The 50,942-nt window shown below is 64.6% G+C and carries 54 protein-coding genes; 23 read left to right on the plus strand and 31 right to left on the minus strand.

Annotation, left to right across the window (positions count from 1 at the left end):
• Positions 1–53 precede the first annotated feature (53 nt).
• Positions 54–1,463, minus strand: coding sequence for a PLP-dependent aminotransferase family protein (locus H928_RS0109235; protein WP_021026231.1), 1,410 nt, complete (start codon positions 1,461–1,463; stop codon positions 54–56).
• A gap of 144 nt (positions 1,464–1,607) precedes the next feature.
• Here H928_RS0109235 and H928_RS0109240 point away from each other — a divergent pair, with 144 nt between their 5' ends.
• On the plus strand, positions 1,608–2,894 hold the full coding sequence (locus tag H928_RS0109240) for a hydroxymethylglutaryl-CoA reductase, degradative (RefSeq protein ID WP_021026232.1): 1,287 nt from the start codon (positions 1,608–1,610) through the stop codon (positions 2,892–2,894).
• Between the two features lie 127 nt (positions 2,895–3,021).
• Positions 3,022–3,912, plus strand: a complete 891-nt coding sequence (locus tag H928_RS0109245; protein WP_021026233.1) for an NAD(P)-dependent oxidoreductase — start codon at positions 3,022–3,024, stop codon at positions 3,910–3,912.
• On the opposite strand, the gene H928_RS0109250 is transcribed toward H928_RS0109245, so the two are convergent.
• The 4 genes from H928_RS0109250 to H928_RS0109265 all read right to left on the minus strand — a co-directional run bounded on the left by H928_RS0109250 (position 3,913) and on the right by H928_RS0109265 (position 6,403).
• Positions 3,913–4,914: an NAD(P)H-dependent glycerol-3-phosphate dehydrogenase gene (locus H928_RS0109250; protein ID WP_021026234.1), complete on the minus strand. Its 1,002-nt coding sequence runs from the start codon at positions 4,912–4,914 to the stop codon at positions 3,913–3,915.
• A 119-nt stretch (positions 4,915–5,033) separates the two neighbouring features.
• A complete protein-coding gene (gene secB, locus H928_RS0109255) occupies positions 5,034–5,495 on the minus strand; it encodes a protein-export chaperone SecB (protein ID WP_021026235.1) in 462 nt (153 codons plus the stop codon).
• A gap of 154 nt (positions 5,496–5,649) precedes the next feature.
• Positions 5,650–5,907: a glutaredoxin 3 gene (gene grxC, locus H928_RS0109260; protein ID WP_021026236.1), complete on the minus strand. Its 258-nt coding sequence runs from the start codon at positions 5,905–5,907 to the stop codon at positions 5,650–5,652.
• Between the two features lie 88 nt (positions 5,908–5,995).
• Positions 5,996–6,403 (minus strand): rhodanese-like domain-containing protein, encoded by a 408-nt coding sequence (locus H928_RS0109265; RefSeq protein ID WP_021026237.1) that lies wholly within the window; start codon positions 6,401–6,403, stop codon positions 5,996–5,998.
• Between the two features lie 248 nt (positions 6,404–6,651).
• Between H928_RS0109265 and gpmA the strand changes: the two genes are divergently transcribed.
• The 4 genes from gpmA to H928_RS0109285 all read left to right on the plus strand — a co-directional run bounded on the left by gpmA (position 6,652) and on the right by H928_RS0109285 (position 10,738).
• Positions 6,652–7,392 carry a 2,3-diphosphoglycerate-dependent phosphoglycerate mutase gene (gpmA, locus tag H928_RS0109270; RefSeq protein ID WP_021026238.1) on the plus strand — a complete coding sequence of 247 codons (741 nt, stop codon included), beginning with the start codon at positions 6,652–6,654 and terminating at the stop codon, positions 7,390–7,392.
• A gap of 333 nt (positions 7,393–7,725) precedes the next feature.
• Positions 7,726–9,240 carry a S41 family peptidase gene (locus H928_RS26920; protein ID WP_021026239.1) on the plus strand — a complete coding sequence of 505 codons (1,515 nt, stop codon included), beginning with the start codon at positions 7,726–7,728 and terminating at the stop codon, positions 9,238–9,240.
• A gap of 90 nt (positions 9,241–9,330) precedes the next feature.
• On the plus strand, positions 9,331–10,086 hold the full coding sequence (locus H928_RS0109280; RefSeq protein WP_021026240.1) for a HesA/MoeB/ThiF family protein: 756 nt from the start codon (positions 9,331–9,333) through the stop codon (positions 10,084–10,086).
• Positions 10,087–10,351: 265 nt separating this feature from the next.
• Positions 10,352–10,738 (plus strand): response regulator, encoded by a 387-nt coding sequence (locus tag H928_RS0109285; protein WP_021026241.1) that lies wholly within the window; start codon positions 10,352–10,354, stop codon positions 10,736–10,738.
• 77 nt (positions 10,739–10,815) lie between these two features.
• On the opposite strand, the gene H928_RS0109290 is transcribed toward H928_RS0109285, so the two are convergent.
• A complete protein-coding gene (locus tag H928_RS0109290; RefSeq protein WP_021026242.1) occupies positions 10,816–11,448 on the minus strand; it encodes a response regulator transcription factor in 633 nt (210 codons plus the stop codon).
• Between the two features lie 109 nt (positions 11,449–11,557).
• On the opposite strand from H928_RS0109290, the gene H928_RS0109295 reads away from it, so the two are divergent.
• The 5 genes from H928_RS0109295 to H928_RS0109315 all read left to right on the plus strand — a co-directional run bounded on the left by H928_RS0109295 (position 11,558) and on the right by H928_RS0109315 (position 15,484).
• Positions 11,558–12,895: a CHASE3 domain-containing protein gene (locus H928_RS0109295; RefSeq protein WP_027010752.1), complete on the plus strand. Its 1,338-nt coding sequence runs from the start codon at positions 11,558–11,560 to the stop codon at positions 12,893–12,895.
• A gap of 262 nt (positions 12,896–13,157) precedes the next feature.
• A complete protein-coding gene (locus H928_RS30745; RefSeq protein ID WP_021026244.1) occupies positions 13,158–13,319 on the plus strand; it encodes a DUF1328 domain-containing protein in 162 nt (53 codons plus the stop codon).
• A gap of 111 nt (positions 13,320–13,430) precedes the next feature.
• Positions 13,431–13,817 (plus strand): hypothetical protein, encoded by a 387-nt coding sequence (locus tag H928_RS0109305; RefSeq protein ID WP_021026245.1) that lies wholly within the window; start codon positions 13,431–13,433, stop codon positions 13,815–13,817.
• A gap of 93 nt (positions 13,818–13,910) precedes the next feature.
• Positions 13,911–14,231, plus strand: coding sequence for a BON domain-containing protein (locus H928_RS0109310; protein WP_021026246.1), 321 nt, complete (start codon positions 13,911–13,913; stop codon positions 14,229–14,231).
• 128 nt (positions 14,232–14,359) lie between these two features.
• The gene (locus H928_RS0109315; RefSeq protein WP_021026247.1) at positions 14,360–15,484 is read left to right on the plus strand and encodes a putative zinc-binding metallopeptidase; all 1,125 of its coding nucleotides are present in this window, start codon (positions 14,360–14,362) and stop codon (positions 15,482–15,484) included.
• Positions 15,485–15,501: 17 nt separating this feature from the next.
• On the opposite strand, the gene coaD is transcribed toward H928_RS0109315, so the two are convergent.
• The 4 genes from coaD to H928_RS0109335 form a co-directional block, all read right to left on the minus strand.
• Positions 15,502–15,999 (minus strand): pantetheine-phosphate adenylyltransferase, encoded by a 498-nt coding sequence (gene coaD / locus H928_RS0109320; protein WP_043339436.1) that lies wholly within the window; start codon positions 15,997–15,999, stop codon positions 15,502–15,504.
• A 104-nt stretch (positions 16,000–16,103) separates the two neighbouring features.
• Positions 16,104–16,817, minus strand: coding sequence for a 16S rRNA (guanine(966)-N(2))-methyltransferase RsmD (gene rsmD / locus H928_RS0109325; RefSeq protein ID WP_021026249.1), 714 nt, complete (start codon positions 16,815–16,817; stop codon positions 16,104–16,106).
• On the minus strand, positions 16,817–18,160 hold the full coding sequence (locus H928_RS0109330; RefSeq protein ID WP_052329884.1) for a pitrilysin family protein: 1,344 nt from the start codon (positions 18,158–18,160) through the stop codon (positions 16,817–16,819). The genes rsmD and H928_RS0109330 overlap by 1 nt, the downstream gene beginning before the upstream one ends.
• Before the next feature lie 102 nt (positions 18,161–18,262).
• The gene (locus H928_RS0109335; RefSeq protein WP_021026251.1) at positions 18,263–19,708 is read right to left on the minus strand and encodes a pitrilysin family protein; all 1,446 of its coding nucleotides are present in this window, start codon (positions 19,706–19,708) and stop codon (positions 18,263–18,265) included.
• 28 nt (positions 19,709–19,736) lie between these two features.
• Here H928_RS0109335 and ftsY point away from each other — a divergent pair, with 28 nt between their 5' ends.
• The 3 genes from ftsY to H928_RS0109350 all read left to right on the plus strand — a co-directional run bounded on the left by ftsY (position 19,737) and on the right by H928_RS0109350 (position 25,204).
• The gene (gene ftsY / locus H928_RS0109340; protein ID WP_021026252.1) at positions 19,737–20,951 is read left to right on the plus strand and encodes a signal recognition particle-docking protein FtsY; all 1,215 of its coding nucleotides are present in this window, start codon (positions 19,737–19,739) and stop codon (positions 20,949–20,951) included.
• A gap of 156 nt (positions 20,952–21,107) precedes the next feature.
• The gene (locus H928_RS0109345; protein WP_043339428.1) at positions 21,108–24,278 is read left to right on the plus strand and encodes a choice-of-anchor U domain-containing protein; all 3,171 of its coding nucleotides are present in this window, start codon (positions 21,108–21,110) and stop codon (positions 24,276–24,278) included.
• Positions 24,279–24,424: 146 nt separating this feature from the next.
• Positions 24,425–25,204 (plus strand): DeoR/GlpR family DNA-binding transcription regulator, encoded by a 780-nt coding sequence (locus tag H928_RS0109350; RefSeq protein WP_021026254.1) that lies wholly within the window; start codon positions 24,425–24,427, stop codon positions 25,202–25,204.
• Positions 25,205–25,230: 26 nt separating this feature from the next.
• Here H928_RS0109350 and cutA read toward each other — a convergent pair whose 3' ends face one another.
• Complete coding sequence (gene cutA / locus H928_RS0109355) at positions 25,231–25,593, minus strand: divalent-cation tolerance protein CutA (RefSeq protein ID WP_239644926.1); 363 nt, start codon at positions 25,591–25,593, stop codon at positions 25,231–25,233.
• 336 nt (positions 25,594–25,929) lie between these two features.
• Between cutA and rpoH the strand changes: the two genes are divergently transcribed.
• The 7 genes from rpoH to H928_RS0109390 all read left to right on the plus strand — a co-directional run bounded on the left by rpoH (position 25,930) and on the right by H928_RS0109390 (position 33,175).
• Positions 25,930–26,907, plus strand: coding sequence for an RNA polymerase sigma factor RpoH (gene rpoH, locus H928_RS0109360; RefSeq protein WP_052329887.1), 978 nt, complete (start codon positions 25,930–25,932; stop codon positions 26,905–26,907).
• Positions 26,908–27,079: 172 nt separating this feature from the next.
• On the plus strand, positions 27,080–28,051 hold the full coding sequence (locus H928_RS0109365; RefSeq protein WP_021026257.1) for a tripartite tricarboxylate transporter substrate binding protein: 972 nt from the start codon (positions 27,080–27,082) through the stop codon (positions 28,049–28,051).
• Positions 28,048–28,812 (plus strand): sterol desaturase family protein, encoded by a 765-nt coding sequence (locus H928_RS0109370; RefSeq protein ID WP_021026258.1) that lies wholly within the window; start codon positions 28,048–28,050, stop codon positions 28,810–28,812. The genes H928_RS0109365 and H928_RS0109370 overlap by 4 nt, the downstream gene beginning before the upstream one ends.
• Positions 28,813–28,915: 103 nt before the next feature.
• Positions 28,916–29,779, plus strand: coding sequence for a fatty acid desaturase (locus H928_RS0109375; RefSeq protein ID WP_084635746.1), 864 nt, complete (start codon positions 28,916–28,918; stop codon positions 29,777–29,779).
• A 6-nt stretch (positions 29,780–29,785) separates the two neighbouring features.
• The gene (locus tag H928_RS0109380; protein ID WP_021026260.1) at positions 29,786–31,729 is read left to right on the plus strand and encodes a StlD/DarB family beta-ketosynthase; all 1,944 of its coding nucleotides are present in this window, start codon (positions 29,786–29,788) and stop codon (positions 31,727–31,729) included.
• Positions 31,726–32,649 carry a hypothetical protein gene (locus H928_RS0109385; protein ID WP_021026261.1) on the plus strand — a complete coding sequence of 308 codons (924 nt, stop codon included), beginning with the start codon at positions 31,726–31,728 and terminating at the stop codon, positions 32,647–32,649. The genes H928_RS0109380 and H928_RS0109385 overlap by 4 nt, the downstream gene beginning before the upstream one ends.
• A gap of 22 nt (positions 32,650–32,671) precedes the next feature.
• Entirely contained in the window at positions 32,672–33,175 is a 504-nt protein-coding gene (locus H928_RS0109390; RefSeq protein ID WP_021026262.1) for a gamma-glutamylcyclotransferase family protein, read from the plus strand.
• An 18-nt stretch (positions 33,176–33,193) separates the two neighbouring features.
• On the opposite strand, the gene ureG is transcribed toward H928_RS0109390, so the two are convergent.
• Genes ureG through H928_RS0109430 form a run of 8 tightly spaced genes read right to left on the minus strand, consistent with a single transcriptional unit; the run spans position 33,194 to position 38,690 of the window.
• On the minus strand, positions 33,194–33,853 hold the full coding sequence (ureG, locus tag H928_RS0109395; protein WP_021026263.1) for an urease accessory protein UreG: 660 nt from the start codon (positions 33,851–33,853) through the stop codon (positions 33,194–33,196).
• Positions 33,850–34,557, minus strand: a complete 708-nt coding sequence (locus H928_RS0109400) for an urease accessory protein UreF (protein ID WP_021026264.1) — start codon at positions 34,555–34,557, stop codon at positions 33,850–33,852. Before H928_RS0109400 ends, ureG begins: the two co-directional genes overlap by 4 nt.
• A 21-nt stretch (positions 34,558–34,578) precedes the next feature.
• Entirely contained in the window at positions 34,579–35,145 is a 567-nt protein-coding gene (ureE, locus tag H928_RS0109405) for an urease accessory protein UreE (RefSeq protein ID WP_021026265.1), read from the minus strand.
• An 11-nt stretch (positions 35,146–35,156) separates the two neighbouring features.
• The gene (locus H928_RS0109410; protein WP_027010758.1) at positions 35,157–35,639 is read right to left on the minus strand and encodes a GNAT family N-acetyltransferase; all 483 of its coding nucleotides are present in this window, start codon (positions 35,637–35,639) and stop codon (positions 35,157–35,159) included.
• Between the two features lie 14 nt (positions 35,640–35,653).
• Positions 35,654–37,372, minus strand: a complete 1,719-nt coding sequence (gene ureC, locus H928_RS0109415; protein WP_027010759.1) for an urease subunit alpha — start codon at positions 37,370–37,372, stop codon at positions 35,654–35,656.
• A gap of 43 nt (positions 37,373–37,415) precedes the next feature.
• Positions 37,416–37,724, minus strand: coding sequence for an urease subunit beta (locus tag H928_RS0109420; protein WP_021026268.1), 309 nt, complete (start codon positions 37,722–37,724; stop codon positions 37,416–37,418).
• Positions 37,725–37,738: 14 nt separating this feature from the next.
• Positions 37,739–38,353, minus strand: a complete 615-nt coding sequence (locus tag H928_RS0109425; RefSeq protein ID WP_021026269.1) for a HupE/UreJ family protein — start codon at positions 38,351–38,353, stop codon at positions 37,739–37,741.
• 34 nt (positions 38,354–38,387) lie between these two features.
• Positions 38,388–38,690: an urease subunit gamma gene (locus H928_RS0109430; RefSeq protein ID WP_021026270.1), complete on the minus strand. Its 303-nt coding sequence runs from the start codon at positions 38,688–38,690 to the stop codon at positions 38,388–38,390.
• A gap of 261 nt (positions 38,691–38,951) precedes the next feature.
• On the opposite strand from H928_RS0109430, the gene H928_RS0109435 reads away from it, so the two are divergent.
• Positions 38,952–39,782: an urease accessory protein UreD gene (locus H928_RS0109435; protein WP_021026271.1), complete on the plus strand. Its 831-nt coding sequence runs from the start codon at positions 38,952–38,954 to the stop codon at positions 39,780–39,782.
• 38 nt (positions 39,783–39,820) lie between these two features.
• Here the strand turns inward: H928_RS0109435 and H928_RS0109440 are convergent, their stop codons facing one another.
• The 5 genes from H928_RS0109440 to H928_RS0109460 are packed head-to-tail and all read right to left on the minus strand — an operon-like array spanning position 39,821 to position 44,010.
• Positions 39,821–40,429 carry an SCO family protein gene (locus H928_RS0109440; RefSeq protein WP_021026272.1) on the minus strand — a complete coding sequence of 203 codons (609 nt, stop codon included), beginning with the start codon at positions 40,427–40,429 and terminating at the stop codon, positions 39,821–39,823.
• 7 nt (positions 40,430–40,436) lie between these two features.
• A complete protein-coding gene (cyoE, locus tag H928_RS0109445) occupies positions 40,437–41,336 on the minus strand; it encodes a heme o synthase (RefSeq protein WP_027010760.1) in 900 nt (299 codons plus the stop codon).
• 33 nt (positions 41,337–41,369) lie between these two features.
• On the minus strand, positions 41,370–42,500 hold the full coding sequence (locus H928_RS26925; protein ID WP_052329889.1) for a heme A synthase: 1,131 nt from the start codon (positions 42,498–42,500) through the stop codon (positions 41,370–41,372).
• A gap of 12 nt (positions 42,501–42,512) precedes the next feature.
• Positions 42,513–43,253, minus strand: coding sequence for a hypothetical protein (locus tag H928_RS0109455; RefSeq protein WP_027010761.1), 741 nt, complete (start codon positions 43,251–43,253; stop codon positions 42,513–42,515).
• On the minus strand, positions 43,186–44,010 hold the full coding sequence (locus H928_RS0109460) for an SURF1 family protein (RefSeq protein WP_021026274.1): 825 nt from the start codon (positions 44,008–44,010) through the stop codon (positions 43,186–43,188). The genes H928_RS0109455 and H928_RS0109460 overlap by 68 nt, the downstream gene beginning before the upstream one ends.
• 203 nt (positions 44,011–44,213) lie before the next feature.
• Between H928_RS0109460 and H928_RS0109465 the strand changes: the two genes are divergently transcribed.
• The gene (locus tag H928_RS0109465; protein ID WP_021026275.1) at positions 44,214–44,432 is read left to right on the plus strand and encodes a DUF2909 domain-containing protein; all 219 of its coding nucleotides are present in this window, start codon (positions 44,214–44,216) and stop codon (positions 44,430–44,432) included.
• A gap of 26 nt (positions 44,433–44,458) precedes the next feature.
• Here H928_RS0109465 and H928_RS0109470 read toward each other — a convergent pair whose 3' ends face one another.
• The 7 genes from H928_RS0109470 to H928_RS0109500 form a co-directional block, all read right to left on the minus strand.
• Positions 44,459–45,340 carry a cytochrome c oxidase subunit 3 gene (locus tag H928_RS0109470; RefSeq protein ID WP_027010763.1) on the minus strand — a complete coding sequence of 294 codons (882 nt, stop codon included), beginning with the start codon at positions 45,338–45,340 and terminating at the stop codon, positions 44,459–44,461.
• A gap of 56 nt (positions 45,341–45,396) precedes the next feature.
• Positions 45,397–45,609 carry a DUF2970 domain-containing protein gene (locus H928_RS0109475; RefSeq protein WP_021026277.1) on the minus strand — a complete coding sequence of 71 codons (213 nt, stop codon included), beginning with the start codon at positions 45,607–45,609 and terminating at the stop codon, positions 45,397–45,399.
• Positions 45,609–46,235 (minus strand): cytochrome c oxidase assembly protein, encoded by a 627-nt coding sequence (locus H928_RS0109480; protein WP_027010764.1) that lies wholly within the window; start codon positions 46,233–46,235, stop codon positions 45,609–45,611. The genes H928_RS0109475 and H928_RS0109480 overlap by 1 nt, the downstream gene beginning before the upstream one ends.
• A gap of 18 nt (positions 46,236–46,253) precedes the next feature.
• Entirely contained in the window at positions 46,254–46,361 is a 108-nt protein-coding gene (locus H928_RS33160) for a cytochrome oxidase small assembly protein (protein WP_021026279.1), read from the minus strand.
• The gene (ctaD, locus tag H928_RS0109490; RefSeq protein WP_021026280.1) at positions 46,358–48,004 is read right to left on the minus strand and encodes a cytochrome c oxidase subunit I; all 1,647 of its coding nucleotides are present in this window, start codon (positions 48,002–48,004) and stop codon (positions 46,358–46,360) included. Before ctaD ends, H928_RS33160 begins: the two co-directional genes overlap by 4 nt.
• 39 nt (positions 48,005–48,043) lie before the next feature.
• A complete protein-coding gene (gene coxB / locus H928_RS0109495) occupies positions 48,044–49,669 on the minus strand; it encodes a cytochrome c oxidase subunit II (RefSeq protein ID WP_021026281.1) in 1,626 nt (541 codons plus the stop codon).
• Between the two features lie 298 nt (positions 49,670–49,967).
• On the minus strand, positions 49,968–50,876 hold the full coding sequence (locus H928_RS0109500) for a hypothetical protein (protein ID WP_021026282.1): 909 nt from the start codon (positions 50,874–50,876) through the stop codon (positions 49,968–49,970).
• Positions 50,877–50,942 lie beyond the last annotated feature (66 nt).

Below are 50,942 nucleotides of genomic sequence, written 5' to 3' on the forward strand. Positions count from 1 at the left end.
TCCGCCGCCGCCAGACGGTCGAAGAGCTGCTGGCGCTGGAGCTGGGCCTCTGATCAGCGCAGGGCCGCGCGCCATGGCGCCATTGCCGCGTCCAGGCGCGGCGACTGCATGGCCCCGACATTGCAGCGTGACCAGCGCGAGGTCGCGCTGCTGTCCAGGCTGAACACCCGGCCCGGCGCCATCGTCACCTGCCGGGCCCGCAGTTGCTCGGCCAGTTGCGCGGAATCCTCGCAGCCGGGAAAGGCCGCCCACAGGTACAGCGACTGCTCGCTGCGCGCAAACACCTCGCAGCCCTGGCGGTCCATCCATGCCAGCGCCTGCGCCGTGGCCTGGCCCAGGCGCCCGCGCAGGCGCACCAGGTGCCGCTCGTACTGGCCTTCGCGCAGCATCACATCGACCATGCGCTCGCAGTACTCCGAACCACTCACATGGATGAGGCTGCGCAGATCGGCGAGGTCACTGGCCAGATCGGGGTGACAGGCGATAAAGCCCACCCGCAGCGCCGCAGAGAACGACTTGGAAAAGCTGCCGATGTAGATCGTGCGCGCCAGCTGGTCCAGCACCGACAGGCGTGTGGCCGAGGTCGGTTTGAAATCGGCCAACGGGTCGTTTTCGACGATCAGCATCTGCTGCTGGCCCGCCAGCTGCAAGATGCGCCAGGCCTTGGCAGCGCTCAGGTCCGAGCCCGTGGGGTTGTGCGCCAGCGACTGGGTAAAGAAGAGGCGCGGGCGCTCAGTCTGCAGCAAGCGCTCCAGCGCCTGCACATCCGGGCCATCGGCCTGGCGCGGCACGCCCAGCACGCGGGCACCGGCGAGCTTGAGCTTGCCAAACAGCAGGTAGTAGCCCGGGTCGTCCACCAGCACCGTCGTGCCCGGCGTCACCCAGTGGCGGATGACCAGGTCGAGTGCGTCGTTGGCTCCCTGGGTCAGCAGCAGCTGCTGGGGCGTCACCTCCAGGCCAAACATGCCCAGCTTGCGCACCAGGCTGTCCCGCAACGGCGCATAGCCCATGCGGCTGCCGTAGCGGAACAGCGCGCCCAGCCCCGTGCGCACCACTTGGTGGTGGTAGCGGTCCAGCCGCATATCGGCCAGCCAATCCACCGGCGGAAAACCATCGCCCAGCGCCAGCGCATCGGGCTGGGTCTTGAGCTGCTCGCGCATCAGCCAGACCACATCCATCGCGCGCTGTAGCGGGGCGCTGTCTTCGGCCGCAGGCAGCGCTGCCACCGGGCGCTGGGCCAGCACATAAAAGCCTGAACCACGCCGCGCCTCGACCAGGCCGCGCGAGACCAGCAGCTCAAAGGCCGCCACCACGGTGTTCTTGGCATAGCCATGCAGCTGCGCCAAGGCGCGCAGCGACGGCAGCTTGTCACCCGCGCGCAGCACGCCATCGGCCATCTGCCGGCCCAGCATCGCGGCCAGGTTTTCTGCAATCGAGGCCTTGCGGCCAGAGGCGGGTGGCATGGATGTTCCTTGGGGAAAGCCAGGCCCCGATGCTGCAATGCAGCAGCACTGTCCCGGCAAACTGTACCTGTCTAGAAGGGTACAGTTTAGGTAGATTGGTGGCCCTGCGTTTCGCATTCCTCAAAAAATCACCAGGAGACACCAATGGCCACCGATTCCCGTCTGCCGCAGTTCCGCGCCCTCAGCCCCGCCCAGCGCTGGGATGTCATCGCCAAGGCCTGCCAGCTGAGCGACGAAGACCGCGCGCTGCTGACCCAGCCAGGGGCCCTGCCCACGCATGTGGCTGACGGCATGATCGAAAACGTGATCGGCACCTTTGAGCTGCCGATGGGCGTGGCCGGCAACTTCCAGGTCAATGGCCGCGATGTGCTGGTGCCGTTGGCGGTCGAGGAGCCCTCGATCATCGCGGCGGCCTCGTACATGGCCAAGCTGGCACGCGAGGACGGGGGTTTTCAGACCTCCAGCACCCAGCCGCTGATGCGTGCCCAGGTGCAGATTGTCGGCATCCAGGACCCCTATGGCGTGCGGTTGGCGCTGTACCAGGCGCGCGAACAGATCCTGGCGCTGGCCAACAGCCGCGACAAGGTGCTGATTGGCCTGGGCGGCGGCTGCAAGGACATCGAGGTGCATGTCTTCCCCGACTCGACCCGGGGCCCCATGGTGGTCATGCACCTGATCGTCGATGTGCGCGATGCGATGGGCGCCAACACCGTCAACACCATGGCCGAATCGGTCTCGCCGCTGGTCGAGCAGATCACCGGCGGCGCGGTGCGGCTGCGCATTCTGTCCAACCTGGCCGATCTGCGCCTGGCCCGCGCCCGCGTGCGCCTGACGCCCAAGACGCTGGCAACAGCCGAGCGCAGCGGCGAAGAAATCATCGAAGGCGTGCTCGACGCCTACACCTTTGCCGCCATCGACCCCTACCGCGCGGCCACCCACAACAAGGGCATCATGAACGGCATCGACCCGGTCATCGTCGCCACCGGCAACGACTGGCGCGCGGTAGAGGCCGGCGCCCATGCCTATGCCAGCCGCAACGGGCGCTACACCTCGCTCACCACCTGGGAGAAAGACGGCAGCGGCGCGCTGGTCGGCACCATCGAGCTGCCGATGCCCGTGGGCCTGGTGGGCGGCGCGACCAAGACGCATCCACTGGCGCGCCTGGCGCTGAAGATCATGGACGTGAAATCGGCCCAGGAGCTGGGCGAGATTGCCGCGGCCGTCGGCCTGGCGCAAAATCTGGGCGCGCTGCGGGCGCTGGCGACCGAGGGCATTCAGCGCGGCCACATGGCCTTGCATGCCCGCAACATCGCGCTGGTGGCAGGGGCCGTGGGTGAAGAGGTCGACCAGGTCGCCAAGCGCCTGGCCGCCGAGCACGATGTGCGCACCGACCGCGCGCTGGAAGTACTGGCCGAGCTGCGCGCGCGCTGAACCTGATCCAGCGGGGGCCCGCTGGTCACCAAGTTGACTGTGGCCGCCCCGCTGGCATGCCTGGCGCAAAGGGCTTGCGGTACGCTGGGAACCCTTGCTTATTTGTGCATATCGCCAGGAGATTTCCATGTCATCGCAAACAGCCCAGCCGGTCGTCGGCCTGATCGGGGTCGGCCTGATGGGCCACGGCATCGCCCGCAATGTCGCCGCCAAAGGCTTTCAACTCTATGTGCTGGAGCACCCCGGCAACCAGCCATTGACCGAGCTGCTGAGCCTGGGCACACGCACCTGCCAAAGCCCGGCCGAGCTGGCCAGCCACTGCGATGTGGTGATCTTGTGCGTGACCGGCTCGCCCCAGGTCGAAGCGGTGCTGACCGGCGAGCAAGGCCTGCTGTCGGCGCTGCGCCCCGGCACCGTGGTGATCGATTGCTCGACAGCCGTGCCCGCATCGACCGTGCGCATGGCCCAGGCCGTGCAGGCTGCGGGCGGCAAGTTCATCGATGCGCCGATGACCAAGACCTCCAAGCAGGCGCATGACGGCCAGCTCAATTTGCTGGTCGGTGGTGATGCGGCCGTGCTGGCCCAGGTGCAACCGGTGCTGGCCACCTTCACCAGCCAGGTCACCCATGTGGGCGCGCTGGGCGACGGCCACCGCATGAAGCTGCTGCACAACTTTGTCTCCGTGGGCCAGATGAGCCTGCTGGCCGAGGCCACGGCCTGCGCGCGCAAGCAGGGCATGGACATGCAGGCCTTCCACAGCGTGCTGGCGGCTGGCGGCGGCGCAGGTGTGGCGCTGGACCGTCTGCAGTCCTATATCCTGGCCGATGACCCCTCGGGCATCGCGTTCTCGATCTCCAACGCCGCCAAGGATTTGAGCTACTACGCCACGATGGCCCATGATGCGCAGGCGCCCAGCCTGATTGCCGATGCGGCTGCGACCACCTTGCAGGACCAGGTCCAGGCCCGGCATGGCGATGCCATGCTGCCGGCCTTGATCGGCTTGCTGGCCAAGTCCTGATTATTCAGCGCGGGGCTCGCGTCCCATCAGCGCCTGCACCACATCGGGGGCGGACAGGCTGCCGTCGAGCAACGCCACGACGGCGGCCGTGATCGGCATCTCCACGCCCAGCTTCTGGGCGCGCTGCAGCACCGTGCGGGCGCTGTAGACGCCTTCGGCCACATGGCCGAGTGACTGCACCGCCTGCTCCAGGCTCTGGCCCTGCGCCAGCAAGAGGCCGATCTTGCGGTTGCGCGACAGGTCGCCGGTCGCCGTCAGCACCAGATCGCCCAGGCCCGACAGCCCCATGAAGGTATCGGTCTGCGCGCCCAGCGCCACGCCCAGGCGCGTCATCTCGGCCAGGCCGCGTGTTACCAGCGCCGCGCGGGCATTCAGCCCCAGGTGCAGGCCATCGCAGAGGCCCGTGGCAATGGCCAGCACGTTCTTGACGGCGCCACCCACCTCCACCCCGCTGATGTCCTCATTGGCATAGACGCGCAGGTTGTCGCCATGGAAGGCCGCCACCAGCGCATCGCGCACATCGCCATGGCGGCTGGCGGCCACCAAGGCGGTGGGCTGGTGCTGGGCCACTTCCTGCGCAAAGCTCGGGCCGCTCAGCACGCCGGCATGCAGCGCCGGCGCCACCTGGGCGCAGACCTCGTTGCCCAGCAGCCCATGGCTGCCGGCAGCGGCATCGGCCGGCACGGCTTCAAAACCCTTGCTGAGCCAGGCCACCGGCACCTGGCAGTCGCGCAGCATGGTGAGGCCACTGCGCAGCGCTGCCATTGGCGTGCCCAGCACGATCAACTCAGACTGGGCCACCAGGGGCTGCAGATCGCCGCTCGTCACCTCCAAGGCATCGGGTAAGCGGATGCCTGGCAAATAGCGCTGGTTCTCACGGCTGGGTTGCAGCTGGCCCGCCTGCTGGGCATCGCGCGCCCACAGCTGCACGCGGTGGCGTGCGGCCGCATGCATGGCCAAAGCCGTTCCCCAGGCACCGGCGCCAATCACCAAGATCTTCATAGCCACAATCCCTTCTCACATCAACTCAAACGGCGGCGCTGCCTGCAGCTGCTTGCCCAGCAGATACAACAAAGGCCTTGCAACCGAGACTGCAAGGCCCTTGCGTTGGCAGCAAGCGATTACTGGGCCAGTGCGGTACCTGCGCCAGCGCCATTGGCCTGGGCTTGTTGCTGTTCGTACATGGCTTGGAAGTTGATTTCCGCCAGGTGCACAGGCGGGAAGCCGGCGCGGGTCACGATGTCGGCCACGTTGCCGCGCAGGTAAGGATAGACGATCTGTGGGCAAGCCACGCCGATCACGGCACCCATCTGGTCGTCAGGGATGCCACGGATCTCGAAAATACCGGCTTGCTTGGCTTCCACCAGGAACACGGTCTTGTCTTCGATCTTGGTCTGCACGGTGGCGGTCACCGCCACTTCGAAAATGCCATCGGCCACCGGGGTGGCTTCCACGCCCAGCTGGATGTCCACGCTCGGCTGGGTTTGCTCCAGCAAGATGGCTGGCGAGTTGGGCTGCTCCAGCGATGCGTCCTTCAGGTACACGCGTTGAATTTGGAACACGGGATTTTCTTGATCCGCCATGGTTGTCTGTCTTTCGCTAGAAAAAGGAATGGAGTGCAGCTGCGATGCCGCCCGGTGTGCGCGCCCCTCGCATGCAGCCTGCCATTATGCAATGGCAAAGTGTCAGCAAGGAAAAGCCCGGGCGCCCGCTGGCCTTCAGGGGAAAGCGCGCGGCTCAGGCTTGGAGCAAGGGGGTCAGCTCACCGCGCTGGTCCAGCGCAATCAGGTCATCGCAGCCGCCGACATGGGTCGCACCAATGAAGATCTGCGGCACGGTGCGGCGGCCGGTGGTCTCCATCATCACCGCGCGCTGGGCCGGATCGGTGTCGATGCGGATTTCTTCAATCTGCTCCACGCCTTTGGCTTTGAGCACTTGCTTGGCGCGAATGCAGTAGGGGCAGACGGCGGTGGTATACATCTTTACAGCTTGCATCGGAGTGTCCTGCGGCGGCGGCCTGCACGAGGCCGCCGCTCTGTAGTGGGTGTCTAAAGCCAGTATCTGGGGCCGTAAACCCCAAAAATCAAGCCTTCTTGAGCGGCATGCTGGCAGCGCGCCAGCCCTTCATGCCACCGGCCAGGGCCTGCACATTGGTGTAGCCCAGCTTCTTGGCCACGGCCACGGCACGCTGCGAGCGCTGGCCCTGTGCGCACACAAGGATCAGCGGCAAGGCCTTGTTCTTGACGACGGAGGGCAGCTGCGCTTCGAGCTGGTCCAGCGGCACATTCTTGGCATTGGCGATATGGCCGGCGCTGAATTCCTGCGCGTCCGACACATCCACCACCACGGCTTTTTCGCGGTTGATCAGCGCCACGGCGTTGGCGGGGCTGAGCGTGCCGCCGCCCATGTTCTTCATGGCGGGCATCATCAGCATCGCGCCCGAGCCCAGTACCAGCACGATCAGATACCAGTTGTCGATCAGAAAGTTCACACAAGTCCCTTGTCAAAAAATGCTCAAACAGCCGCACATTCTAAAAGGGCCACCATGCCGCTGCGCGGCAAAAGCCTTTAGCAGCCCCCCAACGCACACCAGGCGCCGCTTGGCAAGCTCTGCAAGCGCCCTGGGATTTAAGCCTGCCTCTACAATCGGCGCCATTGTGAATGCGGCGGGCTGCCCCGGGCCCCAAGCGCCTCCCGCCAGCGACACGCACCGATTTTTGACTATCGCACGAGGATTGCATGTACAAGCTTGTCCTGATTCGCCATGGTGAATCGACCTGGAACCTGGAAAATCGCTTCACCGGCTGGACCGATGTGGACCTGACCGACACCGGCGTGGCGCAAGCCAAGCAGGCGGGCCAATTGCTCAAAGCCGAGGGCTATGACTTCGATGTGGCCTATACCAGCGTGCTCAAGCGCGCCATCCGCACCCTGTGGCACACCTTGGACGAGATGGACCGCACCTGGTTGCCGGTGCAAAAGTGCTGGCAGCTCAACGAGCGCCACTATGGCGCGCTGCAAGGCCTGAACAAGGCCGAAACCGCCAAGAAGTTTGGCGATGAGCAGGTGCTGGTCTGGCGCCGCAGCTATGACACGCCGCCACCGGCGCTGGAATCCGGCGACCCACGCTGCGAGAAGACCGACCGCCGCTACGCCGGCGCTGCCGACCAGGTGCCGCTGACCGAATGCCTCAAGGACACCGTCGAGCGCGTTGTGCCCTTCTGGAACGAAGCGATCGCCCCCGCCATCCAGCGCGGCGAGCGTGTGGTGATTGCCGCCCACGGCAACTCCATCCGCGCGCTGATCAAGTACCTCGATGGCGTCTCCGACAGCGACATCGTGAACCTGAACATCCCCAACGGCATCCCGCTGGTCTATGAGCTGGACGCCAACCTGAAGCCACTGCGCCACTACTACCTGGGTGACGCCGAAGCCGCTGCCAAGGCCGCTGCGGCCGTTGCCTCGCAAGGCAAGGCCTAAAACCACGGGCTGCCCGCCACCCACGGGCGGCCCTGCAAGCCCTAACGGGAACTACTGCCTGCGCCCGGAGTCCGAGCCAGGCAGTCCCGGGCTATAGACAAGGCAGGGGGCGCCTCGCCAGCCTGGCAAAAGCCAGCGCCATTCGGCCAGAGCTGGTGCCTGCCCGGACCGGAAGGCAGACCGAAACGATCGCTGTCAGCCGCCGCCGCATGCCAGCGCCAGTGGGCAGCTACCGAAAGTAAATACTTGTCTTAGCACCCGAAAACGGCTGCTGCGCTGCACCAGTGCAGGCGCTTGGGTGTATATTGGCACGCTATAGAAAGTTGTGAGCATATGGGCCAAAAATTGAAGATTGCCGGTTGGGTTTCACTGGGCGTGGTCGCCGGCGCGCTCACCACTGTGTCTTTGCAGACGGTCGCAAGGGGCGTGATGTCCCCCATGCCGCTGGAAGAAATCCAACAGCTGTCGGCCGTGTTCGGCCTGATCAAGACCGACTATGTCGAGCCGGCCGATGACAAAAAGCTGATCACCGATGCCATCTCCGGCATGGTCTCCGGGCTCGATCCCCACTCGCAGTACTTCGACAAGAAGTCCTTCCGCGAGTTTCAGGAAGGCACCAGCGGCAAGTTCGTCGGTGTCGGCATCGAGATCACCCAGGAAGACGGCCTGATCCGCATCGTCTCGCCCATCGAAGGCTCACCCGCTGACCTGGCCGGCCTCAAGACCAATGACCTGATCACCAAGATCGATGACACGGCGGTCAAGGGCCTGTCGCTCAACGATGCCGTCAAGCGCATGCGCGGCGAGCCCAACACCAAGGTGGTGCTGACGATTCTGCGCAAGGACGAGAGCCGCAGCTTCCCCGTCACGATCACCCGTACCGAGATCAAGACCCAGTCCGTCAAGGCCAAGATGGTCGAGCCGGGCTACGGCTGGGTGCGCGTCTCGCAGTTCCAGGAACGCACCGTCGACGACTTTGTGCGCAAGGTCGATGACCTGTACAAGCAGGACCCGAACCTGAAGGGCCTGGTGCTGGATCTGCGCAATGACCCCGGTGGCCTCCTGGATGCGGCCGTCGCCATCTCGGCCGCGTTCCTGCAGCCGAATGTGACCGTGGTGACCACCGACGGCCAACTGGCCGAGAGCAAGGCGATCTTCCGCGCCTCGCCCGAGTTCTACGCGCGCCGCGGCAGCGATCCGATCAAGTCGCTGCCCGCTGCCATCAAGAACATTCCGCTGGTGGTGCTGGTCAACGAAGGCTCGGCATCGGCCTCCGAGATCGTCTCGGGCGCACTGCAGGACCACAAGCGCGCCACCATCATGGGCGCCCAGACCTTTGGCAAGGGCTCGGTGCAGACCGTGCGCCCCCTGGGCCCGGACACCGGTATCAAGCTGACCACGGCGCGCTACTACACGCCAAGCGGCAAGTCGATCCAGGCCAAGGGCATCGTGCCCGACATCATGGTCGACGAGTCGGCCGAAGGCGATCTGTTCGCTGCGCTGCGCACCCGCGAAGCGGATCTGGAAAAGCACCTCTCCAGCGGTCAAGGCCCCGAAGTCAAGGACGAAGCCCGCGAGAAGGCCCGTGAAGCGGCGCTCAAGCGCCTGGACGAAGAGAGCAAGAAGCCCGCCTCCGAGCGCCGTCCGCCCGAGTTCGGCTCGGACAAGGACTTCCAGCTGCAGCAGGCCTTGCACCAGCTCAAGGGCGAGCCCGTGCAGGTCAGCCAGACCAAGACCGAGCGCCCTGCCGAGAAAAAGGACGAGGAAAAGACCAGCGCCAGCGACAAGCCCGCAGAGTCGACCACGGACGACACCAAGCTGCCGCCCGCGACAGAGCCCAAGAAGTAAAGCCCCAGCATCCAGCCTTTTCGAGGCTGCGTCACAAGGCCGCAAGCAGAGTTCCTGCTGCGGCCTTTGTTTTTTTCCGACAATAGGCCCATGAACGACGAGCAACTATTGCGCTACTCCCGCCATATCTTTCTGGACGAGATCGGCATCGAAGGCCAGGAGGCCATCCTCGCCGCCCATGCGGTGGTGATTGGCGCAGGCGGCCTGGGCAGCCCGGCTGCGATGTACCTGGCCTCGGCCGGCGTGGGCCACATCACCCTGGTCGATGACGATACGGTGGACCTGACCAATCTGCAGCGCCAGATTGCCCATACGACCGAGCGCGTGGGCCAGGCCAAGGTCAGCTCCTGTGCGGCCAGCCTGCAGGCGATCAATCCGCATGTACAGGTTCATACCGTGCAGGAACGCGTCGATGCCAAGCGGCTGCAGGCGCTGGTGGCCGATGCCACGGTGGTGCTGGACTGCACCGACAACTACCGCACGCGCCAGGCCATCAATGCCGCCTGCGTGGCGCTGGCCAAGCCCTTGGTGAGCGGCGCGGCCATCCGCTTTGATGGCCAGATCAGCGTGTTTGACCGGCGCCGTGAAGGCGCTGCCTGCTATGCCTGCCTGTTCTCACCCGAGGAACAGTTCGAGGAAGCGAGCTGCTCGACCATGGGGGTATTTGCCCCCTTGGTGGGCATCATCGGTACCATGCAGGCTGCAGAGGCGCTCAAGCTCATTGCCGGCATTGGCCGCAGCCTCGACGGCCGACTGATGATGCTCGAGCTCAAGGACATGGAATGGAGCACGATGCGGATCAGCCGCAACCCCCAGTGCCCCGTCTGCGGCCAGCAACACGCTTGATACAGAGGCGCTCAAGCTCATTGCCGGCATTGGCCGCAGCCTCGACGGCTGGCTGATGATGCTCAAGCTCACGGACATGGAATGGAGCACGACCGGCCAGCAACACTCTTGATTTAGCGCATTGTTATTTGTTTTTTATATAGAATAATAGATAAAAAATACGCCTACGAGGTCTTGTCCTACTTACGCCATCCTTTCAGACCGATGGCGTGCGCATGGCTTGTTGCTATCATTGTTACGGTAAGACACACCCGTGTAGCCGTATATGCATCGCCGTTTGAAAACTTATCTGGTTGAAGACAACAAGACCATCCGCGACAACCTGATAGCCACGTTGGAAGACCTGGCCCAGGTGGAAACCGTGGGGCATGCCAGCACCGAATCTGACGCTACCAGCTGGCTCAGCAATCCTTCGACGGACTGGGATCTGGCGGTGGTCGACATCTTCCTGCTCGAAGGCAGCGGCCTGGGCGTGCTGGAAAAGCTCCAGGAACGCGCGCCGCACCAGCATCTGGTCATTCTCAGCAACTACGCCACGCCCAGCATGCGCGAGCGCTGCGCCCAGCTGGGCGCCAACCGGGTGTTCGACAAGTCAGAAGACATCGACGCGCTGATCGACTACTGCGTGGAGCGCACATCACAGCTGCAGTGAGCGCCCCCATGTTGCCCCGCAGGCAACCACAAAAAAGCGGCCCGGGTAGGCCGCTGGTTTTGCAGAGGTTCGCGCGCTCAGTCGATCAAACCATTTTTCAGCGCGTAGTAGGTCAGGTCGCTGTTCGATGCCAGGCCCATCTTCTCCATCAAACGCGTGCGGTAGGTGCTCACGGTCTTGACGCTCAGCGACAGCTGGTCAGCGATATTGCCGGCCGTCTCGCCCTTGGCCAGCTTCAGGAACACCTGAAATTCGCGCTCCGAGAGCTGCTCGTGCGGCGGAGCGTCTTCCTTGCGGTGCAGCTGCTGGGCCAGCAGATCGGCCACGGCCGGCGTCAGGTAGCGCTTGCCCAGCGAGATGGTGCGCAGCGCCTCGACAATCTCGGACGGGTCGCATTCCTTGTTCAGGTAGCCGCTGGCGCCCTGGCGGATCAGGTTGATCGCGTAGTGGGCCTCGGGGTAGCCGCTCAGGATCAGAATGCCCATATCGGGCGCCTTGGCACGCAGCATGGCCAGCGCATCGATGCCGCTTTGGCCGGGCATGGACAGGTCCATGATCAGCACGTCGATCTCTTCCTTGCGCACCAGGTCAATGGCTTCACGGCCGTTGGCCGCCTCCCCCACGACGCGCAGGTCGACATGCTCGGCCAGAAATTGCTTGAGGCCCGAGCGCACAATCGCGTGGTCATCGACGATACCAACTTTAATCATATATCCCCTCATGCAGCGCAAACTGCAGCACCGGCCCAATGCAGGCGCTGCCCGAAGTTTGCTCTATTATCACTCGCATAAACCAAATACCATCAAAAAAGGAAGCTCCATGCGTTGGTCTCGCTTGCGCAAATGGGCCATCAGTTTGCCAGCCGCCTTTTTGGCCGCTGCCGTGCTGATCGGCATCAACGAAGCTGGTTACTACCGCTCGCACGATTCGCTGCAGAACCTAACGGTCACCTACCAGACCCGCACCACCTTGGACAAGCTGATGCAGCAGGTCGTGGATGCGGAAACCCATGCGCGCGGCTATCTGCTGAGCGGCGAGGACAGCAATCTGTCGGCCTACCAGCAGGCCTGCACCAACGTCAACAACGCCGTCGATGAGCTGCGTGCCATCTACAGCGTCTTCCCCGAAGACCTGCAGACCTCGTCGATGCTCGGCCGTGAAGTGGCCAAGCGCCTGAGCCAGATGGACACCAGCATTGCACTGCGCCGCCAGGGCCTCGATGAGGCCTGGCGTTTCCTCGTCAAAAGCCCGGAAGCCAAGGCCACGATGGAGAACATGCGCAGGCTCAGCAACGAGCTGGTGATCCACAGCAACGAGCGGCGCATGCACAACGAGGCCGAGATTCTCAAGTCCCTGACCCTCGCGCGCCTGGGCATTGCCATCGTCAGCATCGTGGGCCTGCTCGCGTTCTATCTCTACCTGCGCCAGTCCAACCGCCTCACTGGCCTCATGCTGCGCGAGCAGCGCATGCTGGAAGACGAGCGCGACCAGCTCGAAAAGCAGGTGCGCCAGCGCACCGCCACCTTGGGCGAGCTGGCCACCCACTTGCAGCAGGTGCGCGAAGACGAACGCGCCCACCTGGCGCGCGAATTGCACGACGAGCTGGGCGCCTTGCTGACCACGGCCAAGCTCGATGTGGCGCGCCTCAAATCCAAGATCGACATGGCAGCGCCCGATGTGCAAGAGCGCATCAAGCACCTGATCGAGACGCTCAACAGCGGCATCGCGCTCAAGCGCCGCATCATCGAAAACCTGCGCCCCTCGTCGCTGTCCAACCTGGGCCTGACGGCCTCGCTGGAGATCCTGGCCAAGGAGTTTTCCGAAAGCAGCAATGTGGCCGTCGAGCTGAGTCTGGAGCAGATCAATGTGCCCGAGGCGATGCAGCTGAGCATCTACCGCCTGATCCAGGAGTCGCTCACCAATATCGGCAAGTACGCGCAGGCGCGCAATGTGCTCATCAGCCTGCAAAGCCACCCCAAGCATGTGTTCGTGCAGGTGCGCGATGACGGCGTCGGCTTCAACCCCAGCCAGGCCCATCCGAACTCGCACGGCCTGGCCGGCATGCGCCACCGCATTGAGGCGAGCGGCGGGCGGCTGCACATCGCCTCTGCCCCGCAGCAAGGCACCACCATCTCGGCCAATCTGCCGCAGAACTAAGGGGGCGCAGGCTGCGCTCTGCAGCCTCTCTGCCCACCCCTCCCCTCCCGCACAGCAGCACCCCAGGCAGCGCGCAAAACTTCGCGCGCTGCGCTTGCTGCGCGCCTGTCAAACAGCGCCTCAGCCCCTGCGCATCAGCGCATCGCGGGAGCTGTCCTACACCTGTTCTTCGCACCTACTGGCAAGGCTGCATGCGGGCAGCGGCCAGAATGCAGTCATTGCTCGCACCTTCTTGCACAGCAAACAACATGAGGAGAAAAATATGCTGCATTACGCTGTTGTCTTCCTGGTCATTGCACTGATTGCGGCCGTCTTCGGCTTCGGTGGTATCGCGGCCAGTGCGGTCGGCATTGCCAAGATCCTGTTTGTGATTTTTATCGTGCTGGCTGTCGCATCGTTCCTGATGGGATTGTTGAAGAAGTAGCACTTTGACAACCCTTGAACCTGTGCTCACCACACGATACATTTATCTGGTACGCGCAGGTCAACGTACACTGCAAGATCTTCATTGAACATCATAGAAAGAGGCTATTTCATGGATACCGAAAAAATTGCCAAGGACGCTGTGGACAAAGTGGAAGACACCGCCAACGACGTGCTCGATGGCGCTGAAAAGGCGGTGGGCCACACGCGCCGTGCCGTGAAGTCCGCGGCCAACAAGGCCGAGCGTGCCATCGATGAATACGGCCATGAAAAGAACCATTCCATCGATCACATTGCCTCCCGTGCACAGGACTGGGCTGAGCGTGGCATTGGCCTGGCGGCTGACTCTTCGCACCGTGCCCGTGAGCAGTTCTACCGTGCCCAGGAGCGTGCCAACGAGTACGTCTCCGACCAACCGGGCAAGTCGATGGCCATCGCTATGGCAGCAGGTGCCGCCTTGGCAACCCTGGTCATCATGGCAACCCGCCGTCGCGACTGATTTTCAAGCATCTATCGGCATACAACGGATAAGTGCGGTGCAGATGCCGATCGATTTTCAAGCACCCTAACAACACTTTGCGAGGAAACAAAAATGAAACTCTCCCGTACTATCGCTATCGCTGCTTTTGCTGGTGCAACCCTGGTGATGGCCACTGGCTGCTCCGTGGCTCGCAAGCAAGAAACCGTGGGTGAATACATCGATGGCTCCGCTGTGACCACCGCTGTCAAGGCCAAGCTGGCTGAAGACAAGGACACCTCGGCCAGCTCCATCAATGTCAAGACCATGGACGGCGGCATTGTTCAGCTGTCCGGTTTTGCCAAGTCGCAAATGGAAAAGGACCGTGCCGGTCAGATCGCTCGCGGCGTCAAGGGCGTGACCGAAGTGCGCAACAGCCTGATCGTCAAGCAATAAGCTGCGCGAGCCTGGCTCACCAAAAACCAGCTGGTGCATGCCAGCTGGTTTTTTTTCGTCCCTGAAAGCAGCCCTCGTCCGACCTGGGAGCCATGGTCAATTGCCCAGCGATGCGTTAAGCTTGATTGATGCGTCTTTTCCACTGCGACCAATGCGGTCACCTGGTTTTTTTTGAGAGCGTGCACTGCGTCAATTGCGGCGCCACGCTCGCCTACCTGCCCGACTGCGACGACGTCGGGGCCATGGCAGCAGTGAAGGCGGACGGTACAGCACCTGCGGCGGGGGAGCCAGCCCCCTTGTGGCAACGCATTCCCTCCAAGGCGACCTACAGCAGCCAGCGCTACCGCATGTGCGCCAACCGCGACCAGTACCAGGCCTGCAATTTTGCGATTCCGGCCGGCGAGTCCAACCACCTTTGCAGCTCTTGCCGCCAGACACTGGTGCTGCCCGATCTCTCGGTCGCGGGCAACACCTTGCGCTGGCAAAAGCTGGAGAGCGCCAAGCGGCGCCTCTACGTTACGTTGGCGCGCCTGGGGCTGCACCCCGATCAGCCGAGCTGGACGCCCCACTACCAGTTCCTCGCCGATGTGCCCGACCAGCCGGTGATCACCGGCCATGCCGATGGGCTCATCACCATCAACATCGCAGAGGCCGACGATGACGAGCGCGTGCGCCGCCGTGTGGCCCTGCACGAGCCCTACCGCACCTTGCTGGGCCATCTGCGCCATGAGTCGGGCCATTTCTTCTGGGACAAGCTGGTGCGCGATGGCGGCGAGCTCGACAGCTTTCGCCAGCTCTTTGGCGATGAGCGCCAAAGCTATGCGCAGGCGCTGCAGGACTACTATGCCAACCCGCCGGGTTACTCGCAGTGGAGTGCGCAATTCGTCAGCGCCTATGCGAGCGCGCACCCCTGGGAAGACTGGGCCGAATCCTGGGCCCACTATCTGCATATGGTCGACATGCTGGAAACTGCAGCCAGCTACCAAACCGATCTGACGATGGCCGAAGGCCGCCCCTCGGTCACCATCAGCGACCCCTTTGTCCGGCCGCCTCCGCGCTTTGAAGACATGGTCGCGCAGTGGGTGCCGGTGACCTTGCTGCTCAACAGCCTCAACCGCAGCTTGGGCCAGCAGGATGCCTACCCATTTGCGCTATCGGCCGGGGCGCTGCAAAAGCTGCGCTATGTACACGACATTGTGCGGCGGCCCCACCCGCTCGAGAGTGGCCGCCCACCGGTGATGCACCAGCACTGAGCGGCTGCGCGCCGACATCAGGCCTCTTCGGCCCGGCGCTGCGCCACCTTGCGCTGCAGCTCCTGCGCGACATAGGGCGAGACAAACTTGTCGACCTCGCCGCTGAGCATCGCGATCTCGCGCACAAAGGTGCTGCTGATGAACTGGTAGCGGGTGCTGGGCGTCAGGAACACCGCTTCCACATCGGGCATCAGCGAGCGGTTCATGCCAGCGAGCTGGAACTCGTAGTCAAAGTCGGTGACCGCGCGCAGGCCACGCACAATCGCATTGCCGCCTTGCGCGACAACAAAATCACGCAGCAGGCCCGAATAGCTCTCGACCCGCACGCTGGGGTAGTGCTTGACCGCTTCGCGCGCCATGTCCATGCGCTCCTTGAGCGAGAACATGGTCTTCTTGTGGTGGCCTTCGGCCACGGCCACAATCACATTGCCAAACAACTGGTAAGCCCTGCGCACCACGTCTTCGTGGCCCAGGGTCATGGGATCAAAGGTGCCTGGGTAGATGGCCAGTGTCATGTCTGTCTCCTGCAAAGCATCATCGTTGTGCCAGTCTCCTGGCGCATTGCAGCGCAGCATAAACCATTTCTGCCACCACCCCGCCAGCGGGCAGGCATTCCCGTTCAGTCGGCTGCGGCCTCAGCCCTATTGAGCAAGTGCGCATGCACGGCGCCCGCCTTCAGGTAGCGGTGGCGCACCAGGCCCAGCTCGGCCAGGGCCTCGTCGCTCCAGGCTTCGGGCGCTTCGAGGTAGATAAAGCCTTGCGCCGTCACCGCCGCCTGCGCCGCCTTGAGCGCTGGCACAAACAGCTGGCCGGAGAACGGCGGGTCCAGAAAGATCAGGTCCCAGTGCGCGGTGTAGGCCTGCAGCGCAGCCAGCGCATCGCCCCGGCTCACCTCCACCTGCGTGGCACCCAGCTTCTGCGCCAGCTGCTTGATCTGCGCAGCCAGCTGCACATCGGACTCGACCATGCGCACCTGGGTCGCGTTGCGCGATGCGGCCTCCAGCCCCAGCGCGCCGGTGCCGGCAAAGGCATCCAGGCAGCGCCAGCCGGCCAGGTCCTGGCCCAGCCAGTTGAACAAGGTCTCGCGCACGCGGTCGGGCGTGGGCCGCAGATCGGGGCGGGTCAGCACCGCCAGCTTGGTGCGGCGCCATTGGCCGCCAATGATGCGGATCTCGCCGGCAGCGGACGCTGCCACGCGGGCGGCATTGCCGGTGTTGCCGGTATTGCCGCGCTTGCGGGCGGGCGCCGCGTCAGGCACGGCCTCGGCCGCAGCGGCTGCTTTTTGCACCAGGGCGCGCAACGCGCCCTCGCTTTTGATGGCACTGCGTCCCATTATGGTTTTGCTCCCAAGACCACGGTCACTTGCTTGTCGGGCTGCACCATGCGCGCCATGGCCTTGCGCACATCGTCGGCGCTGAGGGCTTCGACCCGGTCCGTCCAGTGGTCCAGGTAGTCCAGCGGCAGGCCATTCCAGGCGATATTGGTCACATTGCCCAAGAGTTTGGCGTTGCTGTCCACGCGCAGCGCAAAGCCGCCAATCAGGTTGTCCTTGGCATCGCGCAGCTCCTCGGCGGTGGGGCCCTTGGCGATGAAATCGCTCAACACCTCGCGCGTCACCTTGAGCGCCTCGGCGGCCTGGTCAGGCCGGGTCTGCAAACCGATCTGGAACGCGCCCGCATCCAGCCCCGGGTTGAACGACGAGTACACGCCATACACCAGGCCGCGCTTTTCACGCACCTCTTCCATCAGGCGCGACGCGAATCCGCCGCCGCCCAGAATATGGTTGCCCACCAGCACGGCCAGAAAATCCGGATCGGCGCGGCGGATGCCGGGCTGGCCCAGCAGCACCTGGGCCTGGGCCGAGTCAAACGCGATCTGGATGTCATCGGCCTTGGCCAGCGGCTGCACGGCCGGCACTTCGGAGGGCGCCGCGCACTGCGCCTTGGGCGTGGCCGGCACCTGGGCCAGCAGGCGCTTGACCAGTGCATCGGCCTGGGCCTTGTCCAGCGCGCCCACCAGCGTCACCTTGGCGCGGCAGGCATCGACCGAGCGCGCCAGGTACTGCTGCATCAGCGCCGGGCTGATCCGGGCCAGGGTTTCTTCCGTGGCACGCTGCCCGTAAGGGTGGCTGCCAAACACGGCCTGGTTGAAGGCGCGGCCCGCCACCACCGCTGGGCGCGTATTGCCCTCCTTGATCGCGGCATTCCAGCGCTCGCGCTCGCGTTGCCAGACGGCATCGTCATAGCTGGGCTGGGCCATCTGGCGCGCCGCCAGGTCAGCGGCGCGGCCCAGCAGGCTGCTATCGGTCAGCGAGCGCAACGAGAAGGTCAGCGCATCGCTGCTGGCACCAGCACCAAAGCTGGCACCCAGATCGGCCCAGGCTTCGCCAACGGCGTTTTCGTCGAGCGCAGGCGCACTGCCCTGGGCCTTGACGCCCTTGGACGCCATCATGGCCGCCGCACTGGCCAGGCCTGCCTGGTCCGCCGGGTCGCGCCGGCTGCCGGCATCAAAGTTCAGCTGCACATCCACCATCGGGATCGTGGGGCTGTTGACCAGCCAGACCTGGGCGCCGCTGTCCTGGGTCCAATGCTCGATGGGCAGCAAGGCCCAGGCCGAATGGGAGGCCAGCAAGGCGGCTGCGCCGCCGACCAGTGTTTTGCAAAAAGAGGTTCGCATGGGTATCTCTGCTAGCCAGGGCCCGCTGCCATTTGCGGCAGGCCCTGGTAAAAACAATCGTTGGCGGGTGCGCCAAGCAGCGCATCCGCCGCGAGGTGGTGCTCAGTGCACCGCCCCGTCCTTGGTCGCGGCACCGCTGCGCTTTTGCGCGGCGCGGTCGGCATCGGTCAGCGGCTGGGGCACCAGGGTCGCCACCGTCATCTGGTCATCGCCAAAATAGCGCGCAGCCACCGACTGCACCTGCGCGGCCGTCACCGTTTTCATCAGCGCCAGCAGCTTGTCGTTGGCATCGAGTGGCAAGCCCAGCACCCAGTTGGAGCCCAGGTCATTGGCCTGGCCAAAGACCGAGTCACGCTCATAGACGGTAGAGGCCTGCCACTGCGTGCGCACCCGCTCCAGTTCGGCCTCGCCCACGCCTTCCTTGGCCACGCGCGCCACCTCGGCACGCAAGGCCGCCTCGACCTCCTTGGCGGTCTTGCCTTGCGACGGCACACCGCCCAGCAAGAAGGTCGATGGCCCCCGGTTGACCACGCTGGCACCGCTGAAGGTGGCATCGGCCACGCGGCCGGGGCCCTGGGTCAGCTGGCGGTCCAGGCGCGCGCCGTCATAGCCACTGAGCACAGAGCCCAGCATCAACAGCGCCATCGCATCCTTGTCGCTGTCCTTGGGCTCGACCAGGTTGCGCAGGTCGGGCACCTTGAAGCTCATCACCACATAGGCCTGCTCGGCAGGCGCCTTGTAGTCGAGCCGGCGCTCGCCCTTTTGCAGCGGCTCGGGCCGGGGCTTGCGCTCGGGCAAGGCGCGCGCTGGAATGCTGCCGTAGTATTTCTCGGCCAGCTCGCGCACCTTGTCCACATCCACATCGCCAGCGACCACCACCACGGCGTTCTCCGGCACATACCAGGCCTTGTGGAAGGCACGGGCGTCATCGGGGTGCATGGAGTCGAGGTCGCCCATCCAGCCAATCACCGGGCGGTGGTAGGGCGATGCCTGCCAAGTCGCGGCATTGAGCTGCTCCATCAGGCTGGCGCGCGGGTTGTCATCGGTGCGCATGCGCCGCTCTTCCTTGATGACCTCGATCTCTTTCTTGAACTCGCTGTCGGGCCACTGGTTGTTGGCAAAGCGGTCCGACTCCAGGCGCATCACCTCTTCGAGCTTGCCCGAAGGAATCTGCTGGTAGTAGCCGGTGTAGTCGCGGTTGGTAAAGGCATTGTCCTGACCGCCGAGCGCTGCGACCTTGCGCGAGAAATCGCCGGGCGCCACAGTGGCCGTACCCTTGAACATCATGTGCTCGAGCGCATGGGCCAGGCCCGAGCGGCCGTCGACCTCGTCCATCGAGCCCACGCGCACCCAGACCATGTGCACCGCCGTGGGCGCGCGCTTGTCAGGCTGTACGATCAGGCCCATGCCATTGGACAGTTGGAACTGCTGGGCACCAGCAGAATTGGAGGCGATGGCAGTGGTGGGCACAGGCGATGCAGCCCAGGCTGGAGAAGCCCCAGCGCCCAGGGAGGCCATCAAGGCCAGCAAAATGGTGGAACGTTTCATAAAATAGGCTGATTCTACGTAGCGCACAATGTTCAGTTTTTTCAAGAAAAAATCTCCCGCTGCCGACGCAGCCCCCAGCCCTTCCGCCGCCGAGCCAGCGCCTGCGCCCGCTCCAGCGGCTGATGTCCCGCCGCCCGCACCCCAGGTGCCCAGCGCGCCGGTGACCCCGATCCCCCCTGTGGCCGCAGAGCCCGCCAAGACGGGCTGGCTGCGTGGCCTGGGCATGGGTGGCAAGGCCGCAGCCCCGGCGCCCACGGCTGCAGAAACGGTCACGAAAAACCCAGTTACACAAGCCCCGCAGGCGCCGGCAGCTCCTATCACTATAGCACCCGAGCCCGCAGGCAGCCGCGACAGCTGGATGAACCGCTTGAAGAGCGGTTTGCGCAAAACCGGCTCCAGCATTGCGACGGTCTTCACCGGCACCAAGATCGACGAGCAGCTCTACGAAGAGCTCGAAGAGGCGCTCTTGATGGCCGATACCGGCGTCAAGGCCACGCAGCATCTGCTCGATGACCTCAAGCAGCGCGTCAAGGACAGCAAGACCACCGACCCCGCTGCCGTCAAAGAGCTGCTGGCCAGCGCGCTGGCCGATCTGCTCGCACCACTGGAGAAGCCGCTGGTCATTGGCGAGCACAGCCCCACGGTCATCATGGTGGCCGGTGTCAATGGCGCTGGCAAGACCACCTCGATCGGCAAGCTGACCAAGCACCTGGCCGATGCCGGCCAGAGCGTGCTGCTGGCGGCGGCTGACACCTTCCGCGCTGCGGCGCGTGAGCAGCTGGGCGTCTGGGCCACCCGCAACACCGTCGAGATCATCAGCCAGGAAGGCGGCGACCCCGCGGCCGTCAGCTTTGATGCCGTGACCGCCGGCAAGGCCCGGGGCAAGGATGTCGTGCTGGTGGATACTGCCGGGCGCCTGCCGACCCAGCTGCACCTGATGGAAGAGCTCAAGAAAATCAAGCGCGTCGTCACCAAGGCCGATGCCAGCGCGCCGCACGAGGTGCTGCTGGTGATCGATGGCAACACCGGCCAGAACGCGCTCAACCAGGTGCGCGCCTTTGACGATGCACTGCAGCTGACGGGTCTCATCGTCACCAAGCTCGACGGCACGGCCAAGGGCGGCGTGCTGGCGGCCATCGCGCAGGAGCGCCCGATCCCCGTGTACTTCATCGGCGTGGGCGAAAAGGTCGAGGACCTGGAGACCTTCAGCGCCAAGGAATTTGCACAGGCGCTGCTGGCCTGATCCCCCAGCAGCCCCGTCGCAGTTCCAAGCCCTGCCCTCTGGCGCAGGGCTTTTTTTTGCGCCCGCGTCATTGTAGTTTCATGCAATTTTGTTATTTTTTGCACTTCCTGGTGAAAACATGCATTCACCACATCGGCCTTGACGGCAGGAGGTTTCATGAAAATAGCAAGCTTGCGGCAGCTGTGTGCCGCCGGGCTCTGGGCAGTCAGCGGACTGGCCCTGGCCCAAACGGTGGTCTTTAGCGAGAACTTTGATGCGGCGGGCGCAGACGCACCTGCCGGCCTGGGCACCACCGGCCCGGCCGGCTGGACGCTGCGCCTGGAGAACGCCGAGACGGTGGCCACCAGTGGCCGCTCCAGCGCCGCCAAACTGCCCTGGCTGGGCTGGAGGTTTGTCACGCCCGCTTACTGGACCGCCCAGGTCTCGGGCGGGGAGCGCGCCAAGCTGACCAAGGCCAGCGGCAAGATCGCGGTGGCCGAATCCGACGGCCTGCGGCCCAACAGCGGTCTGTTCTTCAACACCGTGATGGAAAGCCCCAGCATTGCAGTGCTGGGCGGCGGCAGCTACGCGCTGGGCTTTCTCAGCCATTTCCAGATGGGTGGCACCAAGAAGGAAAGCATCAAGGTCGAGGCCGTGTTTGATGACAGCTCCGTGCAGACCCTGCTGCATGAGACCAGTGCCTCGCGCCTGAACCAGACCGAGAGCCTGGCCTTCAGTGCCCCGGCCGGCGCCAAAAAAGTCAGCCTGCGCTTTAGCTACCTGAACACCGACAACAACTGGTACTGGGGCCTCGATGATGTGGTGCTGACGCAAACCAGCAGCGAACCGCCCAAGCCCTTTGACCCCGCCAAGCTGCCCAGCACCGCCAATGCACCGGCGCTGACCGTGGGCCCGACCTTGCAAAACCCCGGCCCCGACCACATGGCCGTGATGCTGGAGACCAGTGAGTCGGCCCCCACCATCTGGTGGCGCCTGGCTGGCAGCACGGGGCCTTACACCTTGGCGCCCGCCATCAACCCGGTGGGTGACTTTGCCGACAGCAGCATCTTCTTTGCCGATATCGCCGGCCTGCAATCGAACACGCTCTATGAGTACGCCGTGGTCACCGGCACCAGCGCAGCGCCCAAGCTGGCCGGCCCCTTTCAGTTCAAGACCTGGCCACGCGAGGGCGATGGCGTCACTGCCGCCAAGTTCGCCGTGGTCTCGGACACCCAGGATGGCCTGGCCAACCGCCTCAAGAACATCACCCAGGGCGTGATCAACAACGACTGCGCGGGCTCTGCTGCCCAGTGCGCGCAAAGCCTGGCTGGCTTCATGGTGCCCGGCGACCTGGTCGGCTCGGGCGGTACACGCAGCAACTGGAAAGACCAGTTCTTCGGCCCGCTCGCCGCCATCACGGCCTATGTGCCGCTGATCCCCTCGCCCGGCAACCACGAGTACTTTGGCGGCGAGCAGGCCAGCGCCGGCAGCGAGAAAAGCTGGGCCAAGACCTACCGCAAGTACTTCAACCGCATGCCCGCCAATGGCTCGGAAAAACACCCGCTGCACTGGTACCAGCTGGACTACCTGGGCATGCGCATTGTCGGCAGCGATTTCAACCCCGCCTCGGCCATGCACAACACCGGTGGCTGGACCGGCTATGACAACGGCCGGGGCCTCTTCCGCGCCGACTACATGCAGGAGCACCTGAACTGGTTCAGCGGCCTGATGGCCCAGACCCGCGTGGACAAGAAGCCCTATATGGTGCTGCTCAACCACCACCCCTGCCTGAGCGAAAAATGGCGCCAGGGCGAGGTGATGGCCACCTGCGACTTCATCTCCCAGATGGAAGACTATGGCCGCACGACCGGCGCCATCACCGCCAACTTGAACGGCCATGTGCACTTCTATGAGCGCGGCAATTCGATGAACAGCCGCCACCTCTGGCTGAATGTGGCCTCGGGCAGCGGCGCACTGGAAGGTGCCAAGCAAAGCGATGACAGCGACCTGGACGTCATCGCCAACACCAAGCTCAGCTTTGGCTATGGCACCTTGGAAGCCAGCTTTGGCAGCGCCACCCCGGCGCTCACCTGGAAACGCTACGACCTGGGTGCGTCCACCACCAGCAGCACGCCCGACGACAGCATCGCCATCACCAGCCAGGCCTGGTCCCTCAAGCCCGAGCTGGTCCAGGCCCAGCTCGGCAAGGTTGACCCTGCCAGCCTGAAGCTCGCCTACCGCACAGGCGCAGGCCCGGCGCTCTATGAAGCGCAATGGCAGGTCTCCAAGGACCCGCAGTTTGCCGCCGGCCAACCGGTCTACGACGTCTGGGGCAACGACACCCGCAGCGAGAACTGGACCTACCTGAACGGTGTGCGCGTCAACACACAAAAGGATGCCGATATTGCGACCTTGCCGCTGGGCCAGCTGCTGGCCAACCCCAAGCGCGTCTACCCGAATGTGGATGCGGGCACGGCGCGCGGCAAGCTGACCGGCGCCATCATTGCCGGCGGCAACAGCCTGCGTGACCGCTGGAGCTGCGGCTACAAGTGGGATGAAGATGGTGACAGCGGCGCTGAGCGCCAGGGCGGCCGCCAGTGCTATGCGCAGCTGGCCAAGGCCGATGGCAGCAAGGGCTCGGCCTGGGACCCTTTCCAGGGCCAGGCTCCGCAGGTGCTGCAGCTGGGCCAGGATGAGCGCTGGTACTGGCGGGTGCGGGTGCGCGATACGCACCTGAACTGGTCCGACTGGAGCGCCACCGGCTCCTTCGAGCTGGGCAACCCTGCGCCTGAACCCGAGCCACCGGTGCAAGACCTGATCGACACCCAGCTGCCCACGCCCGGCGGCAACCTGCCCACGATGGCCCTGAACATCCAGGCCGCCACCCGCTGCGACCAGTCCAACGCCAGCGTCAGCGCCGTGCCTGCCGACCTGCTGCCCGCCGGCCTGAAAGCCGCCACCGGTCTGCTGTCCTTCACGCTGTCGGGCTGCGCCCATGAAGGCTTCAGCGCCCAGGTCCGGCTGGAGGTGCCCGCCGACCTGCCCGCCAATAGCCGCGTGATGAAGGTGCACACCGCAGCTGACGGCAAGCGCCAGGTCAGCGAGATTGCCGGCGCCAGCATGGCCGGCGGCGTGGTGCGCTACACCGTGACCGACGGCGGCCCGCTCGACGAAGACGGCCTGGTCAACGGCGCCATCGTCGACCCGGTGCTGGTCGCCGTGCCTGCCGATGTGGTGGTGCCGCCATCGCAAGCGGCAACGCCCGTGCCCACCAACCAGCCGCTGGCCCTGCTGCTGGTGTCGATGCTGCTGATGGCAGGCGCTGCGCTCGCGCGTCGTCAACGCTGATTGGCAGCCTCCGGGCCCTTTGCACCACCTTCTGCCATTGGGCATGGGTCTTGCAGGGGGCCTTTTTATTACATACGGCCGTCAAGGCCGTTACTGCAAAATAGCGCAGGCCGCGCTGCCGGCCTGCCCTTGAAGGAAACGCATCCATGCTGCAAGAAGACCGCTTTGTCCGCATCCAGTCGCTGCTCGCCTCGATCGACCGGCTCAGCACCGACCGACTCATCCAGGACATGCAGGTCTCCCGCGAAACGGTACGCCAGGATTTGCTGGCGCTCGAATCCATGGGCCTGGTGCGGCGCGTGCATGGCGGCGTCGCCCGCGTCACGCAGGACGAGCCCCCTTTTGTGCAACGCCAGGCGCTGCGCGTGGCCGAGAAGCGCGCCATCGCCAAGGCAGCGGTCAAACGCCTGCAGCCGGGCCAGATGGTGTTTATCGATGCCGGCACCACCACAGCCATCCTGGCCGAAGAGCTCAGCCTGATCAGCCGCCTGGTCGTGGTCACCAACTCCATCACCGTCGCCCTCAAGCTCGCTGGCACCCAGGCGCCCGCTGGCACGGCCAACCGCATGCGCGTGGTGCTGCTGGGCGGCGATACCAACCCTGAGATCCCCTGCACCTATGGCGAGGTCACCCTCAACGAGATCCGCCGCTACCGCGCCGATGTCACCCTGCTCTCGCCGGTGGGCATCAGCGCGCAGGATGGCGTGACCTTTGGCAACGAGCATGAGGCCAGCCTGGCCAGCGCCATGGCCGAGCAGTCTTCGTCCATGCTGGTGCTGGCCGACTACAGCAAGATAGGGCTGCGCAGCCGCTACGCCGTCGCCTGCCCACCCGCCCAGCAGACCCTGATCACCAATGCCCACCCCGCCAACACCGAGGCCTTGGCAGCGCTCGGCGCCCAGGGCGTGGCTGTGCTGCCCGTCTGATCGGGCTGACCAGATGCCGTAGCCCTTCACACCTGCAGCGCAGAGCCCACTTCCGCCGCGACCCAGGCCGCATAGGCGGGGCTGGCCGCGCTCTCACCCCATAGCCACTGCGGCAGCGCATAGGGGTGCAGCGGCAGCAGCAAACGCTGCAAGGCCGGCAGGCTGGGAGGCGTGGTCTTCCAGGTAATGCGCCATTCATCGGCCTGCTGCAACTGACCGTCCCACCAGTAGTGCGAATGGATTTTCTCGACCTGGGCGCAGGCCGCCAAGCGGGCCTGCACGCCCGCCTGGGCCAGCGCATGGGCCGCCGCCTCACTGTCTACCGTCGTGCTCGCCCATGCCACCAGGTAGTGGCCGGCGGGGCCGGGGTTCATGGCCAAGGGATGCATCATTCAACTCCATGATTTTTATCAAACACGCTGCAGTTCAAAGGCTGCTCTACAGCGTAAAAACACTGAGAATATATCCAGATTTTTTAGTTCCCTGCACGGAACTTATCCACAGACTTCCCACTCCAACTGCCCTGAAAGCGGAAAGAGGTGTCAGACAGCGCCCTGCCAGCCGCTATGGCCACGATAAAGAAATGTGAATAGCATCAAAATCAGGAGCAAGCTATTCTTTATCGGCGCCAATCCCCGCCATTCTTAGTTGAAACTTAAACCCGAGATTACTGCACCGCAGCATGGGAACTCCCACAGCATCAAGGGACTCCTACCGGTGTTACTATGTATCGCATAGACGAAAGGACTTCTAGCGTGACAACTCATTCTGGAGCCGCCACCATTTCTACCGCATTGGCTCCTGCAAACCCATGGTCGTTGGTACCCCCCCTGGGCAATCTGGACGCGTACATCACTGCGGTCAACCGCATCCCCATGCTCACCCCCGAGGAAGAGCTGGGCTATGCGAAAAAACTCAAGGAAAACGGTGATGTCGAGGCCGCCGGCCGTCTGGTGCTCTCGCACCTGCGCCTGGTGGTATCCATCGCCCGCCAGTACATGGGCTACGGCCTGCCGCATGGCGATCTGATCCAGGAAGGCAATGTCGGTCTGATGAAGGCCGTCAAGCGCTTTGACCCGGACCAGGGCGTGCGCCTGGTCAGCTACGCCATGCACTGGATCAAGGCCGAGATCCACGAATACATCCTGAAGAACTGGCGCATGGTCAAGGTGGCCACCACCAAGAGCCAGCGCAAGCTGTTCTTCAACCTGCGCTCGATGAAGCAGGGCTTCAAGGCCGAAGCGGGCATGGAAGACGGCGCGATGCAGCGCGAGACGCTCTCCGAGAGCGAAATCGACGCAATGGCCGCGCACCTGAATGTCAAGCGCGAAGATGTGATCGAGATGGAAACCCGCTTGTCGGGCGGCGATGTGCTGCTCGATCCGAGCCCCTCCGATGACGGCGAGCAGGCCTATGGCCCGATCGCTTATCTGGCCGATGCATCGCATGAGCCAACGGCCATGATCGAGTCGCGCCAGCGCGACTACCTGGCCACCGACGGTATCCAGGAAGCCCTGGCCACCCTGGACGAGCGCAGCCGCCACATTGTGGAAGAGCGCTGGCTCAAGGTGAACGACGACGGCTCGGGCGGCATGACCTTGCACGACCTGGCTGCGGTGTATGGCGTCAGCGCCGAGCGGATTCGCCAGATCGAATCTGCGGCCATGAAGAAAATGCGCAAGGCCTTGGCCGAGTACGCTTAAGCCGTATTGCAACGATCTGCTATCGCAGCACACACCCGCATCGCAATTGGCGATAATCAAAGCGCACATGCCTTCTGGCCTGTGCGCTTTTTTATGGCCCGTATGAGCCCGGCGGACGTACAGACGGATAAACCTCCACCCATGCGGGCAGCCATGCGAATCTGGAGCTTTTATGCATTTTTCCCTGCCCCGCCGCTGCCTGGTGGCAGCCACCTTGGCCACCCTCGCCAGCACCGGCGCCCTGGCTGCGGACAACTGGCCCAGCAAACCCCTGCACCTGATCGTGGGCTTTCCGGCGGGATCCTCACCTGACCTGACCGCCCGCGCGTTGGCCGAGCCGCTGGAAAAGGCCCTGGGCCAGCCGATCATCGTCGAGAACAAGGTCGGGGCCGGCGGCAACATCGCCGCCGAGTACGTGGCGCGCGCGACCGACGGCTACACCTTCAGCGTGATGATCAACGGCAATATGACGATTGCCAGGCTGCTCAACCCCGCGATCCGCTACGACCCGCTGACCGATCTGCAGCCCGTCGGCCTGATTGGCGTGGCCCCGCTGGTGCTGGTGGCGCCGGCCAAGGCGCCCGAAGGCAAGGCCTTCTTCGAAGCCGCCACCCAGGCGGGCAGCAGCTGGAGCTATGGCTCGCCCGGCGTGGGCACCATCGGCCACCTGGGCATGGAGCTGCTCAAGAGCCGCGCCAAGATCAAGCCCGAGCACATCCCCTACCCTGGCTACCCCCAGGTGTTCAACGGCATCCAGGGCGGCGATCTGCAGCTCTCGATGCTGCCACCCGCACTGGCGATGAACCAGATCCAGGCCGGCAAGCTGCGCGGCATTGGCGTGAGCTCGGCCGCCCGCAGCCCGCTGGCCCCCGGCCTGCCCAGCCTCAAGGAGCTGGGCATTGCCAACTACGACATGGAAATCTGGAACGCCGTGGCCGCCCCCAAGGCCATGCCCAAGGCCCATGTCGACAAGCTCGCCGCTGCCGTCGGCGAGATCGTGCGCAGCCCCGAGATGCGCCAAAAGCTCGCCCTGCAGGGCTGGCAGGCCGTGGGCAGCTCGCCCGAAGGTCTGAAGAACCGCATTGATGCCGATGTGAAGGCGCTGGGCGCCATCATCAAAGAGCAGAACATCCGCGCGCAATGACGGCCGCCCAAGTCTTCACCGATCTCAGCGCCTGGCAGGTCATGGCCTGGGGCCTCGTGTTCTTCAGCGCGCTGTACCTGATCGGGGGACTGGGCATGACGGCGCTCACCGGCTTTTTGCAAAAGCGCGGCATCGGCCGGGTGCTCGATACCCGGCCGCTCAAGCCCGACCAGCTGCGGCGCGAGTGGCGCCAGTCTTTTTATTCCATCCTCGTGTTTGGCCTCGGCATGGTCGTGCCCTGGGGCTTTGTGCAGCTGGGCTGGGCGCATTTCGCCGTGGCGCCCAGCGGCTGGCAGATCGCCATCGAGATCTGGGTGCTGCTGATCTGGAATGACGTGCATTTCTGGATCAACCACCGCCTGCTGCATACGCGCTGGTTCAAGCGCTTCCATGGCGACCACCACCGCTCGGTCGTCGTCACGCCCTGGTCGACCTACAGCTTCCACCCCATCGAGGCGATGATGCTGGGCAATGTGATCCTGCTGCCGATGGTGCTGCATGACTTTGCCTTCTGGTCGCTGGCCTCGGTGCCGGTGTTCAGCATCTTCCTGAACGCCGTGGGCCATGCCAATTACGATTTTTTCCCGCGCGTAGGGCCCCGCCACCCGCTGGCCGCCAGCCGCCGCCACCACCTGCACCATGCCCGGCCGGCCGGCAACTACGGCTTTGCACTGGCCTTTATGGACCGCCTGATGCGCAGCGAAGCAGACCCGCTGCCCCCGCGCCCTCCACGCCCGGCCCCAGGCCGTCCCACTGCTTGACCCGGTTGGCATGACCCGCGACGACAGCCCGCCCCTGCCCGCCACCGCCTCCCGCACACTGCCCCGGCTGCGCCACTGGCGTGACTGGCAATCACTGCTCTACATGCTGGCCCTGCCGCTGATCGCCGCCTGGCAGTGGCAGCATGGCCTGGTCTGGTGGCTCTACCTGGTCGAGCTGTTTCTGACCTTGGGTATCGGCGTCATCCACCACAACCACACCCATCTGCGCATGTGGACGGGGCCCCGCAGCCGCTGGGCCAACCGCGCCACCGACTATGCGCTGACCCTGCTGCAGGGCCACCCCACCTTTGTGTTCTGGCCCGCCCATGTGGCCAACCACCACCGCTACAAGCATGGCGAGCAGGATATCGCCCGCACCTACCGTTTTGGCGGTGACAGCAACCACCTCTGGGGCTACCTGCTCCACCCGCTGCAGGCGGCCTGGGTGCTGTACCCGCTGTTCATCCGCTGGCTGGCGGGGCTGCGCCTGCGCCAGCCCGGCGCCTTTCGCTACTGCATGGGCCAGTACGCGCTGTGGCTGGGCAGCTGGGCGGCGCTGCTGGCGCTGGACTGGAAGAAAGCGCTGGTCTTTGTCATCCTGCCCCAGCTCCATGGCCTGCACTGGCTGCTGGCCACCAACTACCTGCAACACGCCCATGCCGATGGCCGCAAGCCCCCAAAGTCCAAAAACGATACCGACGGTGGCATGCTGAACTACGCGCGCAATTTTGAAGGCTGGGTCAACCCGCTGCTCTTTAATATTGGCCTGCACACCGCCCACCATGAATGTCCGCATGCCCACTGGTCCGAGCTGACCCGCTTGCATGCCGATGAATACCGACACCGGGTCCACCCGGTGCTCAATGAGGCAGGCCTGCTGCCGTATATGGCGCGGGTCTTTGTTGGAGGGATGGTTTGCCGATCGGCCCGCAGCCGGTCGCTGATGCCGCCTATGGAGAAAAAGTAGTCATCTATGCCAGTCGCTTATTCGCAGGTCTATATCGAATCCGCCGGTCACTTCATGCCCGGCGCCCCCATTGCCAACGACGGCATGGATGCCTATGTCGCGCCGCTCAACCGGCTGTCCGAACGCATCAAGCGCCGCATCCTCGCGGAAAACGGTATCCAGCAGCGCCACTACGCGATTGCGCCCGATGGCAGCACCAGCTACAGCAATGCGCAAATGGCCAAGGGCGCCATCGAGGCGGCCCTGGCGCAGGCCGCACGGCCGCTGGCCGATATCGGCTTTCTGGCCAGCGGTTCATCAGGCGGCGACGCGCTGATGCCCGGCTTTGCCAGCATGATCCAGGGCGAGATGGCCGCCCCGCCGATGGAACTGCTCAGCGTGCAGGGCGTCTGCGCGGCCAGTGTGGGCGCGCTGCAAAGCGCGGCGCTGGCGGTGGAGCACGGCACCCACGGCCATGCGCTGGCGGTGGCCAGCGAGATGCCCTCGCGCCTGTTCAAGCGCTCGCGCTACGCGGGCCAGGACTACAACACCGATTTCGATGCGCATTTTTTGCGCTGGATGCTGAGCGATGGCGCCGGCGCCGTGCTGCTGGGCCAGGGCGCCGCCCTGCCCCAGCGCCCCGATCTGCGCCTCAAACTGCGCTGGACCCACCAGCGCAGCTTTGCCGGCGACTACCCCGTGTGCATGCAGCTGGGCCTGACGCATGACCGCCAGCGCAGCCACCTCGATTTCCCCTCCTGGGCCGAGGCCGAGGCGGCTGGCGCGCTGTCCCTGCGCCAGGACATCCGCCTGCTGCCGCACCTCTTTGATGTCTGCATCCACGAGTACGCCCGCATCGCCCACCAGGGCTGGCTGCCCGAGCGCGGCATTGACCACTTTCTCTGCCACTACTCGTCCGAGAAATTCATTCCCGTCGTCGATGAGCTGCTGAACAAGGCGCAACTGTCGATCCCGCGCGAGCGCTGGTGGAGCAACCTGGCCTGGCGCGGCAATACCGGCGCGGCCTCCATTTTTGTGATGATTGCCGAGTATTTGCAGACCCAGCACGAGCGCTTGAAGCCCGGCGACACCATGCTGTGCTTTGTGCCCGAGTCCGGCCGTTTTACCGCCGGCTATATGCTGCTGGAGGTGGAGCGCAGCGCGCCTGCCGGCACGTCTGCCACCAGCGCCAGCACCCCGGCCCAGCGCGCGCCACAGCACCCAGCCGCTGCAGAAAGCGCGCTGATCGCCCCGCCCCATGACCCGGCCGCCGCTCCAGCGGGCCTGGCGCCCTTGCTGACCGAGCTGGCCAGCATCTGGCATGACTACCGCTCCCAGGTCTGGCGCACGCCGCTGGTGCACCGCATCCACAGCGGCCAGATCCAGCAGGCCGACTATGTGCGCTGGATGAGCCAGTGGGTGCCCCAGGTGCGCGAAGGCAGCCTGTGGATGCGCGAAGGTGCAGCCTCGCTCACAGGGGCCTATGCCGAGCTGGCCGCGCTGATGGGCGTGCACGCCAGCGAAGAGCAGAACGACTTCAAGATCCTGCACCAGGACTACTTGAATGCCGGTGGCACCGAAACCGATATCCAACAGCTGCGCCGCAACCCGGGTGGCGAGGCGCTCAACAGCTACCTGCACAGCCTGGCGGCCACCCCCAACCCGATTGGCCTCCTGGGCGCCATCTACATCATCGAAGGCACGGGCCAGCGCATCGTCCCCAGCCTGCTGCCACTGCTGCGCCAGCACCTGGCGCTGGGCCCGGAGTGCTTCCGTTTTCTGGAGTACCACGGCGCCAATGACGAAGACCACCTGGAGCGCTGGCTGCTGGCCGTGCAGATGGTGATGGCGCTGGATGAAAGCGGCACCGCCGCAGCAGCGATTGCCGCCACCGCACGCCATACCGCCGCGCTCTACCTGATGCAGTTCCGGCATATTCTGGATGCCACGGCCACGGAGCGCGCACGATGACCGATTTCCGCGACATTCCCCACGACGAGCGCGACCCCAATCCCTGGCTCGCGCTCTACCTGGACGACAGCACGCCGCTGCCCGACCATGTCAAGGCCGCCTGGCTCAAGGATTCGAGCAGCCGCTCGCGCCAGTTTCTGCTGCCCTTTATCCGGCCGCTTGCGCGCTTGAGCATCATCCTGATCCAGATCCTCAAGGTGCTGCTGCCCAAGCGCTGGGCGCATTCCAAGCTGCTGCACCGCACGCTGGCCTTCAGCATGAACCGCTTTGTCTCGCCCGAGGCGAACTGGCTCATCATGCGCCACTTCCACCTGGGCTCGCAGATCCTGAGCTTTATCGGCGCCAATGCGCCCACCCCCGTGCCCACCAAGCCGCTGGCACCGATGGAGATCGATGACATCAAGGATGAGCTGTTCTTGAAGCACGACCTGAACCTGTTCAACTTTGTCATCCGGCTCAACACCAGCTTGCGCAGCCACGGCCAGCACATGGGCCCGGTGGCCGAGCCCGACTTTGGCATGCTTTGCGACCCGCCGCTGCAGCTGGCAGCGATGCCCCATGGCCGGCTGAACATTCTCGATCTGCAAAGCGCCATCGAGGTCTACACGCCGGTCTACCAGCTGCTGCTGACCGACAACGATTTCTGGCGCGCCAGCAATTCACTGCAGCTGGACGAAACCGTTGCCATCTATGCGGCCAAGATCCTGTCCTCGCCCGAGCACCTGGTGATGCTCAACAACAAGCACCCGCTCGTGCCGCTGTCCACCTTGCGCGCCGGCCACCGCCTGGTGCTCCATGGCCTGTCCACCGAGATGCTGCACTGCCTGCTGATGCGCATGGCCACCGGCGAGACCCCACTGCCCAGCCGCGAAATCGCCAAGACCCGGCAGGCAGCCGGCCGGCCTGCGCAGGCCGGCTGATCCATATCGACCACAGCATTCGATGCAGACGCCACCCCCAGAACACCCCATCCGCAACCCGCCCTGGCACCCCTGCGGCGCGCGCCATGTCGCCGTCTATGGCACCTTGCGTGCCAGCGGCGTCAACGACATTGCCCGGCTGCAGCCTGGCATCAGCTGCCTGGGCCGCAGCTTGCTGACCGGCACCTTGTTTGACCTGGGCTGGTACCCGGGCCTGCAATTGCAGGGCAGCGGCCTGGTGCTCGCCGAGGTCTACCCCTTGAACGATGCGCTGGAGCAGGCCATGGACCGCATCGAAGGCATCTGGCCCCAGGATGTGGGCGAGTACACCAAGCGCGTGCTGACGCTGGATGTGAAGCTGGTCGGCGGTGGCCAGCAGCCGCTGGAGGCACTCGTGTACGAGGCCCTGCCCCCGGCCTTGCAAGGCCGCACGCAGATCAGCGCGCAGGACTGGCTGGCCTGGATTGCAGAGCAGGGACGCGATCACCCCGATACGGCTTTTAGCCTCAATACGCCCCAGCGCTGATGCCATCGGTACGGCAACTCAGCCCAGCAGCAGGCCCTGCTTTTCGATAAAAGCCACCACCTCATCGAGGCCATCGAGCGTCTTCAGGTTGGTCATCACAAAGGGCTTGGTGCCTTTGGGCGAGCTGCGCATGCGCTCGGTGTCGCTGCGCATCACCTCCAGGTTGGCACCCACATAGGGGGCCAGATCGGTCTTGTTGATCACAAACAGATCGCTCTTGGTGATACCGGGGCCGCCCTTGCGCGGAATCTTCTCGCCAGCCGCCACATCGATCACATAGATGGTCAGGTCCGACAGCTCGGGGCTGAAGGTGGCAGCCAGGTTGTCGCCGCCCGATTCGATAAACACGATATCGGCATCGGGAAACTGGCCCAGCATGCGGTCGATCGCTTCGAGGTTGATGGAGGCATCTTCGCGGATCGCCGTGTGCGGGCAGCCGCCCGTCTCCACGCCCATGATGCGCTCGGCCGGCAGCGCGCCGCTGACGGTCAGCAGGCGCTGGTCTTCCTTGGTGTAGATGTCGTTGGTGATGGCGATCAGGTCCCATTTGTCGCGCATGGCCTTGCACAGCATCTCCAAGATGGTGGTCTTGCCCGAGCCCACGGGCCCGCCGATACCGACGCGCAACGGAGGCAGTTTTTTGCTGCGGTGGGGAATGTGGTGCAGTGCAGTGCTCATGATCGAAAAAGCCGTGAATATTGGTGTTCATGCCGGGCCGAGAGAATGGCCAGCATCGGAGAAAAAGCCTGGCGCTCGTCATCGCCCAGCGCCAGCGCATGCTCGGCCGCGCCCGGTATCGCTTCTGCCAGCCGCGCCAAAATGCGCTGGCCGGCACTCTGGCCCAGCGGCACCGATTTGATCGCTGCCTGCACCATGTTCTCAGCCCAGCCAAAGGCATAGGCGAGCAGCGCATCACGCGCGCCTGCGCCTGCCAGGTGCGCGGCCAGCGCAAAGGCCAGCGGATAACTCGCATCCTCGGCCGCCAGCCAGTTCACCAGGACCAAGGCCTGGGCATCATCGGCATAGCGGTTCTGCAACCAGGCCACCAGCGAGCGTCCCATCTGCTCGGTCTGCAGGCGCAGCTCGCTGCTCTCGCGCGTCTGCAGCACCCAGGCGTTGAGGGCCACCAGGCGCGCGCGCTCATCGCTGTGCCAGGCCTGCATGGCCTGGGCCAGCACTGCCATATCGCCTCGGGCCTGGGAGAGCTGCAGCTGCTGGTCAATCCAGTCTGCCGCCTGCGCCTCGTTGCCCACCAGCGCGGCATTCACGCCCGCCTCCAGCCCCTCCGAATAGGAGAAGCCGCCGATCGGCAAGGCCGGCGAGGCCAGCCACATCAGCTGCAAAAAGCTGGCGGGCGACAGGCTGAGGGGTTGCATGCTCATGGCGTCAAGGTTGGTGCAGGCTCATCCGTGGGAATGCGGATGTGCGTGGTCATGCCCATGGTCATGGCTGTGGTCATGGCTGTGGTCATGGCTGTGCCCATGCCCATGGTGGCTGTGGCCATCGTTGGTGACATGGCCGCCATAGGCGCCGCCTTCCGGCTCAAAGGGCAGCTCCGCCTCGACCACGGTCATATGCATGCTGCGCAGCATGTCGGCCAGCACATGGTCGGGCTCGATCTTGAGGTGGTCGGGCTGCAGCTCGATGGGCACATGGCGGTTGCCCAGGTGGTAAGCGGCGCGCATCAGGTCAAAGGCCGAGCCATGCTGAGCGCAGGCACTGATATGCAGCACTTTCTGCGGCGCGGCCCGCACGAGAATCACCGAGCCATCTTCGGCGACCAGCACATCGCCACCGCGCACGGCCTGGCCGCGTGGCAGAAAAATCGCCAGCGCCCGGCCGCTGCTGTCGGTGGCCGAGAAGCGCGACTTCTGGCGCACATCCCAGTCCAGCTCGACGAAGCTCGCGCGCTTGCGCAAGGCAGGTGCCAGGCCCTGGCCAGCGGGCAGGCATTTGGAGACTTGCAGCATCGCCCCGTCCGTCATGGCAGCTCCAGGCGCATAAAGCAGCTGTTCGGATCGGGCTGGTAGCTGCCAAACGGTGCGCAGTCCACAAAGCCATTGCGCGCGTAAAAACGGCGCGCCGGTGCAAAAAAGGCCTCGGTGCCCGTCTCCAGGCTGATGCGCCTGGCCCCCATCGCGCGGGCCTGGGCCAGCACATGGTCCAGCACCTGCTGGGCAGCACCTGAGCCGCGTTGCGCCGCTTCCACCCGCATCGATTTGAGCTCCAGGTGGCCCGCATCCAGGATCTTGAGCGCGCAGGTGGCGACCAGGGCCTTGGGCTCTTGCGCGGCGGTCCAGCCGGTCCACAGCTGCAGCCCAGGCGCGCGCAGCTGCGCGGGGTCGAGCGCATGCACGCTCTCGGGCGGCGAGATGCGGCGCATATCGCTCAGGTGCGCTTCCAAAAAGGCCAGCACGCGCGCATCGGTCACGGGGTCCAGCTCGAAAATCAATGGGCTTGCCATGGGTGCTTACCGGTTCAAAACAGAAAATAACGCTGGGCCATCGGCAGGCTGCTCGCTGGCTCGCAGGTCAGCAGCTGGCCGTCGGCGCGCACCGCATAGGTCTGGGCATCCACCTCCATGTGCGGCGCCAGGTCGTTGTGCACCATGTGCTGCTTTTGCAGGCCGCGTATGCCTTTGACGGCCGACAAGGTCTTGGCCAGGCCCAAGCGCTGGCCGATGCCGGCAGCCAGGCCCGCTTGCGAGACAAAGGTCAGCGAGGTCTTGGCGATCGCGCCGCCAAAGGCACCAAACATCGGGCGGTAGTGCACCGGCTGGGGCGTCGGGATCGAGGCATTGGGGTCCCCCATGGCCGCCATCGCGATAAAGCCGCCCTTGAGAATGCAGCTGGGCTTGACGCCAAAAAAGGCCGGCTTCCAGATGACGATATCGGCCCACTTGCCCACTTCCAGGCTGCCCACCTCATGGCTGATGCCATGGGCGATGGCCGGGTTGATCGTGTACTTGGCGATATAGCGCTTGATGCGGAAGTTGTCATGCCGCTCGCTGTCACCCGGCAGGGGGCCGCGCTGCAGCTTCATCTTGTGCGCCGTCTGCCAGGTGCGCAGGATCACCTCACCCACCCGGCCCATGGCCTGGCTGTCGGAGCTGAACATGCTGATGGCGCCGATGTCGTGCAGGATGTCTTCGGCCGCAATGGTTTCCTTGCGGATGCGGCTTTCGGCAAAGGCCAGGTCCTCGGCAATGCCGGCATCGAGGTGGTGGCAGACCATCAGCATGTCCACATGCTCGTCGAGCGTGTTGATCGTGTAGGGCCGCGTCGGGTTGGTGGAGCTGGGCAGCACATTGCTCTCGCCTACCACCTTCAAAATATCGGGCGCATGGCCGCCGCCCGCGCCTTCGGTGTGGAAGGTATGGATGGTGCGGCCTTTGAACGCGGCCACCGTGTCTTCGACAAAGCCGCTTTCGTTCAACGTATCGGTATGGATCGCCACCTGGGTGTCGGTGAGCTCGGCCACGTCCAGGCAGTTGTCGATGGCCGCTGGCGTGCTGCCCCAGTCCTCGTGCAGCTTGAGGCCAATCGCGCCGGCATCGATCTGCTCATGCAGGGCCAGCGCCAAGCTCGCATTGCCCTTGCCCAGAAAACCCAGGTTCATCGGGAAGGCGTCAGCCGCCTGCAGCATGCGCTCCATGTTCCAGGCGCCGGGCGTGCAGGTCGTCGCAAAGGTGCCGGTGGCCGGGCCGGTGCCGCCGCCAATCATCGTCGTCACGCCGCTGGTCAGCGCCTCTTCGATCTGCTGGGGCGCGATGAAGTGGATGTGCGTGTCGATGCCGCCAGCGGTGACGACCATGCCTTCGCAGCTGATGATCTCGGTGCCCGGGCCGATGATGATGTCCACCCCCGGCTGCGTGTCCGGGTTGCCCGCCTTGCCAATCGCGGCAATGCGGCCCGCTTTGAGGCCGATGTCCGCCTTGACGATGCCCCAGTGGTCGATGATCAGCGCATTGGTCAGCACCGTGTCCATCGCGCCCTGCGCACTGCTGCGCTGGCTTTGCGCCATGCCATCACGGATGGTCTTGCCACCGCCAAACTTCACCTCTTCGCCATAGCCGCCCGCGCGCAGGGTGAAGTCCTGCTCCACCTGCACGACCAGTTCGGTATCGGCCAGGCGCAGGCGGTCACCCACCGTGGGCCCATAGGTTTCTGCGTATGCGCGTCTGTCCATTGTTGCCATCAGAACCATCCTGTCTTAGAACGCTGGCACAGCATACCGGGCCTCATTCCAGCGCCCCTTGCACCAGGCCGCGAAAGCCGTAGATCTGCCGGTCGCCGCCCAGGTCCACCAGCTCCACCGTACGCTGCTGGCCCGGCTCAAAGCGCACCGCCATGCCGCTGGCAATATGCAGGCGCATGCCATGGGCCGCCTGGCGGTCAAAGACCAGGCCGGCATTGGTCTCGGCAAAGTGGTAGTGCGAGCCGACCTGGATAGGCCGGTCGCTGGCGTTGTGCACCACCAGCGTGGCGGTGCGGCGCCCGGGGTTCAGCGTGTGTTCGCCGTCGTCCAGCAGCAGTTCACCTGGGATCATGTTGCGGCTCCTCGTCAGGCCAGGCGCGTCAGCATGGCTGCGCCCAAGACTGCGGTGGCGCCGCCTGCCAGCTGGGCCAGCCAACGGTGGCGCTGCATCAGGGCCTTGCCCAGCACCATGCCACCGACATGCAGCAAGGCCGAGCCCAGCGCCATGCCCGCCAGGGCCCCTGCCGATGCCAGCGCAGAATCGGCCGCCAGCTCAAAGCCGTGGGCCGCGCCATGGAAAAACGCAAACACCCCGGCGAGCGCAGCGGCCAGCACCCAGGGCATCTGCTTTTGCACCGCCACCAGCAGGCCTAGCACCAGCACCGATGCGGCAATCATCGGCTCCACGCCGGGCACCCACAGACCGGCAAAACCTGCCAGCGCCCCCGCCACCAGCAGGGCCACAAAGGCGGCCGGTGCGCGCCAGGCAGGCGTCACCGTCAGCGCACTCCAGGCGCCCACGGCCAGCATCGCCGCCATATGGTCCGCGCCGGTAAACGGGTGGGCAAAGGCATGTCCGAAGCTGCTCAAAAAGCCATGGTGGCCGCCGCCGTCGCTGCCTACATGGGCGAGTGCGGACAGCGGCAAGGCGGCAGCGGCAGCGGCAGCCGCCACGGTGGCAGAGAGTTTCTTGAAGTTCATGGTGCTAGGCTTGCGCAAGGGAAAAGATGGGGATTCAGACAATGGGCTCATGCACGGTGACGAGCTTGGTGCCATCGGGAAAGGTCGCCTCGATCTGGATATCGGCAATCATCTCGGGGATGCCCTCCATCACATCGGCGCGCTTGAGCACCGTGCGGCCAGCGCTCATCAGCTGGGCAACCGTTTTGCCATCGCGCGCGCCCTCCATCACAAAGGCGCTGATCAGCGCCACCGCCTCGGGGTAGTTCAGCTTGAGCCCCCGGGCCAGGCGCCGCTCGGCCAGCAAGGCGGCGGTAAAGATCAGCAGCTTGTCTTTTTCGCGAGGTGTCAGTTCCATACCTAGTGCAAAGCAAGGCACATGCCAAGGGGCTGCAGCGGCAGGGCATGCACGCTTTCCGTGCTGCATCCTCTGATCCTTGCACCACAAGCATGCAGACCTGCCGTGCATGCACCAATTCAGCACAGCCAGCACCCCAGGGCGGTGCAGTTCCTGGCACGTGGCTTGCAAAACCCCAGCCATGTCTTGTGCACCCTACTCACCTCCGATCCCGGCCCTTGGGCCCTGCTGGCCAGCGGGCATTCAGCACCAGCCGCAGCCATGAGCTGGCATGCCCAACTAGACCTGCGCTACGGCCAGCAAGCCGGCAAGACCTCGGTGCAGTTCAGCCACGATGGCCCGCTGCGCATTCTCAAAAGCCTCTACCCCGAAGGCCCAGGCATTTGCCACAACGTGCTGGTGCACCCGCCCGGCGGCCTGGTGGGGGGCGATGTGCTGGATATCTCGGTCGAGGTGGCGGCAGGGGCCCATGCCCTCATCACCACGCCGGGCGCGACGCGCTTTTACAAAAGCAATGGCCAGCCGGCCTTGCAGCGCACCCGCCTTAAGCTGCAGGCCGGCGCCCGGCTGGAATGGCTGCCGCTGGAGGCCATTGCCTACAATGCCTGCGACGCGGCCAATGAGCTGCAGATGGCGCTGGCACCGGGAGCCGGGCTGCTGACCTGGGACATCACCGCGCTGGGCCTGCCGCTGGCCGGTCAGCCCTTTACCCAGGGCGTGTTTTCACAGCACATCGCCTGGCCGGGGCATTTTCTGGAACGGGGCCGCATCCGGGCCGATGATGAGTTGCTGCTCAACGGCCAGCTGGGCCTGGCGGGCCAGCGCTGCATGGGCAGCCTGCTCTATGCCAGCGGCTCGCCGATCACCCGCGCGCAACGCGAAGCGCTGCTGGAGAGCACCCAACTGTTGCTGGAAGCCGCGCCTGCAGAGGTGATCGCGGGCGTGACTGCACCGAACGAGCATATGCTGGTGCTGCGTGGTCTGGCGCCCGTGGTGGAGCCCGCTATGCAGCTGTGGAAGACGGTCTGGGGCCATTGGCGCAGCAGCCTCTGGGGCTTGCCGGCGCAGCGGCCGCGTATCTGGTCGATGTGAGTGCAGCGCTTGCCCTGCGCTGTTAAGCGTGTAAGCGCTTAAGCGCCGTCGATCAGCTGCTCAATGTCCTTGGCCAGGGTATCGACTGGCGTGCCATAGCGGCTGTACAGACGCAGGCGGCCTTCCGGGTCGAAGATGTAGTCGCCCGCGGTATGGTCCATCGTGTAGCTGCCCGGGGTCTGGCCCTCGACCCGCTTGTAGTAAACCTTGAAGTCCTTGGCCATCTTGGCCGTTTCCTCGTCGCTGCCGCGCAGCGCCAGAAAGCTGGGGTCAAAGTTGGCCAGGTAGGCCTGCAGAATCTCGGGCGTGTCGCGGGCAGGATCGACCGAGGCAAAGATCACCTGCAGCTTGTCACCCTTGGCGCCGAGCTTTTGCTTGACGGCGGCCAGGTCACCCAAGGTGGTCGGGCAGACATCGGGGCACTGGGTAAAGCCAAAGAACACCAGCACGACCTTGCCCTTGAAATCCGCCATGCTGCGGCGCTGGCCATGCTGGTCGGGCATGGAGAAATCCTGCCCATACTCCTTGCTGCCGGTCAGGTCGATGGCGTTGAAATCGGCCTTGGATTTGCAGGCGGTGAGGACACCGGCGGCCGAGGCCAGCATGGCCGAGCCCGCCAGCCAGCGAAGGGCATTGCGCTTGTTCATTGCAGATTTACCAGCTCACATAGTGGTCCACCAACAGCGCCACAAACAGCAGGCTGAGGTAGACCAGCGAAAAACGGAAAGTCTTGCGCGCCAGCGCATCGGAGTAATTGCGCCACAGCGCAAAGGCATAGCCAAAGAACCCGGCACCCAGCACGACTGCGGCCACCAGGTAGATCCAGGAGCTCATCTGGATGATGAAGGGCAGCAGGCCGGCGGCAAACAAGACCACGGTGTAGAGCAAGACCTGCACGCGGGTGTAATAGTTCCCATGGGTGACCGGCAGCATCGGCAGGCCGGACTTGCGGTAGTCCTCGACCCGGTACAGCGCCAGCGCCCAAAAGTGCGGCGGCGTCCACAGGAAGATGATCAAAAACAGCAACAGCGCCTGGGGCGAGACATCGCCGGTCATCGCGGCCCAGCCCAGCACGGGGGGCATCGCGCCCGATGCGCCACCGATCACGATGTTCTGCGGCGTCAGCGGCTTGAGGATCACCGTGTAGATGACGGCATAACCGACAAAGGTGGCAAAGGTCAGCCACATGGTGATGGCATTGATCCAGACGATCAGAATGGCCGAGCCGGCGATGCACAGCCCGGCAGAAAACATCAGGGTCTGCAGGTTGGACAGCTCGCCGCGCGCAGTGGGGCGCCAGGCGGTGCGCTTCATGCGCGCATCGATGCTTTGCTCGACCAGGCAGTTGAAGGCCGCTGCGGCTCCCGCCACCAGCCAGATGCCCGCACAGGCGACGGCCATGCGCAGCAGCTCGGCGCCGGTGGGCACACCCGGCACGGCCAGCACCATGCCGATCAGTGCGCAAAACACAATCAGCTGCACCACCTTGGGTTTGGTCAATGCATAGAACTGCGCAAAGCGGTTCGGCATTGGCGTTGCGGCAAGTTCGGTCATCGGGGCACTCAGTCTTTGTTCCATACAGCGTCATCAACTCGCAGCACTGCGGGCAGGTTCAGGGCCCGCAGTACACCAGATCCAGGTCAGCACCACCATGATGGCGGCAGCGCCCCCGGTGTGCAAAACGGCCGCCAGCATCGGCCAGTCCAGCACCACATTCGACAGTCCCGTGGCAAATTGCAGCAGCGTCAGGCCCACCAGCCAGCGGCGCTGCTGCCTGAGCAGCGGCACCGTGCGCAGCGCCCAGCCCAGCCACAGCAAGGCGGCAATCACCAGGTAGGCAAACAGCCGGTGCATGTAGTGGATGGCCACCAGCGCCTCATAGCTGATATGCGCACCGTCGGCCAGAAAGCCCAGCGGGCGCCAGATCTGGAACCCGTCAAAGTTCATCGCCGGCCACCAGGCACCATTGCACATGGGAAAGCTGGTGCAGGCCAGCACCGCATAGTTGGTACTGACCCAGCCACCCAAGGTCACCTGCGCAAACACCAGCAGCGCCGTGACCGCCACTAGGCCGCGCAACAGGCGCGGCACTGGGACTAACCCTAGATTATCGGCAAATTGCGTGTGGCGCGTTGCCTGCACGGTTAATAGCATCAAGAGCACGGTGCCGCCCAGCAGGTGCAAGGTGACGATCGCCGGGAACAGCTTCATCGTCACCGTGAGCGCGCCAAAGGCCCCCTGGATCAGCACCCAGACCAGGGTGGCGGTCGGCCACCAGGGGCTGATCGGCTGCGGACCCCGGCGTTTGCGCTGCAGCCAGGCACTGGCCGTCAGCACAATGATCAGGCCGCCCACGGCGGTGGCCAGGTAGCGGTGGATCATCTCCACCCAGGCCTTGCCATGGGTCACCGGGCCGGTCGGCATGGCCTCTTGCGCGGCAGAGATTTCAGCATGCGCGCCAATCGGGCTGGCATTGCCGTAGCAGCCCGGCCAGTCCGGGCAGCCCAGGCCCGAATCGGTCAGGCGCGTAAACGCGCCAAACATCACCAGGTCAAAGGACAGGAACAGGGTCAGTACCGCCAGCACCTGCAGGCGCTTGAGCGGCGTGGCACCACGGTGGCGCCACCAAATCCAGACGATGGGGCCCAGCGCAATGATGGCCCCGGTCAGCAACACACGCGCCAGCGGCGCGAAATCATATAAATCCTGCGATGTCATGCTAGCTATCCACTACCGCCCTTCCTTGTCCCAACTCGACGACGCACGCAGCAGCCGCTCCAGATCCTTGCGCGCCTTGGCCGCATCGGAGCGGCTGAGCTGGGCAGGAAAACGCATCATCCAGTGGCCCAGCGGGTCCACCACGTACAAATGTTCGCCCAGCTGCTGGCCGGCTGCCGGCTGCAGCCACTGGGCCACCAGCGCCTGGGGCACCCGCAGCACGGTGGCCTGGTCCAGTGCCGTGCGCAAGGCTGGCGGCGGCTCGCCGTCGTCGGTCACCAGCCAGACCCAGTCCAGCCGGTCCTTCTCGCGGCCCAGGCTCTCGCGCAGCTGGCGCTGCAGGTAGAGGTTGTTCTGGCAGACCTCGTCGCAGGCCGCGCCCGAAGCACTCAGCAGCAGCCACTGGCCCTTGAGGCTTTGCAGCTCAAACGGCTGGCCGTCCAGGGTCTTGACCTTTGCGGCCGGAATCGTCGGCTGCTGGCCCACCAGCTCGCCAAAATTGCGCCGCCCCTCGGGCCGGATCACGTAGTAGGTGAAGTAGGACGCGATCACCGGCGCCGCACAGACCAGCAGCACCAGCAGCATCTTGAGGCGGCCACTGCGCGAGCGCTCGGCTTCCTCCAGCGCCGCTTCAGCCTGCTCGGCAGGCGGCAGGCCATGCACGGTCAGGCCCAGCAGCGCCTCATCAGCGGGCGGCGGCGCCTGGGTGGCTGCGGCGTCGAAGGACACGTCGGACAATTTGGAACCAGACATAGAGGATCGCAATCAGGCTACACAGACCAAACCATTGAAATGCATAACCATAATGCTTTTCCACGCCGCTGCCTACTACGGGCCAGTCGCGCAGCAGGCCCTCGCTGGCCGGCCCGGTCTGCACCACGGTGACTGCAGCCAAGGGCAGGCCGGTCTCCTGCGCGTAAGCATCGGTATCGAGATTCTGCCGGATTCGGGAAACCCCTGGGTGCGCGGCGGACGTCTGCAGCTCCAAAAGGCGCGCCGGCTGGCCCGCCACCCGGCCCTGCACTTGCACGCTACCGCCAGGCGTTTGCACCTGCGGCAGCGCCAGGCGGTCTTCAAAATTGCGCGGCGCCCAGCCCCGCTGCACCAGCACGGTCTGCGGCTGGCCTGGCGCTACCGGGCCGGCCAGGCGCAGTGGTGTCAGCACATAAAAACCCGGGCGCGCCTGCATCTGGCGGTTGTCCAGGTAGACCGTGTACTGTGGCAGCCATTCGCCACGCAGCACCACCTGGCGGTGCTGCAGGCTGGCACGCTCGGCCTCAGCCAGGGGCTGCAGCAAGCTCGCCCCGTCCAGCGCCGGCAGGGCTGCACGCGCATCGAGCTGCGCCTGGTAGGCCAGCTTCTCATCGGCGCGGCGCAGCTGCCAGAACCCCAGCGAGGCGGTCAGCAGCATCGAGGCTGCTGCCGCAACGGTGATCAGCACAAAACGCAGCTGGGCTCGGCGCTCCGTAGGGGTCTTGGCGATGGAGGAGGAAGCAGAAGGCGCAGGCATAGACTGTTTATACCCGGTGCAGAGCGCGGCAGCCAGCAGCGCGCTGGCCAAGATACTGCGGGGAGAGGCTATTGGGGTGCAGGCCGATAGCGCCCCGTCTGGCGCTGCCGCACAATGGGTTTGCTGCGCCGGGCGCCAGAGCGCCGTTCGAAGCGACTCGCAGCGCACGCCAAGAACACCGAGACCACCCTGAGGACAGCACCATGCACCTGCTCATCGCACTCGCCTTTGTCGTGATACTGGCCTGCCTGGCAGCGGCCGGGCTTTTCATGCTGCGCGGCAACCAGTCGGGCACCGGCAGCAAGCGCATGGCCTGGGCGCTGACCTTGCGCATTGCGCTGTCGGTGCTGGTGTTTGCCGGCATTCTGCTGGCCTGGAAGCTGGGCTACCTGCAGCCCCATGGCATACCGCTGGGGGCTTGAGGCCCTCAGCAGCACCCCCACCCCAACTACATCCAGTACACGAGGATATAGAGGCCCAGCCAGACCACATCGACAAAGTGCCAGTACCAGGCGGCGCCCTCAAAGCCAAAGTGCTTCTTGGCGGTGAAATGGCCTTTTTGCAGCCGCAAGGTGATGACCAGCAGCATCAGCATGCCGATAAACACATGCAAGCCGTGGAAGCCCGTCAGCATGTAGAAGGTGGAGCCGTAGGTGCCGGAGTTGAGCTTGAGGTTCAGCTCAGTGTAGAGGTGGAAGTACTCATAGCCCTGCACGCAGAGGAAGACGATGCCCAGCACCACGGTCATCCACATGAAGCGGATGCACTTGCTGCGCTGGTCGGCCTGCAAGGCATGGTGGGCGATGGTCAAGGTAACGCCCGAGGTCAGCAGCAGCGCGGTATTGATGGTGGGCAGCCAGAAAGGGCCCACGGTCTGGAACGGCTCGACGATGCCCGCAGGCGAGGCAGTCGCGCCCATTTCCACGCTGGGCCACACGGCCTTGAAATCGGGCCAGAGAATGGCATTGTCCAGGCTGCCCAGCGCCGGCAGCGAATGGGCCCGTGCCCACCACAGCGCAGTAAAGAAGGCGCCGAAGAACATCACCTCCGAGAAGATGAACCAGCTCATGCTCCAGCGGTAGGACAGGTCGATGCGGTGGCTGTAGAGGCCCTGCTCGCTTTCGCGGATCGCATCGCCAAACCACTGGTACAGCACAAACAGCCACCAGGCAATGCCGACAAAGAGCAGGTACATGCCCCAGGTGTGGCCATTGACCCAGTTGCCGGCGCCGGCAATGACAAAGCCCAGGCCAATGGCCGCCATCACCGGGTGGCGGGACTCGGCCGGAACATAGTAGTACGGTGTGGTGCCATGGGAAGTCGCACTCATCGCTGCTCCTGGTATTTCGTTTATTGATCCATTCTTCCGCGATGCCAATACTGGCATCAAACCAACCATTGCACCAGGGCCATCAACCCCAGCACAAACAGGAAGATCGCCACCAAACCCACGGCAATCACCTGCAGTGGCGTGATCTGCACGCCATCCTCTTGCCATTCCGACCCCTTGCGCACCCCCAAAAAAGACCAAGCCACAGCCTTGACCGTGCGCCAGAGATTGCCCTTGCGCGGCGGTTGCGGGCCGGGCGCGCTGGCCATCAGGATGCCCCTGCCTGCACCCCGGCGCCCTGCACCGCAGGCGCCAGCACCGCCGTCGACGCAGGTGCCGCCGGGATGCGGCCACCGACCTCAAAGAAGGTGTAGGACAAGGTGATCGTCGTCACATCCTTGGACAGCTTGGGGTCGATCACAAAGGCCACTGGCCATTCCTTGCGCTCACCGGGCTCCAGGGTGTACTGGTTGAAGCAAAAGCATTCGAGCTTGTTGAAATAGGGCGCGGCCTGCTTGGGCGCATAGCTGGGAATCGCCTGGGCCGACATGCGGTGGTCCTGCTCGTTGCGGAACTCGTACATCACCGTGCTCAGCGCGCCGGGGTGTACCTGCATCGTGCGCACCGCCGGTTTGAAGCTCCAGGGCCCACGCGCATTCGCGTCGAACTCGACGATGATGGTGCGGCTTTCGTCGACCTGGCTGTTGAGCTTGACGTTCTTGCCGGCCGTGCCGTTGCCCGGCACATCGCGCTCGGTCAGCGCCAGGATGTTGATGCCCGTGACCTCGCAGATGCGCTTGTACAGCGGGATCAGCGCGTAGCCAAAGGCAAACATGCCAAAGGCAACAACGGCCAGCTTGCCCACCATCTTCGCGTTGTCTGCATGTCTGCTCACCTGCTGCTCCCTGTGCTGCTAGAGCACCGTCATTTTTACGAGAAATCCGATGAAGAAGGCCAGCGCGATCGACGCCAGAATCCATGCCAGTCGCCGGTTGGCCTTGCGCTGCGCGGGGGTGATCATCCAATCACCTTGGTTGCAGTAGCGTCCAGCTTGGGCGGGGTCTCAAAGGTATGGAAAGGCGCGGGCGATGGCACCTCCCACTCCAGACCTTCGGCACCTTCCCAGGGCTTTTGCGGCGCCTTCTCGCCACGGTGGCGCATGCCAGGCCAGACCACAAAGGCAAAGAAGTAGACCTGCATCAGACCAAAGCCGAAGGCACCGATCGAGGCAATCATGTTGAAGTCGGCAAACTGCATCGGGTAGTCGGCATAGCGGCGCGGCATGCCGGCCAGGCCCAGAAAGTGCATCGGGAAGAAGGTGATGTTGAAGAAGATCAGCGAGCCCCAGAAATGGATGCGGCCGCGCGACTCGGCATACATCACGCCCGTCCACTTGGGCGCCCAGTAGTAGTAGCCGGCAAACATCGAGAACAGAGAGCCTGCCACCAGCACATAGTGGAAGTGCGCCACCACGTAGTAGGTGTCCTGCAGCTGGATATCGATGGGCGCCATCGACAGGATCAGGCCCGTGAAGCCGCCCATCGTGAACACGAAAATAAAGCCCACCGAGAACAGCATCGGCGTCTCGAAGGTCATCGAGCCGCGCCACATCGTCGCCACCCAATTAAAGATCTTCACTGCCGTCGGCACCGAGATCAGCATGGTTGCGTACATGAAGAACAGCTGGCCGGTCACCGGCATGCCGGTGGTGAACATGTGGTGCGCCCAGACAATGAAGGACAGGATCGCAATCGCCGCCACCGCATAGACCATCGAGGCATAGCCAAACAGCTTCTTGCGGCTGAAGGCCGGCACGATCTGGCTGATGATGCCAAAGGCCGGCAAGATCATGATGTAGACCTCGGGGTGGCCGAAGAACCAGAAGATATGCTGGTACATCACCGGATCACCACCGCCAGCGGGGTTGAAGAAGCTGGTGCCAAAGTGGCGGTCGGTCAGGGTCATTGTGATCGCGCCCGCCAGCACCGGCATCACGGCGATCAGCAGGTAGGCGGTGATCAGCCAGGTCCAGGCAAACATCGGCATCTTCATCAAGGTCATGCCCGGCGCGCGCATGTTCAGGATGGTGACGATGATGTTGATCGAGCCCATGATGGAAGAGGCACCCATCACATGCATCGCAAAGATGCTGGTGTCCATCGACGGACCCATTTGCAGGGTCAATGGTGCGTACAAGGTCCAGCCGGCAGCCGGTGCACCGCCAGGCATGAAGAACGAGCCCACCAGCATCAGGCCGGCCGGGATCATCAGCCAGAAGCTGAAGTTGTTCATGCGCGCAAAGGCCATGTCGCTGGCGCCAATCTGCAGCGGCAGCATCCAGTTCGCAAAGCCGACAAAGGCCGGCATGATCGCGCCAAACACCATGATCAGCCCGTGCATCGTCGTCAGCTGGTTGAACAGCTCGGGGTTGACCAGCTGCAGCCCGGGCTGGAACAGCTCGGCACGGATCAGCAGCGCCAGCACGCCGCCCACCATCAGCATGGTGAACGAGAACAGCAGGTAGAGCGTGCCGATGTCCTTGTGGTTGGTGGCAAACACCCAGCGCCGCCAGCCCGTGGGCGCACCATGGTGGTGGTCGTCATGGGCATGGTCGGCCTGGCCGTGGTCGCTATGGCTGGGGTCTGTGGGGAGAACAGCGCTCATAAATCTTGACTCCGATGGCTCTTCTAGGGCTTGCACGCCTTAGGGTGCAGCAACAATATCGACACGGCGCGCCTGGCTGTCAGCGCCCTCACCTGCGGTAATGGTCTGCGGCTTGCGCATCTCGATACGCGCCTCTGCCACGCCTTGGGCTACCAGCAGCTCGGCCACGGCCTGGGCGCGCTTCTTGGCCAGCTCGGCATTCTGGTCGGCATTGCCGGTGCCATCGACAAACCCGGACAACGCCACCTTGCTGCTTTGGCCGGCCAGCGTGGCGGCGGCTTTTTTCACCGCCTCCTGGGCCTGGCCGTCCAGCTCGCTCTTGCCGCTGGCAAACAGCACCTGGGAGATCGGTGCTTCTGCAGTTGCTGCAGCAGCAGGTGCGGCGGCGGCAGGACTTGCAGGGGTGGCTGCCGCAGCGGCGCCGGCATCAGAAGCCGCAGCTGCCGCTGCTGGGGCAGCAGCCGGCGCAGCCGCTGCCGAACCTCCACCTTCCGGGAATTTGCCGGTACGTGCCGCGACAAACTGGGCCGGCTGCACCATGGTGCCGGTCTTGTTGCTCCAGTGGTTCTTGGTAAAGGTGACGACCGCTGCCAGGTCGGTATCGCTCAGCTGCTTCCAGGACGGCATGGCGCCATTGGCGCGGCCCTCGAGCACCGTGTGCATCATGTCGGCCGTGGGGCCCAGTACCACCGGGCTGCCATCGAGCGCCTTGATGGGGCCAGCCCCCTTGCCGTTGGCCTGGTGGCAGGCGGCACAGTTGGCGGCATAGACCTTCTCGCCCCGGGCCACCAGTGCGGCCAGCTCCCAGACCTTGTTGGGGTCATCGGCCTGCGCGGCGAGCAACTTCTTTTGCTCGGCCACCCATGCGGAGTAATCGCTGGCCGACAGCACCTTCACATGGATGGGCATGTAGGCATGCTCCTTGCCGCAGAGCTCGGCGCACTGGCCGTAGTAGTCGCCGGTTTTCTCGGCGCGGAACCAGGTGTCGCGCACAAAACCGGGGATCGCATCCTGCTTGATACCAAAGGCCGGCACCATGAAGGAGTGGATCACATCGGCGGCGGTGGTGATGATGCGCACCTTCTTGTCGACGGGCACAACCAAGGGCTTGTCGACGCGCAGCAGGTAGTCATTGGGCGCCTTGGAGACATCACCGCTGTTGGACATCGCGCGCTGGCCGCTATCCAGCGTAGAGATAAAGTTCAGGCCCTCGCCTTCGCCGGTCAGATAGTCGTAGCCCCATTTCCACTGGTAGCCGGTCACCTTCACGGTCAGGTCGGCATTGGTGGTGTCCTTTTGCGCGACCAGCACCTTGGTCGCCGGCAAGGCCATCAGGATCACGATGATGAAGGGCAGCACCGTCCAGGTGACCTCGACCGTGACCGATTCATGGAAGGTGGCGGGCACCGCCCCCTTGGATTTGCGGTGCTTCCAGATGGAATAGAACATCACCGCGAACACACCGACAAAGATGATGGTGCAGATCCAGAGCATCATCCAGTGCAGCGTGTGCTGCTCCTGGGCAATTCGGGTGACGGGAGGCGCCAGGTTCATCTGCCCAACGGCCGGGCCGCCGGGAAGACTTTGCACCGCATGTGCTGCAGAGGTGAGGCCAGATGCCACCAGCAGCAGCCAAGAAGCCAGCTTATGAGAATCACTTTTCATAGTTGTCACTTACTTCTCATCTTCTCATCGTTATGTAGGGCAGGCTGGCGTGTCGGTGGGGAAGACATCCAGCCGCGTGGTGCAGACACCGCCGGGTGCATCTCCGCTTGCACCCATGCCACTTGGTCATTACAGCGAGCATGGCCGCAACCGCGCAAGATTGCAACCCATGCAATCCCGGGATCATAGGAGATTGACAACAGCGACTGTCCAACACTGGACAGTCGCTGAATATGTTAGGTCGTTTGCCGAGCCACCCAACCGCCTGCGCATAAGGCGTAAGGGGCGGCCCCAGCCATCAGGCGCCGCCAGGGCGCCCCTGGCGCAGCATCTGCTGCATATCCTGCACGCTGATGCTGCTCTCGCCCTGCACCTTCATGCGTGGCGTGGGCTTGAAGGCATGGCCGTAGATGATCTCGAACGAGACCACCAGGCGCCCCTGCTCCTGGGCATCGGCCAGCTTGGCGGTCAGCAAGGCATCGAGCTCGTTGCGCCACTGGCGGCCACGCAGGCCGCCAAAGCGGGCCGGGTGCAGGTTGCGGCCCAGCTCGCGCAGCTCGGCACGCAATTGCGCGGCGCCTGAGTACGACAAGCTGATGCGCTCCATGTCCATCACCGGCTCGGCAAAGCCGGCCTGCACCAGCATGTCACCCCAGTCGTGCATGTCGGTGAACTCATGACTGGCAGCGGGCCAGCCCTGGCCGGCATAGGCCGCACGCAGCTCTTTGAGCGTATCGGGCCCGAAACAGGAAAACATCACAAAACCGTTGACCGCCAGGCTCTGGTGCCAGGTCTGCAGCAGCTGCTGGGGGTTGGGATGCTGGTGCAGCGCCATATTGGCCCAGAGCATCTGCACACTTGCGGGCGCAGGCAGGCCCCAGTGCAGCTTGGCCTGGCGCCAGCGGCTCAGCGCCCACCAGGGCTTGTCCAGCTGGCTGCGCAGCAGCGCGGCATGGGCCGGGCGGCTTTCCACGATATGGATATCGGCCGCCGGGTAGCGCCCGGCCCCCTGCCGGTGCGCCTCCAGGCCGCCGTATACGGGCTCCCAGCTGCACCAGGCCTCTGGTTTTTGCACGATCCACTGCAGCCGGTCTTGCATGCGACGGCCCACCTCTTCGTGCAGCCAGGGGCTGTGCGCAGGCGCGCGCCGCTGCCAGGCATGGGCGGCGTTGGGGTCGATCGACGGAGGTGCGGTAAATTCAGCCATGGGGGAACACCTGAGCTTTGGCGCGCAGATTATTGATTGGTATTAAAGCGATGACAGCAGCCACAC

Source organism: Comamonas sp. B-9, assembly GCF_000410635.1.
Taxonomy (GTDB): Bacteria; Pseudomonadota; Gammaproteobacteria; order Burkholderiales; family Burkholderiaceae_C; genus Comamonas.

Bases quoted from the DNA above. Each gene is read 5' to 3' on its own strand.
- coxB (WP_021026281.1), bottom strand. From the start codon at position 49,669: ATGAAAAGTGATTCTCATAAGCTGGCTTCTTGGCTGCTGCTGGTGGCA.
- cyoE (WP_027010760.1), bottom strand. From the start codon at position 41,336: ATGACCGAACTTGCCGCAACGCCAATGCCGAACCGCTTTGCGCAGTTC.
- ureG (WP_021026263.1), bottom strand. From the start codon at position 33,853: ATGAGCACTGCACTGCACCACATTCCCCACCGCAGCAAAAAACTGCCT.
- H928_RS0109470 (WP_027010763.1), bottom strand. From the start codon at position 45,340: ATGAGTGCGACTTCCCATGGCACCACACCGTACTACTATGTTCCGGCC.
- H928_RS0109455 (WP_027010761.1), bottom strand. From the start codon at position 43,253: ATGTCTGGTTCCAAATTGTCCGACGTGTCCTTCGACGCCGCAGCCACC.
- H928_RS0109280 (WP_021026240.1), top strand. From the start codon at position 9,331: ATGAACGACGAGCAACTATTGCGCTACTCCCGCCATATCTTTCTGGAC.
- H928_RS33160 (WP_021026279.1), bottom strand. From the start codon at position 46,361: ATGATCACCCCCGCGCAGCGCAAGGCCAACCGGCGACTGGCATGGATT.
- H928_RS0109305 (WP_021026245.1), top strand. From the start codon at position 13,431: ATGGATACCGAAAAAATTGCCAAGGACGCTGTGGACAAAGTGGAAGAC.
- H928_RS0109425 (WP_021026269.1), bottom strand. From the start codon at position 38,353: ATGAACTTCAAGAAACTCTCTGCCACCGTGGCGGCTGCCGCTGCCGCT.
- H928_RS0109335 (WP_021026251.1), bottom strand. From the start codon at position 19,708: ATGAAACGTTCCACCATTTTGCTGGCCTTGATGGCCTCCCTGGGCGCT.
- ureE (WP_021026265.1), bottom strand. From the start codon at position 35,145: ATGCTGCAAGTCTCCAAATGCCTGCCCGCTGGCCAGGGCCTGGCACCT.
- grxC (WP_021026236.1), bottom strand. From the start codon at position 5,907: ATGCAAGCTGTAAAGATGTATACCACCGCCGTCTGCCCCTACTGCATT.
- H928_RS0109400 (WP_021026264.1), bottom strand. From the start codon at position 34,557: ATGAGCATGCAACCCCTCAGCCTGTCGCCCGCCAGCTTTTTGCAGCTG.
- H928_RS0109365 (WP_021026257.1), top strand. From the start codon at position 27,080: ATGCATTTTTCCCTGCCCCGCCGCTGCCTGGTGGCAGCCACCTTGGCC.
- coaD (WP_043339436.1), bottom strand. From the start codon at position 15,999: ATGACACTGGCCATCTACCCAGGCACCTTTGATCCCATGACCCTGGGC.
- H928_RS0109475 (WP_021026277.1), bottom strand. From the start codon at position 45,609: ATGGCCAGCGCGCCCGGCCCGCAACCGCCGCGCAAGGGCAATCTCTGG.
- H928_RS0109435 (WP_021026271.1), top strand. From the start codon at position 38,952: ATGAGCTGGCATGCCCAACTAGACCTGCGCTACGGCCAGCAAGCCGGC.
- H928_RS0109295 (WP_027010752.1), top strand. From the start codon at position 11,558: ATGCGTTGGTCTCGCTTGCGCAAATGGGCCATCAGTTTGCCAGCCGCC.
- ftsY (WP_021026252.1), top strand. From the start codon at position 19,737: ATGTTCAGTTTTTTCAAGAAAAAATCTCCCGCTGCCGACGCAGCCCCC.
- ureC (WP_027010759.1), bottom strand. From the start codon at position 37,372: ATGGCAACAATGGACAGACGCGCATACGCAGAAACCTATGGGCCCACG.
- H928_RS0109250 (WP_021026234.1), bottom strand. From the start codon at position 4,914: ATGAAGATCTTGGTGATTGGCGCCGGTGCCTGGGGAACGGCTTTGGCC.
- H928_RS0109315 (WP_021026247.1), top strand. From the start codon at position 14,360: ATGCGTCTTTTCCACTGCGACCAATGCGGTCACCTGGTTTTTTTTGAG.
- H928_RS0109385 (WP_021026261.1), top strand. From the start codon at position 31,726: ATGACCGATTTCCGCGACATTCCCCACGACGAGCGCGACCCCAATCCC.
- rpoH (WP_052329887.1), top strand. From the start codon at position 25,930: ATGTATCGCATAGACGAAAGGACTTCTAGCGTGACAACTCATTCTGGA.
- H928_RS0109330 (WP_052329884.1), bottom strand. From the start codon at position 18,160: ATGCGAACCTCTTTTTGCAAAACACTGGTCGGCGGCGCAGCCGCCTTG.
- H928_RS30745 (WP_021026244.1), top strand. From the start codon at position 13,158: ATGCTGCATTACGCTGTTGTCTTCCTGGTCATTGCACTGATTGCGGCC.
- H928_RS0109460 (WP_021026274.1), bottom strand. From the start codon at position 44,010: ATGCCTGCGCCTTCTGCTTCCTCCTCCATCGCCAAGACCCCTACGGAG.
- H928_RS0109500 (WP_021026282.1), bottom strand. From the start codon at position 50,876: ATGGCTGAATTTACCGCACCTCCGTCGATCGACCCCAACGCCGCCCAT.
- H928_RS0109390 (WP_021026262.1), top strand. From the start codon at position 32,672: ATGCAGACGCCACCCCCAGAACACCCCATCCGCAACCCGCCCTGGCAC.
- H928_RS0109420 (WP_021026268.1), bottom strand. From the start codon at position 37,724: ATGATCCCAGGTGAACTGCTGCTGGACGACGGCGAACACACGCTGAAC.
- H928_RS26920 (WP_021026239.1), top strand. From the start codon at position 7,726: ATGGGCCAAAAATTGAAGATTGCCGGTTGGGTTTCACTGGGCGTGGTC.
- secB (WP_021026235.1), bottom strand. From the start codon at position 5,495: ATGGCGGATCAAGAAAATCCCGTGTTCCAAATTCAACGCGTGTACCTG.
- H928_RS0109380 (WP_021026260.1), top strand. From the start codon at position 29,786: ATGCCAGTCGCTTATTCGCAGGTCTATATCGAATCCGCCGGTCACTTC.
- H928_RS0109285 (WP_021026241.1), top strand. From the start codon at position 10,352: ATGCATCGCCGTTTGAAAACTTATCTGGTTGAAGACAACAAGACCATC.
- H928_RS0109410 (WP_027010758.1), bottom strand. From the start codon at position 35,639: ATGGCAAGCCCATTGATTTTCGAGCTGGACCCCGTGACCGATGCGCGC.
- H928_RS0109245 (WP_021026233.1), top strand. From the start codon at position 3,022: ATGTCATCGCAAACAGCCCAGCCGGTCGTCGGCCTGATCGGGGTCGGC.
- gpmA (WP_021026238.1), top strand. From the start codon at position 6,652: ATGTACAAGCTTGTCCTGATTCGCCATGGTGAATCGACCTGGAACCTG.
- H928_RS26925 (WP_052329889.1), bottom strand. From the start codon at position 42,500: ATGACATCGCAGGATTTATATGATTTCGCGCCGCTGGCGCGTGTGTTG.
- H928_RS0109375 (WP_084635746.1), top strand. From the start codon at position 28,916: ATGCTGGCCCTGCCGCTGATCGCCGCCTGGCAGTGGCAGCATGGCCTG.
- H928_RS0109430 (WP_021026270.1), bottom strand. From the start codon at position 38,690: ATGGAACTGACACCTCGCGAAAAAGACAAGCTGCTGATCTTTACCGCC.
- H928_RS0109290 (WP_021026242.1), bottom strand. From the start codon at position 11,448: ATGATTAAAGTTGGTATCGTCGATGACCACGCGATTGTGCGCTCGGGC.
- H928_RS0109235 (WP_021026231.1), bottom strand. From the start codon at position 1,463: ATGCCACCCGCCTCTGGCCGCAAGGCCTCGATTGCAGAAAACCTGGCC.
- ctaD (WP_021026280.1), bottom strand. From the start codon at position 48,004: ATGAGCGCTGTTCTCCCCACAGACCCCAGCCATAGCGACCACGGCCAG.
- cutA (WP_239644926.1), bottom strand. From the start codon at position 25,593: ATGCATCCCTTGGCCATGAACCCCGGCCCCGCCGGCCACTACCTGGTG.
- H928_RS0109350 (WP_021026254.1), top strand. From the start codon at position 24,425: ATGCTGCAAGAAGACCGCTTTGTCCGCATCCAGTCGCTGCTCGCCTCG.
- H928_RS0109240 (WP_021026232.1), top strand. From the start codon at position 1,608: ATGGCCACCGATTCCCGTCTGCCGCAGTTCCGCGCCCTCAGCCCCGCC.
- H928_RS0109310 (WP_021026246.1), top strand. From the start codon at position 13,911: ATGAAACTCTCCCGTACTATCGCTATCGCTGCTTTTGCTGGTGCAACC.
- H928_RS0109370 (WP_021026258.1), top strand. From the start codon at position 28,048: ATGACGGCCGCCCAAGTCTTCACCGATCTCAGCGCCTGGCAGGTCATG.
- H928_RS0109345 (WP_043339428.1), top strand. From the start codon at position 21,108: ATGAAAATAGCAAGCTTGCGGCAGCTGTGTGCCGCCGGGCTCTGGGCA.
- rsmD (WP_021026249.1), bottom strand. From the start codon at position 16,817: ATGGGACGCAGTGCCATCAAAAGCGAGGGCGCGTTGCGCGCCCTGGTG.
- H928_RS0109465 (WP_021026275.1), top strand. From the start codon at position 44,214: ATGCACCTGCTCATCGCACTCGCCTTTGTCGTGATACTGGCCTGCCTG.
- H928_RS0109440 (WP_021026272.1), bottom strand. From the start codon at position 40,429: ATGAACAAGCGCAATGCCCTTCGCTGGCTGGCGGGCTCGGCCATGCTG.